At 67.1% G+C, this 56,787-nt stretch carries 55 protein-coding genes and 1 pseudogene (2 of these 56 running past the window's edge); 41 read left to right on the top strand and 15 right to left on the bottom strand.

Going from position 1 to position 56,787, the window contains the following annotated elements; translation table 11 throughout:
• Positions 1–171, top strand: partial view of a GNAT family N-acetyltransferase gene (locus U5771_RS10820; RefSeq protein ID WP_322023952.1) — the end only. Its footprint begins 348 nt before the window's first position; 171 of the gene's 519 nt are visible here — the last part of the coding sequence; the start codon falls outside the window, past its left edge; it ends in the stop codon at positions 169–171.
• 81 nt (positions 172–252) lie between these two features.
• Here U5771_RS10820 and U5771_RS10815 read toward each other — a convergent pair whose 3' ends face one another.
• A complete protein-coding gene (locus tag U5771_RS10815) occupies positions 253–717 on the bottom strand; it encodes a plasmid fertility inhibition factor family protein (protein ID WP_322023951.1) in 465 nt (154 codons plus the stop codon).
• A 317-nt stretch (positions 718–1,034) separates the two neighbouring features.
• Between U5771_RS10815 and U5771_RS10810 the strand changes: the two genes are divergently transcribed.
• Positions 1,035–1,451, top strand: a complete 417-nt coding sequence (locus tag U5771_RS10810; RefSeq protein ID WP_322023950.1) for a hypothetical protein — start codon at positions 1,035–1,037, stop codon at positions 1,449–1,451.
• 190 nt (positions 1,452–1,641) lie between these two features.
• A complete protein-coding gene (locus U5771_RS10805; protein ID WP_322023949.1) occupies positions 1,642–2,262 on the top strand; it encodes a hypothetical protein in 621 nt (206 codons plus the stop codon).
• Positions 2,263–2,671: 409 nt separating this feature from the next.
• Here U5771_RS10805 and U5771_RS10800 read toward each other — a convergent pair whose 3' ends face one another.
• Positions 2,672–3,415, bottom strand: coding sequence for a DUF695 domain-containing protein (locus U5771_RS10800; RefSeq protein WP_322023948.1), 744 nt, complete (start codon positions 3,413–3,415; stop codon positions 2,672–2,674).
• A gap of 203 nt (positions 3,416–3,618) precedes the next feature.
• Between U5771_RS10800 and U5771_RS10795 the strand changes: the two genes are divergently transcribed.
• The 3 genes from U5771_RS10795 (at position 3,619) to U5771_RS10780 (ending at position 5,421) form a co-directional block, all read left to right on the top strand.
• The gene (locus tag U5771_RS10795) at positions 3,619–3,927 is read left to right on the top strand and encodes a phosphatidylserine/phosphatidylglycerophosphate/cardiolipin synthase (protein ID WP_322023947.1); all 309 of its coding nucleotides are present in this window, start codon (positions 3,619–3,621) and stop codon (positions 3,925–3,927) included.
• Between the two features lie 315 nt (positions 3,928–4,242).
• The gene (locus tag U5771_RS10785) at positions 4,243–4,782 is read left to right on the top strand and encodes an aspartyl-tRNA synthetase (protein ID WP_322023945.1); all 540 of its coding nucleotides are present in this window, start codon (positions 4,243–4,245) and stop codon (positions 4,780–4,782) included.
• Positions 4,783–4,947: 165 nt separating this feature from the next.
• Positions 4,948–5,421 (top strand): VOC family protein, encoded by a 474-nt coding sequence (locus U5771_RS10780; protein ID WP_322023944.1) that lies wholly within the window; start codon positions 4,948–4,950, stop codon positions 5,419–5,421.
• A gap of 217 nt (positions 5,422–5,638) precedes the next feature.
• Here U5771_RS10780 and U5771_RS10775 read toward each other — a convergent pair.
• Positions 5,639–5,767, bottom strand: a pseudogene (locus U5771_RS10775) (GGDEF domain-containing protein); the annotation flags it as partial.
• A gap of 196 nt (positions 5,768–5,963) precedes the next feature.
• On the opposite strand from U5771_RS10775, the gene U5771_RS10770 reads away from it, so the two are divergent.
• Positions 5,964–6,182, top strand: a complete 219-nt coding sequence (locus tag U5771_RS10770; protein ID WP_322023943.1) for a hypothetical protein — start codon at positions 5,964–5,966, stop codon at positions 6,180–6,182.
• 178 nt (positions 6,183–6,360) lie between these two features.
• Here U5771_RS10770 and U5771_RS10765 read toward each other — a convergent pair whose 3' ends face one another.
• Positions 6,361–6,984 (bottom strand): phospholipase D family protein, encoded by a 624-nt coding sequence (locus U5771_RS10765; RefSeq protein ID WP_415859400.1) that lies wholly within the window; start codon positions 6,982–6,984, stop codon positions 6,361–6,363.
• A gap of 408 nt (positions 6,985–7,392) precedes the next feature.
• Positions 7,393–7,875, bottom strand: coding sequence for a helix-turn-helix domain-containing protein (locus U5771_RS10760; protein WP_322023941.1), 483 nt, complete (start codon positions 7,873–7,875; stop codon positions 7,393–7,395).
• Between the two features lie 169 nt (positions 7,876–8,044).
• Here U5771_RS10760 and U5771_RS10755 point away from each other — a divergent pair, with 169 nt between their 5' ends.
• Both U5771_RS10755 and U5771_RS10750 read left to right on the top strand, forming a co-directional pair.
• A complete protein-coding gene (locus U5771_RS10755; RefSeq protein WP_322023940.1) occupies positions 8,045–8,482 on the top strand; it encodes a PaaI family thioesterase in 438 nt (145 codons plus the stop codon).
• A gap of 203 nt (positions 8,483–8,685) precedes the next feature.
• Positions 8,686–9,738: an NADP(H)-dependent aldo-keto reductase gene (locus U5771_RS10750; RefSeq protein WP_322023939.1), complete on the top strand. Its 1,053-nt coding sequence runs from the start codon at positions 8,686–8,688 to the stop codon at positions 9,736–9,738.
• 86 nt (positions 9,739–9,824) lie between these two features.
• On the opposite strand, the gene U5771_RS10745 is transcribed toward U5771_RS10750, so the two are convergent.
• Positions 9,825–11,111, bottom strand: coding sequence for an MFS transporter (locus U5771_RS10745; RefSeq protein WP_322023938.1), 1,287 nt, complete (start codon positions 11,109–11,111; stop codon positions 9,825–9,827).
• Between the two features lie 35 nt (positions 11,112–11,146).
• A complete protein-coding gene (locus U5771_RS10740) occupies positions 11,147–12,568 on the bottom strand; it encodes a M20 family metallopeptidase (protein WP_322023937.1) in 1,422 nt (473 codons plus the stop codon).
• Between the two features lie 164 nt (positions 12,569–12,732).
• On the opposite strand from U5771_RS10740, the gene U5771_RS10735 reads away from it, so the two are divergent.
• From U5771_RS10735 to U5771_RS10720, 4 genes are all read left to right on the top strand, one after another.
• On the top strand, positions 12,733–13,686 hold the full coding sequence (locus U5771_RS10735) for a LysR family transcriptional regulator (protein WP_322023936.1): 954 nt from the start codon (positions 12,733–12,735) through the stop codon (positions 13,684–13,686).
• Positions 13,687–13,750: 64 nt separating this feature from the next.
• Positions 13,751–14,878: a tRNA 2-selenouridine(34) synthase MnmH gene (mnmH, locus tag U5771_RS10730; protein WP_322023935.1), complete on the top strand. Its 1,128-nt coding sequence runs from the start codon at positions 13,751–13,753 to the stop codon at positions 14,876–14,878.
• The gene (locus U5771_RS10725) at positions 14,875–15,933 is read left to right on the top strand and encodes a permease (RefSeq protein WP_322023934.1); all 1,059 of its coding nucleotides are present in this window, start codon (positions 14,875–14,877) and stop codon (positions 15,931–15,933) included. The genes mnmH and U5771_RS10725 overlap by 4 nt, the downstream gene beginning before the upstream one ends.
• A 216-nt stretch (positions 15,934–16,149) precedes the next feature.
• A complete protein-coding gene (locus U5771_RS10720; protein WP_185646374.1) occupies positions 16,150–16,572 on the top strand; it encodes a hypothetical protein in 423 nt (140 codons plus the stop codon).
• A gap of 48 nt (positions 16,573–16,620) precedes the next feature.
• Here U5771_RS10720 and U5771_RS10715 read toward each other — a convergent pair whose 3' ends face one another.
• Entirely contained in the window at positions 16,621–17,454 is an 834-nt protein-coding gene (locus U5771_RS10715) for an ABC transporter permease (protein ID WP_322023933.1), read from the bottom strand.
• A gap of 6 nt (positions 17,455–17,460) precedes the next feature.
• Positions 17,461–18,375, bottom strand: a complete 915-nt coding sequence (gene nodI / locus U5771_RS10710) for a nodulation factor ABC transporter ATP-binding protein NodI (protein WP_322023932.1) — start codon at positions 18,373–18,375, stop codon at positions 17,461–17,463.
• A 323-nt stretch (positions 18,376–18,698) separates the two neighbouring features.
• On the opposite strand from nodI, the gene U5771_RS10705 reads away from it, so the two are divergent.
• Positions 18,699–19,196 (top strand): universal stress protein, encoded by a 498-nt coding sequence (locus tag U5771_RS10705; protein WP_322023931.1) that lies wholly within the window; start codon positions 18,699–18,701, stop codon positions 19,194–19,196.
• A gap of 92 nt (positions 19,197–19,288) precedes the next feature.
• On the opposite strand, the gene U5771_RS10700 is transcribed toward U5771_RS10705, so the two are convergent.
• The 3 genes from U5771_RS10700 to lexA are packed head-to-tail and all read right to left on the bottom strand — an operon-like array spanning position 19,289 to position 21,032.
• Positions 19,289–19,990, bottom strand: a complete 702-nt coding sequence (locus U5771_RS10700) for a DUF2939 domain-containing protein (protein ID WP_322023973.1) — start codon at positions 19,988–19,990, stop codon at positions 19,289–19,291.
• Positions 19,991–20,019: 29 nt separating this feature from the next.
• Positions 20,020–20,358 (bottom strand): hypothetical protein, encoded by a 339-nt coding sequence (locus tag U5771_RS10695; RefSeq protein ID WP_040144136.1) that lies wholly within the window; start codon positions 20,356–20,358, stop codon positions 20,020–20,022.
• A 26-nt stretch (positions 20,359–20,384) separates the two neighbouring features.
• Positions 20,385–21,032, bottom strand: a complete 648-nt coding sequence (gene lexA, locus U5771_RS10690) for a transcriptional repressor LexA (RefSeq protein ID WP_006754655.1) — start codon at positions 21,030–21,032, stop codon at positions 20,385–20,387.
• Positions 21,033–21,296: 264 nt separating this feature from the next.
• Between lexA and U5771_RS10685 the strand changes: the two genes are divergently transcribed.
• From U5771_RS10685 to U5771_RS10610, 16 genes are all read left to right on the top strand, one after another.
• Complete coding sequence (locus U5771_RS10685) at positions 21,297–22,334, top strand: sulfate ABC transporter substrate-binding protein (RefSeq protein WP_322023930.1); 1,038 nt, start codon at positions 21,297–21,299, stop codon at positions 22,332–22,334.
• A gap of 143 nt (positions 22,335–22,477) precedes the next feature.
• Positions 22,478–23,374, top strand: a complete 897-nt coding sequence (gene cysT / locus U5771_RS10680) for a sulfate ABC transporter permease subunit CysT (RefSeq protein ID WP_322023929.1) — start codon at positions 22,478–22,480, stop codon at positions 23,372–23,374.
• Positions 23,371–24,318 (top strand): sulfate ABC transporter permease subunit CysW, encoded by a 948-nt coding sequence (cysW, locus tag U5771_RS10675; RefSeq protein WP_322023928.1) that lies wholly within the window; start codon positions 23,371–23,373, stop codon positions 24,316–24,318. Before cysT ends, cysW begins: the two co-directional genes overlap by 4 nt.
• Before the next feature lie 13 nt (positions 24,319–24,331).
• Entirely contained in the window at positions 24,332–25,390 is a 1,059-nt protein-coding gene (locus U5771_RS10670; RefSeq protein WP_322023927.1) for a sulfate ABC transporter ATP-binding protein, read from the top strand.
• An 80-nt stretch (positions 25,391–25,470) separates the two neighbouring features.
• Positions 25,471–26,397, top strand: coding sequence for a CysB family HTH-type transcriptional regulator (locus U5771_RS10665; protein WP_322023926.1), 927 nt, complete (start codon positions 25,471–25,473; stop codon positions 26,395–26,397).
• Positions 26,398–26,882: 485 nt separating this feature from the next.
• Positions 26,883–27,269, top strand: coding sequence for a DUF805 domain-containing protein (locus U5771_RS10660; RefSeq protein WP_322023925.1), 387 nt, complete (start codon positions 26,883–26,885; stop codon positions 27,267–27,269).
• Between the two features lie 302 nt (positions 27,270–27,571).
• A complete protein-coding gene (locus tag U5771_RS10655) occupies positions 27,572–28,522 on the top strand; it encodes a sugar ABC transporter substrate-binding protein (RefSeq protein WP_322023924.1) in 951 nt (316 codons plus the stop codon).
• Between the two features lie 139 nt (positions 28,523–28,661).
• Positions 28,662–30,275: a sugar ABC transporter ATP-binding protein gene (locus U5771_RS10650; protein WP_322023923.1), complete on the top strand. Its 1,614-nt coding sequence runs from the start codon at positions 28,662–28,664 to the stop codon at positions 30,273–30,275.
• Positions 30,272–31,291: an ABC transporter permease gene (locus U5771_RS10645; RefSeq protein ID WP_321808165.1), complete on the top strand. Its 1,020-nt coding sequence runs from the start codon at positions 30,272–30,274 to the stop codon at positions 31,289–31,291. The genes U5771_RS10650 and U5771_RS10645 overlap by 4 nt, the downstream gene beginning before the upstream one ends.
• A gap of 35 nt (positions 31,292–31,326) precedes the next feature.
• Positions 31,327–32,358: a LacI family DNA-binding transcriptional regulator gene (locus U5771_RS10640; RefSeq protein WP_322023922.1), complete on the top strand. Its 1,032-nt coding sequence runs from the start codon at positions 31,327–31,329 to the stop codon at positions 32,356–32,358.
• The gene (gene rbsK / locus U5771_RS10635) at positions 32,355–33,284 is read left to right on the top strand and encodes a ribokinase (RefSeq protein ID WP_322023921.1); all 930 of its coding nucleotides are present in this window, start codon (positions 32,355–32,357) and stop codon (positions 33,282–33,284) included. The genes U5771_RS10640 and rbsK overlap by 4 nt, the downstream gene beginning before the upstream one ends.
• A 278-nt stretch (positions 33,285–33,562) precedes the next feature.
• Positions 33,563–35,320: a methyl-accepting chemotaxis protein gene (locus tag U5771_RS10630; protein ID WP_322023920.1), complete on the top strand. Its 1,758-nt coding sequence runs from the start codon at positions 33,563–33,565 to the stop codon at positions 35,318–35,320.
• Between the two features lie 522 nt (positions 35,321–35,842).
• Positions 35,843–37,765, top strand: a complete 1,923-nt coding sequence (locus U5771_RS10625; protein WP_322023919.1) for a PrkA family serine protein kinase — start codon at positions 35,843–35,845, stop codon at positions 37,763–37,765.
• A 125-nt stretch (positions 37,766–37,890) separates the two neighbouring features.
• Positions 37,891–39,159, top strand: coding sequence for a YeaH/YhbH family protein (locus U5771_RS10620; protein ID WP_322023918.1), 1,269 nt, complete (start codon positions 37,891–37,893; stop codon positions 39,157–39,159).
• On the top strand, positions 39,156–40,835 hold the full coding sequence (locus U5771_RS10615) for a SpoVR family protein (protein ID WP_044843597.1): 1,680 nt from the start codon (positions 39,156–39,158) through the stop codon (positions 40,833–40,835). Before U5771_RS10620 ends, U5771_RS10615 begins: the two co-directional genes overlap by 4 nt.
• A 232-nt stretch (positions 40,836–41,067) precedes the next feature.
• Positions 41,068–42,372, top strand: a complete 1,305-nt coding sequence (locus U5771_RS10610; RefSeq protein WP_322023917.1) for an MFS family transporter — start codon at positions 41,068–41,070, stop codon at positions 42,370–42,372.
• Positions 42,373–42,460: 88 nt separating this feature from the next.
• Here U5771_RS10610 and U5771_RS10605 read toward each other — a convergent pair whose 3' ends face one another.
• On the bottom strand, positions 42,461–43,378 hold the full coding sequence (locus tag U5771_RS10605) for a LysR family transcriptional regulator (protein ID WP_322023916.1): 918 nt from the start codon (positions 43,376–43,378) through the stop codon (positions 42,461–42,463).
• A gap of 101 nt (positions 43,379–43,479) precedes the next feature.
• Between U5771_RS10605 and U5771_RS10600 the strand changes: the two genes are divergently transcribed.
• From U5771_RS10600 to U5771_RS10560, 9 genes are all read left to right on the top strand, one after another.
• Positions 43,480–44,517 (top strand): agmatine deiminase family protein, encoded by a 1,038-nt coding sequence (locus U5771_RS10600; RefSeq protein ID WP_322023915.1) that lies wholly within the window; start codon positions 43,480–43,482, stop codon positions 44,515–44,517.
• A 45-nt stretch (positions 44,518–44,562) separates the two neighbouring features.
• Positions 44,563–45,477 (top strand): N-carbamoylputrescine amidase, encoded by a 915-nt coding sequence (gene aguB, locus U5771_RS10595; protein ID WP_322023914.1) that lies wholly within the window; start codon positions 44,563–44,565, stop codon positions 45,475–45,477.
• 10 nt (positions 45,478–45,487) lie between these two features.
• Positions 45,488–46,417 (top strand): extracellular solute-binding protein, encoded by a 930-nt coding sequence (locus tag U5771_RS10590; RefSeq protein ID WP_322023913.1) that lies wholly within the window; start codon positions 45,488–45,490, stop codon positions 46,415–46,417.
• A 115-nt stretch (positions 46,418–46,532) separates the two neighbouring features.
• Positions 46,533–47,645, top strand: coding sequence for an agmatine deiminase family protein (locus U5771_RS10585; protein WP_322023912.1), 1,113 nt, complete (start codon positions 46,533–46,535; stop codon positions 47,643–47,645).
• Positions 47,646–47,795: 150 nt separating this feature from the next.
• The gene (locus tag U5771_RS10580; RefSeq protein WP_322023911.1) at positions 47,796–49,304 is read left to right on the top strand and encodes an agmatine deiminase family protein; all 1,509 of its coding nucleotides are present in this window, start codon (positions 47,796–47,798) and stop codon (positions 49,302–49,304) included.
• A gap of 240 nt (positions 49,305–49,544) precedes the next feature.
• The gene (locus U5771_RS10575) at positions 49,545–49,733 is read left to right on the top strand and encodes a hypothetical protein (RefSeq protein WP_415859399.1); all 189 of its coding nucleotides are present in this window, start codon (positions 49,545–49,547) and stop codon (positions 49,731–49,733) included.
• Positions 49,734–49,944: 211 nt separating this feature from the next.
• Complete coding sequence (locus tag U5771_RS10570; RefSeq protein WP_322023910.1) at positions 49,945–50,760, top strand: ABC transporter substrate-binding protein; 816 nt, start codon at positions 49,945–49,947, stop codon at positions 50,758–50,760.
• A 105-nt stretch (positions 50,761–50,865) separates the two neighbouring features.
• Positions 50,866–51,588, top strand: a complete 723-nt coding sequence (locus tag U5771_RS10565; protein ID WP_322023909.1) for an amino acid ABC transporter permease — start codon at positions 50,866–50,868, stop codon at positions 51,586–51,588.
• A gap of 2 nt (positions 51,589–51,590) precedes the next feature.
• Complete coding sequence (locus U5771_RS10560) at positions 51,591–52,316, top strand: amino acid ABC transporter permease (protein WP_322023908.1); 726 nt, start codon at positions 51,591–51,593, stop codon at positions 52,314–52,316.
• A gap of 133 nt (positions 52,317–52,449) precedes the next feature.
• Here the strand turns inward: U5771_RS10560 and U5771_RS10555 are convergent, their stop codons facing one another.
• The gene (locus tag U5771_RS10555) at positions 52,450–53,736 is read right to left on the bottom strand and encodes a M23 family metallopeptidase (RefSeq protein WP_322023907.1); all 1,287 of its coding nucleotides are present in this window, start codon (positions 53,734–53,736) and stop codon (positions 52,450–52,452) included.
• A gap of 329 nt (positions 53,737–54,065) precedes the next feature.
• Positions 54,066–54,713 carry a TetR family transcriptional regulator gene (locus tag U5771_RS10550; RefSeq protein ID WP_322023906.1) on the bottom strand — a complete coding sequence of 216 codons (648 nt, stop codon included), beginning with the start codon at positions 54,711–54,713 and terminating at the stop codon, positions 54,066–54,068.
• Between the two features lie 151 nt (positions 54,714–54,864).
• Between U5771_RS10550 and U5771_RS10545 the strand changes: the two genes are divergently transcribed.
• Together U5771_RS10545 and U5771_RS10540 are read left to right on the top strand one after the other, a co-directional pair.
• On the top strand, positions 54,865–56,052 hold the full coding sequence (locus tag U5771_RS10545) for a MexX/AxyX family multidrug efflux RND transporter periplasmic adaptor subunit (protein ID WP_322023905.1): 1,188 nt from the start codon (positions 54,865–54,867) through the stop codon (positions 56,050–56,052).
• A 19-nt stretch (positions 56,053–56,071) separates the two neighbouring features.
• Positions 56,072–56,787 carry the 5' portion of a multidrug efflux RND transporter permease subunit gene (locus U5771_RS10540; protein ID WP_322023904.1) on the top strand. Its footprint extends 2,422 nt past the window's final position, so only the first 716 of its 3,138 coding nucleotides appear in the window; its start codon is at positions 56,072–56,074; its stop codon lies off the right edge, out of view.

Below are 56,787 nucleotides of genomic sequence, written 5' to 3'. Positions count from 1 at the left end.
CGCGCATGGGCCCGCCATATCGGCGTGGACAAGGTTCATCTCTCGGTACTCGACGGCAACGTTCGCGCGATCGGTTTCTACGAGCATAACGGCTGGCGACTGGCAGGCGTCGAAACCAGCATCATCGGGCGGACGGAGGTTGCCGACCGTATCTACGTGATCGAAGCCTGACGCCCTGTCAGCACCGAAACCCGAGGCCGCACGCTGCACGACCCGTTCCGCAAAAGATGCAGCGTCGTGTCCGTCGGTCCGTTACTCGCCGCAATACCGCACGAGCAAATCCGCCTCCGTTTCATGCACCTCGACAGGCAGGCTCGTCGCCCCCGCATACGCCAGATAGCGCGCGCGATGCTGACCGTTCCGGAACGACGCGACGCCGACTTTCGACAGCCCCGGAAGGCCGAGCAGCGTCCGCGTTCTCACCTCGCGAAACGTGATGAAGGGCATGTCGGGAATCCGCGCTTCGGCCGGGTCGAGGAAATCGCGGATGCCGGCGGCCTTGCCGGGCGCCCAGTATTGAACCGACGGCAGCACATAGTCGGTGGTGTCGCGATCGGCGCACGCGAGCAGCTTCGTCAGGTTGACCGTCACGACGCGATGCCGCGAGTCGTCGGATGCGAATACCCGCTTGAGATGCGTATAGGCATAGGCGGCGTGTCCCGGAAGCTGGATGATCCAGACCTCGACGCCGTCATGTTGTGCCCGAGCGAGTGTCATTGTTTCCTTGGATGGGGCAAGCGATTTTTGTGGCCGGAGTGTAGCAGCGCGGCTGCGGCCGTGGAGCAGGCGGAAACCCGAAATCGACGGGGCGGAATCATGCGCGAACGAACGCGGCGCGAATCGCGCTCGGAGCGGGGGCTGGACGGGTGCCGCCGTGCATTTTCAGTCGCGGTCGACAGCCTGCGAGAATATCGCGATACGGCCTGTCGGCATGACGCGCGGTCCGGAATTCACACAAGATTCACGCAGCGCGTGAAGCCGGACTGGCGCTGCGCATCATAAGAACCGAGACGGTGGATTGGCCGGAGAAAATCATGTCGCCGGAACTTGAGATCGAATATCTCGATTACCGCTTCACCGCGACGCTCGAAACCCGGGAAACGGGGCGAGTCGCCGTGGTCGACTGGCAACTGGATTCCGTTTCTCGAAGCAAGACGCTCGCGTGGGCCGTGTTCGACCGTTTTCTGAAACGCAACGACTTCGCGGACGAGGACGACGCGCGTGCCCATATCGTCGACTGGCTGGAGCAGTTGGTCAGCCCGCAAGGCGCGCCGCTCGTCGAAATCACCGCGGCGACGGCGGCTGCGGCCGGTGCTGTTGGTAACGCCGGTGCGGTCGCCAGCGTTGATGCTTCCACCGCGGAAATCGTCAGTGAGGTCGTCGTCGAAATCGCCAGCGATCTCGACTGGATCGACATGATTGCCGGATGGTTGACGGACGGCCCGGCGTAGCGTCGGGTTCGCACCGTTTCGAATCGAATGATTTCGATCGTGAATCATCGTTTCACGAAAATCCGGAAAGAAAGGCGCTGATTCAAGGAAAAATGGAATCACGCCGCTTTGACAATGCATGCGCAATACCGGAGACTGGCGCGCGACTAAAAAATCGCCGATATAAATCAAAAAAATCCGGACTCGCAACATGAAAAGAAGAACGCTGCTGACTGCCGGCGCGATCGTCGCTGCCGCCAGTCTGACAGGCTGTACGGCGATGCTGTTCGAAAACGGCCGCTATGAAGAAACCGCCGGTCGATTCCTCGTCAGCGAGGATGGCAAGAAATTCGTCGTGCTCGGCAACCAATATCACTACGTCTTCGACATGCCCGCGCATCTCGGCGCCGTGCTGGCCGCGTCCTACCGGAAGTCGATCCAGGCGGCGCTCTATGGATTCGTCGCGCAGGGCAGCAAGATCTCGGGCGAATACCGGCTCGTGCTTTCCCGCACCGGCATGACGGACGACGACTGGGCGCGCGCGCAGGCGGACGGCTTTACGACGTCCCCTCAGGGCGAACTGAGCATGGAAGGCGCGCTGGACGGTTCGCGCTATCGGGCCGACGGGTTTGAGCAGGGCAAGACGTGGTCGTCGTTTTCCCATACCTACACGATTGAGGTCGACGACCGACTCACGAAGGGCGACAAGGCCGTTCGCGTGCTCGCGACGCCCGTTACGCTGGTGGCCGATGGCGTGATGATGATCGGGGCGGTGGTGTTGTTCCCGGTGATCGTCGTGGTCGCCGCGCCGCTCGCCGGCGTCGCGCGCTGAACATGACGTGATGCGCGCGGCACCCAGTCTTTCCGGTTGAAAGGGTGAGTTGCCGCACAGACGGTTGCAGGGGCCACGATCAGAATCTGGCCGGTTGACCGTTCTACCCCGGCCCGGTCAACCGTTTCCCCGCTCGCTCGCGCAGGAGCGGGGGCTTTTTGCCCGTACGACGCATGCAAGCCGCGTCGGCGGAACCGGACAGGCGTTCGGCAGGCGGCGTTTCGCGCACCGGTATCCGTTCGCCTGATCCACATGAATCGCTTTCCTCGTGCCTGGGCGATCGCTTGGGCCCATCGCCGGTTGCGGCCGGCGATGCCTTCGTCCCGGCGGCGCGCGGTCGCGCTGCCGGGACGCTTTTCGTACCGGACCCGTCAAGGTCCGAACGCGCGCGACGCGCGTGTCAGCGGAATCAGCCTGCCTGCTCGACGCTGGTTTCCCAGCCGTCGTATTCGCCGCCGAGCGCGCGCACCTCGCGATTGACTTCGAGCGTATGGTGCGTGACGTCGGCCAGCGCCATCGTGCCTTCGTGCGCGAACCGCACGGCCGATTTGCCGTCCTCGGTCGGCGCGACCGATTCGACCAGATAGCCTTTCGACTCGGCCCAGTCGGCGAACTGGTGCGCGTCGCTCGGTTCCGGGAAGTAGGCCCAGTGCATCACGCGCCGGCTCACGTCGCTCACGTCGCCTTTCTGCCGCAGCGCGTCGAGCACGCGCATGTCGCGCATCAACTGCCAGTCGTCGTCGGTCGGGTAGAGCGTGCGCCAGTACGTTTCCTTGTCAGGGTCGTCCTGGTACGCGTACTGAAGTGCGTAGGTCGTCTGTTCGGCCAGCGAGTCGACGATCTCGCCCGCGGATTCTTCGTCGAACGGCACGTAGAACAGGAAATCCTGGTTGCCGTCGACCGTGACGCGGCCGACCTGCACGCCGTTTTTCGCGGTCACCGCGGCGTCCAGCAGATCCTCGATCTTCGTGAGATCGGCGAACTCGTCACCACTGGGCAGGCCGTCGGGCGTCGGATGCGCAAGCGTGACGCGCACGCTGAGCAGCGACGTGCGCGGATCGCTTTCGGCGATTTCCGCAAAGCCGTGATTGAAGCTGATGAAGGCCTGATGGTCGCCCATTCTGGCAGGGAAGGTTCCCCAGGCGTCGGTCATGTGTTTCTCCCGTGCACGATTGTCTGTTGACGGTTGCAAAGCGTCCCAATGTATCATCGAAAATCGCGTTGGCCGAAGCCACGCGCGTGGGTGATCGCGCGTCCGGTGGGCCCGGTGGCGGTCGCATGCGCGTGCCGTCGTGTCATCGCCGGTTTACATCGTCTGGCGTTCGCCCGGCCGTAATCGTTTCGAAGGAGATTCCGATGTCGATGTTCGCGGTGAATGGTGTCCGAATCGATGTGCGCAGTGCGCGTGTGACGCACGTGCGCTGGGCGGCCGTCAATCCGGCGGACAGGTCATGGGCGGCGACGCCGAGCGAGGCGTCGGTGGCGGACGTGGCACGCGCGCTTGCGGCCGGCAACGACGTTCGCGCCGTGTTTGACGAAGCGGACGGAACGGCGGTGGGGCCGAGGCTGAAGCGCGTGCTGTATCGCGACGCGTCGGAAGGAATCGAGCTCGACATCGATGCGACGAACGAGTCGCGTACGTTGCGCGACCTTCCGCAGATCTGAGCGGCGATCGGCGCGCGTTCCGACGAGCCGAGCACAAGCGGATCATGCTGTCGCGCATGAAGCCATGTCCGGATGCGCCGTCGCCCCGTGGGCGGCCGCACGCTGTCTGATGCTCGCGGCCCGTCGGACCGAAGCCGCGCAGCCGTCCGTGCCGCCGTCGCCCGAGACGGCATCGATTCCGGCAGCGTCGCCGGCGGTGCCGATTCGCGGGATCGGCTTCGCGCCACACCTCGCCGGGCCGAGCCACTGGGCGGTCGGTCAGTGCACGTCCAACGGCGCGCTCAAGGTGTGCAATTGACGAGGGGCGCCCAGGCAATGAACGAAGCAAGCGAAACGGACGATTCCGTCTGGCGGGTCGATCCGGTTGCGGGAACGGTTATTGGTGCATTGCCGATGGTTCTGCCGGTCGACAGCCCCAGCTTCAGGCGCAAGGCGATCATCTGCGCGGTGCTGGCCGGGTTGGTCGCGTGCGGGTACGCGGCCGACCTGACGCTCTGGCCGGTGGCGGCGCTGGCCGTGTTGCTGGCGCTCATCAGCGGCGGCTTTTTCTTCGTGTCGCGTCGCGAGCTGGCGCTGCATCTCGACGAAACCGGCTTCGGGCTGATCGGTTCCGTGCGCGAAAAGCCAGTCACGCCATGGCGCGACGTAAGCGAATTCGGGATCGTCAGCATCGCGGGCAACCGTTACATCGGCTATCAGTTCTCGCCGCACTCGCCGCGCGCCAAGGTGCCCGGCGGCGTGATGCTGCCGATCAACCGGTTCGCCGGCCTGCCGCTCGACGCAGTGGCCGTGTTGCTCGAAACGTGCCGCCGACAGTTCGGCATGCCGGACGATCGCGTCGGCCGGACGGACTGATTCGGCGCGTCGCGCATGACCTGGCCGGCTTGTCCCGAACGAACAAAAAAAATATCGCCAGGCGTGTCGATTTCCGTCGAGCCCGTCCGTCGTAGCATCGGAGGCGTGCGCATCGTGCGTCCGTCCCGAATTCCGACACGACAACCGACTGAAGGAGCGACACCCATGGCCACGTCCGTCAACCCGATCCCGGAAGGGATGCGCACGCTGACACCGCATCTGATCTGCGCCGGCGCAGCCGCAGCGATCGACTTCTACAAGCGTGCGTTCAACGCGACCGAACGGTTCCGCCTGCCCACGCCGGACGGCCGGCTCGCGCATGCGTGTCTCGCAATCGGCGATTCGACGCTGATGCTCGTGGATGAAATGCCGGAGCACGGCGCAGTCGGGCCGAAGACGCTGAAAGGCACGCCGGTCTGCCTCCACCTGTTCGTGCGGGACACCGATGCGGCGATCGCGCAGGCCGTCTCGGCCGGTGCGACGGTCACGATGCCGGCCGCCGACATGTTCTGGGGCGATCGCTATGGGCAGGTGGAGGATCCGTTCGGCCATCGCTGGTCAATCGCGACCCACCAGCGCGATCTGACGCCCGAGCAGATCGCGGAAGCGATGGCGAGCGCGCCGCCGTGCGGCGGCTGACCGAACGGGGCGCATCGGACTGAGCAACGCTGGCGGCCGCCGCGGCGCGTATCGGCGCGCGGTTCGTCCGCGTTCGGGCGTCGGCGGCCTTGCCGCGCTGCTTGTCCTCGTTCCTCGTATCGGCGCCGAGCGGCCGATTCGAGCAGGTCGGCCACCGCGCGATGTGGCCGACACCGAACCGGATCGCATGGCCGCGTGCGTCGGCCGCGTTACGCAGCGCGCGTGCCTGCGTGACGCGCTCGATCGGCTCGCCGACATCGGCCGCGTCGGTGGCGCTCGGCAGCACGACGAATGCGTCGCCGCCGAGTCGGGCGATTACGTCGCTGTCGCGCGGCGCACCGGTCAGCGAGGCCGCGACGGCCTCGAGCGCGCATGCTCCGGTGCGCTGTCACGACGGGGCGAGCAGGGTTGCCATGTCGATGCGACGCGAACGCTTCACGCGGCGTGCGTTGCTGCCGGACAGGCAATTCGATGTCCGGTGCCTCAAGCTGTCCGACGTGATGCCGTAAACAGGGCGAGATCAATCGTTCTTTTATCGCACCATGGTTCGAATTCTGTACGCGGGGTATCTCGCGTTGACGCTGTATCTGCTCTATCCGATGGTCCAGAACACGCTGACCTTCAGTGCGGACTGCGTACTCGGCGCGCTGCCTGGCGGTACGCACGATCGACCGAAGCCTTCGGCAAGCGATGCGCGTGCGCATGCGAGCCGGTGTGTCGCGACCACGCAGATCGCGGAGCGCTCGCCCGACATCCACTGATTTCGACTGATTCCACCGATCGCGGCGCCGTCACGTCCGGTGTGCAGGCCATTCGGCCAGGTTGATCGGCACGTCATGCGCACCGATCATTGACGACATCACGGCGCGAATGTGCGCAACGACGCGCGCCGGCCGCGCCGCGCGCGAACGGCGCTTGCGAGCGCGTGCGTGCGAGGCGTCAGTACGACGAGCGGTACGGCGTGCCCTGATCGAAGCGGCTTTGCCAATGCGTGAGGTAGCGCGACGCGAGTTGCGGATTGTTCCAGACCACGACGACGTTTTCGGAATTGCGGCTGGCGGCCGACGCGCTGTAGTTGAACGAACCCGTCTCGACATGTTCCGCATCGATCACGAGGTACTTGTCGTGGTGGATGGCATAGGCGTCGATCGTGCGCGTCGGAATGCCCGCGTTGACGAGCAGGTTCAGCGCCTGCTTGCTGCTCTTCGCGCGATTGCCCTTGTCGTCCACGACGACCGCGACATTCACGCCGCGCCGCTTCGCGGCGAGCAGCGCGCGCGTGACGGGCGGCGACGTAAACGAGTAGGCGGCCACGCGAATCGAGGTGCGCGCGGCGCCGATTGCCTTCAGCACGAGCGCCTCGGCACCGCCATCGGGCGAGAACGCCGATTCGACCACCTGCGTGGCGGGCGCTTCATGGGTCGGGGTCGGCAGCAGTTGCGCGATGAAGTCGATCGCCTGCTGCAGCAGCGATTCGTTGTGCGTCTTGCCGAAGGCGGCGAAGGGTGTGGCGAGCAGGGAAGCGGCGAGGCAGGTGGCGGCGAGGCGTTTGCGCGACAACATCTTGGACAGCGAATGATTTTGAGACAGCGGGCCGTGAGTGTAACGCAGACACGGCGGCGCGGTCACGCCCGGATGTGAATGAGACGCATGGTGCGGCAGCCCGGAGCGGGCGATGCGGTGAAGTTCATCGTGCCGCGCGGTATCTGCATCGGCTCGGTGGTCGTGCCGCGTGACGGAAGGCGATGATGAGCGCGTGCGTATGCAGACGGCACGGTACGGTCCCCGCGTGACGAAACGCGGGGATGTGCCGGCGCAGGTTCAACGCACCGTGTGGTCGATGAGATTGGAACGGTAGACAAGGCGCGGCCGCACGAATGACGCTCGGAGGCGGAAACGCATGCAACCTACGCACACATGATGGCCGCAGCGCGCTACCGTGCGCGCGCAACAGGCGCTCGGCATGACGCGTCAGGCATCGAGCGGTCCGGCCGCCTCGCGGGCGACCCATCCGGGCCCGGGTTCCGGCTGCACGTCGTGCGCGTCGAGCGGCTCGCCGCACGCCGAGCACACCGCGACCGCATGCATCAGCTGACCACAGGCGCGATGGCGCAATTGCACCGGCGGCCCCTGGCCGTCGTCCTTCCAGCGGTCGCCCCAGGTCATCAGCGCGAGCAGGGCCGGGTAGAGGTCGAGGCCTTTTTCGGTCAACCGGTATTCGAAGCGCGGCGGGCGCTCCTGATACGCGCGCTTGACCAGCACGCCTTCGTCGACGAGGCGCGCGAGCCGCTCGGCCAGGACGTGACGCGTGAGGCCCAGTTGCGTCTGGAATGCATCGAAGCGGCGGCAGCCGAGAAAGGCGTTGCGCAGGATCAGCATGGTCCAGCGATCGCCGAGCACGGCAAGCGTGCGCGCGACCGAGCAGTTCAGCGTACCGATGTCATCCCATTTCATGATCGAGTCTCGTGCGACGGTTCAACGAAGGAGCGGGTTCGATTATAGAACTGACCTTCGGTTGCATCGGGCGTCGGCTGCGTTGACAAGCCCGGTTCGGTTGTCAATAATGAGTTCCAATTTGGAACTTACTAGCGCGGCGACGCGCGTTCAATCAGGAGACAACCCGATGAATCCGCTTTCCCTGTCCGGTCTCGAACTGCTGCGCGCGGCGGCGGCGGGCGATCTGCCGCTCGCGTCGATCTCGGAGACGATCCCGATGCGGCCGCTGGGCGTCGAGCTCGGTTACGTGCAGATGTCCGCGCGGGCGGACGAACGGCATCTGAATCCGCTCGGCGGCGTGCACGGCGGGTTCGCCGCGACGGTGCTCGATTCGGTCACGGGCTGCGCGGTGCACTCAATGCTCGACGCGGGCGTCGGCTACGGCACGGTCGACCTGCACGTGAAGATGCTGCGTCCCGTGCCGCGCGATGTCGACCTGATCGCGGAAGGGCGCGTGATTCACCTGTCGCGTTCGCTCGGCGTCGCCGAAGGCACGCTGAAGACGCCGGATGACAAGATCGTCGCGCACGCATCGGCAACCTGCTTCATTCAGCGGCCGCAATGACGGAAGACGTGGCGTCGTCACGTCGGCTCGGCCATCGGACGTCGTCCGAACAACGCGCACCCGCATGCGGAGTCGGCCGTAACCCGCATGCGCGAGTGCCTCACGCACATCGCAGGCCGCCTGTAAGCGAACGCATCGGCCGTCTGAAGCGTTCGCTTCAGTGTGATAGCGTTCCTGCTTTCCACTGACGCGACAGGAACAGCATGGAATACCGCACACTCGGCGATTCGGGCATCGAGGTCAGCCTGATCGGTCTCGGCACGATGACGTGGGGCGAGCAGAATTCGGAACGCGACGCCCACGAGCAGATCGATTACGCGCTCGGGCAGGGCGTCACGCTGATCGATGCCGCGGAGATGTACCCGGTGCCGCCGAAGCCCGATACCCAGGGGCGCACGGAACAGTACATCGGTACCTGGCTCGCGCAGCATCGTGCGCAGCGCGACCGGATCGTGCTCGCGACGAAGATCGCGGGCCCGGCGCGGCAGCCGCACAATCCGCGCCATATTCGCGGCGAAGGCAACCAGTTCGACCGCAAGAACCTGACCGAGGCGCTCGACGGCAGCCTCAAGCGCCTGCAGACCGACTATGTCGACCTGTACCAGCTGCACTGGCCGGATCGCAGCACGACGACGTTCGGCCGGCCCGCGTATCCGTGGGTCGACGATGCCTATACGGTGCCGATCGAGGAAACGCTGGGCGTGCTCGCGGAATTCGTGAAGGCCGGCAAGGTCCGCGCGATCGGCGTGTCGAACGAAACGCCGTGGGGCGTCGCGCAGTTCCTGCGCGCGGCCGAGAAGCTCGGGCTGCCGCGCATCGCGAGCATCCAGAATCCGTACAGCCTGGTGAACCGCACGTTCGAGAACGGCCTGTCCGAGTTCACGCATCGCGACGGCGTCGGCCTGCTCGCGTATTCGCCGCTCGCGTTCGGCTGGCTGTCCGGCAAGTACGAGAACGGCGCACGTCCGGCCGGCGCGCGCATCACGCTGTTCGAGCGCTTCCAGCGTTACAGCAAGCCGCAGGCGGTCGAAGCGACGTCGCGCTACGTCGCGCTCGCGACACGGCACGGGCTGTCGCCCGCGCAGCTCGCGCTCGCGTTCGTCAACAGCCGGCCGTTCGTGCGCAGCAACCTGGTCGGCGCGACGTCGCTCGCGCAACTGAAGGAGAACATCGGCAGCATCGATGTGACGCTGTCCGACGAGATCCTCGCCGAGATCGACGCGCTGCACGAACTGCAGCCGAATCCGGCGCCGTAAGCGGCGCGCGGCCCGCGCGGCATGGATGCCGTAACGGGCCGCGTCCGGCGCGTATTGGCGCGCCGTCGTTTCCTTCACGCGCGCGGTCAGCGCATCCCGAGCCGCGTGCGCGCGACCAACAGTGCGACGAGACTCAACACCGCGCAACCCATCAGGTACAGCGCCGGCGACAGCCGGTTGCCGGTCGCGCTGATCAGCCACGTGATCACGAACGGCGCGAAGCCGCCGAACAGCGTGACGCCCGTGTTGTAGCTGACCGCGAGGCCGGTGGCGCGGGTCTGCGACGGGAACAGCTCGGCCATCAGCGCCGGCAGCGCGCCGCAGTAGGTCGCCTTCAGCAGCCCGATCCAGATCAGCGCGGCGAGCATCGTCGCGAACGACGCGTGACGCGTGAGCCACGCGAACGTCGGCCAGACGGTGACGAGCATCAGCACGGCCGCCGCCGCCATCACGCGCGTTCGCCCGGTGCGATCGGACAGGTGGCCGACGAGCGGCGTGACGAGCGTCAGCACGAAGCCGGTCGCGAGCGTGGCCGCGAAGCCCGTCGATGCCGGCAGCCCGAGCTGCTTGATCGCATACGTCGGCATGTACAGCACCATGTAGTTGATCGCGGTCGAGATCACGAGCACGCCGATCGACAGCAGCACGCGCATCTTCTGGTCCGCGAACAATTCGCGCACGGGCGCTTCGGAGCGCGCCTGCGTCTTGAACTCGATGCCTTCGTCGACGTAGCGGCGGATGTAGAGCCCGACCGGGCCGATCGCGAGGCCGAACAGGAACGGCACGCGCCAGCCCCAGCTTTCGAGTTGCGCAGGGCTCAGCGTCGACGTCAGCAGCGCACCGAAGCCCGACGCGAGCAGCGTCGCGAGACCCTGGCTCGCGAACTGCCAGCTCGACATGAAACCGCGCCGCTGCGGCGCGTGTTCGACGAGGAACGCGGTCGAGCTCGCGAATTCGCCGCCGGCGGAAAACCCCTGCATCAGCCGCGACAGCATGATCCCGAGCGGCGCGAGGATGCCGATCGACGCATAGGTCGGCATCAGCGCGATCAGCAGCGTGCCGGCCATCATCATCCCGATCGACAGCAGCAGCGACGCCTTGCGGCCCGCGCGGTCCGCGTAGGCGCCAAGCACGAAGCCGCCGATCGGCCGGATCAGGTAGGACAGCCCGAACGTGCCGAGCGTGAGCAGCAGCGACGTCGCCTCGCTCGTCGCGGGGAAGAACAGCTTGGCGATCGTCACCGCGAAAAAGCCGTAGACGATCAGGTCGAACCATTCGAGCGCATTGCCGATCGACGCGGCGAAGATGATGCGCCGGATCTTCGCGGCGCTGGGGCGCGCGGCGTCCTGCGAGGTCAGGGTAGTCGTATTCATCGTGTGAGCAGGTCCCGAGAAAGGGGCGAAGCGCGTTACAGGGCGGCGCCGGCCGCGGCGGGTGCCGCGCGGCGAACGGGCGGCGCGGCGTCGCCGAGATCCCAGAAGAGGCCGGCCATCATCTGCAGTCCCTCGCGCACGACGCTCGCGAGCAGGTGCTCGTCGGGCGCGTGCTGCGAGCACGCCGGATACGAGTGCGGCACCCACAGCGTCGGCAGCCCGAGCGTATCGGCGAACACCTCGTTCGGCAGCGTGCCGCCGAGGTTCGGCAGGATCGCGGGTTGCTTGCCGGTCGTATGCGCGAGCGACGCGACGGCCCAGCGGACCCACGGATCGTCCGGCGGCAGGCGCGTCGCCGGTGCGCCGCGTTCGACGTCGATCTCGATGTCGGCGAAGCCGTGCGCATCGAGATGCGCACGCAGGTGTGCGTGCAGTGCTTCCCAGTCGGTGCCGACCACGAAACGCAACTGGCAGTGCGCATACGCGACGGGCGGAATCGCATTGACCGGATGGTCGGGATTGCCGGCCTTGAACGCGAGAATCTCGAACGTGTTCCAGCCGAACACGCGCTCGGCGGCGGAGAGGCCGGGCTCGCCCCAGTCGGCGTCGAGCGCCGGATCGCCGGGGCCGCCGCCGACGGACAGGTCGGCGAGTGCGGTGCGCACGGCGGCCGGGATCGGCGGCGGACGCAGCCCCGCGACGCGGATCGCGCCGCGCGCATCGACGAGGCTCGCGAGCGCGTTCGCGAGCACGGTTGCCGGGTTGCGCAGCAGGCCGCCCCAGTTGCCCGAGTGATGGCCGCCGTCGCGGGCGCGCAGGCTGAGCTTGAAGTTGACGGAGCCGCGCGAGCCGAGGAACACGGTCGGACGTTCGGCGGTGAGGCGCGGCCCGTCGGACGCGATCAGCACGTCGGCCGCGAGCGTGTCGCGTTCCTGGCGGCACAGTGCGTCGAGGCCCGGCGACCCCGTTTCCTCGCCCATCTCGATCAGCAGTTTCGCGTTGAAGCCGAGCCGGCCGCCGCGCGCGTCGAGCACGCTCGCCAGCGCGGCCAGGTTGATCGTGTGCTGGCCCTTGTTGTCGGCGCTGCCGCGGCCGTACCAGCGATCGCCGTCGACGGTCAGCGTCCACGGCGACAGCGGCGCGCGCCATTGCGCGTCGTAGCCGCGCACGACGTCGCCGTGGCCGTAGATGAGCACGGTCGGCAGCGCGTCGTCCTCGTGGCGCGACGCCAGCAGGAACGGGCCGCCGCCGTCGACCGGGTTCTCGACGATCCGCGACGTGAAGCCCAGGCGCGCGGCCTCCGGCGCGATCTCGTCGGTCAGGTAGGCGCGCAGCGCGGCGCCCGAGCCGCTGTCCTGGCTTTCGGTGCGCAGGCCGACGCGGCGGCTCAGGGTCGTGAAGAACGCGCCCGATTCGAACTGGTTCAGCGCGTGCTGGATGGCGGCGGTACGGCTCAAGACGGGTCTCCTGTATCGGTTTTCCGGCGGGCGCGGCGCGCACGACCGGGAGTGCGATCGATTCTAGAAAGCCGTTTTTTTTGTCACAATGATCGAATTTCGAACATTTCTTTGCCGAAAAGGCAAAGCGGATCGGCCTGGACGACGGGCCCGGGGACAGAACGATGGCGGCTTTCCTGCATGGTCTTGCGCTGCGGTATTTCGTCGAAGTGGCGCGCACCGGGTCGATCAGCGACGCATCCGCGCGGCTGCACGTGGCCGTCTCGGCGATCAGCCGGCAGATCGCGAAGCTCGAGAGCGAGCTCGGCGCACCGCTGTTCGAGCGCCGGCCGCGCGGGATGGCGCTGTCGGAGGCCGGCGAACGGCTGCTGGGCTTCGCGCAGCGCAGCCTGCTGGAGGCCGAGCACGTGATGAAGGAAATCGGCGGGCTGGAGGCGCTGCACGGCAGCCTGCTGAAGGTCGCCTGCTCGGAAGGGTTCGCGATCGATTTCCTGCCGGGCGCGCTCGCGGGCTTCAAGGCGCGCCACCCGGGCGTCGATTTCTCGGTGTGGGTCGTGTCGCCGGCGGAGGCGACGCGGCGCGTGCGCGACGGCGATGCCGACATCGGGCTGACGTTCAGCCTGGCGCCGGAGCAGGGCGTGCGCGTCGAACACACGGAGCGTGCGCCGGTTTTCGCACTCGTGCGGCGCGACCATCCGCTCGCGGCGCGCGACTCGGTGTCGCTTGCCGATGTCGCAGGGCACCCGCATGTGCTGCCCGAGGCCGGCACGACGGTGCGCCAGCTGATCGACATCGCGTGCGTGCTCGACGGGCTCATGCTCGAGCCGGAGCTGACCAGCAACAATACCGCGGTGATGTACCGCTACGCGCAGCGTACCGGTGCGGTGATGTTCACCGGGCTGCTGTCGGTGCGGGACCGCTTCGACGCGGACGGCTTCGTCGTCGTGCCCGTCACGAACCCCCAGCTGCGCGAGCGCAGCATCCAGGTGCAGACCATGGCGGGGCGCGATCTGCCCGCGTCGGTGCGCGCGTTTCGCGACCATCTGATCGACGTGATGCGCACCGCGTCGCCCCCGCCGGTTGCCAAGCGCGGCCCGAGACGCCCGGGCGTGAGATAATCGCGAATCCGCCTTCCGTGCCCGTGCGGCTCACCGAGCCGCATCGCCCCTGTTCGACGCCAAATTGAAGAATCTGATTGTCACCCTCGATCGCGCCGGCGAGTTCGACGAGATCATCGACGTGCGTACGCCGCTCGAATTCGCCGAGGACCATATCCCCGGCGCGCTGAACGCGCCCGTGCTCAGCAACGAGGAGCGCGTGATCGTCGGCACGATGTACCGCCAGGTTTCGCCGTACGAAGCGACGCGCGTCGGCGCGGCGATGGTCGCACGCAACATCGCGCGCCATCTCGACACCACGTTTGCCGACCGTCCGCGCAACTGGCGGCCGCTGATTTACTGCTGGCGCGGCGGCAAGCGCTCGGGCTCGATGACGACCTGGTTCAACCTGATCGGCTGGCAGGCGCGCCAGCTCGACGGCGGGTACAAGGCGTACCGCCAGTCGGTGTGCGCGACGCTCGGCACGCTGCCGACGCGGTTCCGCTATATCGCGCTCGTCGGTCATACGGGCTGCGGCAAGACGCGGCTGTTGAACGCGCTACGCGACGAAGGCGCGCAGACGCTCGATCTCGAGGCGCTCGCGAGTCATCGCGGCTCGCTGCTCGGCGCGCTGCCGGGCAAACCGCAACCGTCGCAGAAGGGCTTCGATTCGGGGCTGGTCGAGACTCTCGGGCGTTTCGACCCCGAATGGCCGGTGTTCGTCGAATCGGAAAGTCGCAGGATCGGGCTCGTGCACCTGCCGATCGCGTTGATCGACGCCTTTCACGCCGGGCCGTGGGTGCAGGTCGACGCGGCGCACGACGAGCGAATCGCGTTTCTCCTTGACGACTACGCCCACCTGTTCGACGAGCCGGCCGCGTTCAAGGCGCAGCTGCATCGGCTGATCGGCCTGCACAGCCGTGACCAGGTGGAGCACTGGAATGCGCTGATCGATGCCGGCGCGCGGGCCGACCTGTTCACCGAACTGATCGACAAGCATTACGATCCCGCCTATGCGCGCACCTACCGCGCAACGTACAACAAGCCGAACCGGGCGCTGACGTTCACGTTCCGGCCGAACGCGGCCGACGTGCGCCAGCAGGCGCGCGCGCTGCTCGATGCGCTCGCGCAGGCCGGGCTGCCGGCATCGCCCGCCGCCGGCGCGGCGGCGCGAGTCGACACCGACCACAACCCTACGACCACCACACGATGACGACCACACGCACCCAACCCAGTCCGGCGCTCGGCTGGATGACCTTCCTGCTGATCGCGGTCGCGGGACTGTTCTACGTGAAATGGTTCCCGTACTACAACAAGGCGTTCGTCGCCGCCGAGCATCATTCGATCGGCCAGTCGATCCTGATGGGTTCGTCGGCGAGCGCCCCCGAGCCGTCGCTGAAGGCGGCGCTCGACTACGCGTGGGCGTACGGCAAGGCGATCTGGCAGGCCATGGTGCTCGGCCTGCTGCTCGGTTCGGCCGTGCAGGCGCTGCTGCCGGCGCACTGGGTTGCGCGCGCGCTCGGCCGCACCGGCTTCGGCAGTGTGGCCGCGGGCGGCCTGCTGTCGCTGCCCGGCATGATGTGCACGTGCTGCGCGGCGCCGGTCGTCGCGGGCCTGCGTGCGCGGCACGCGTCGCCCGGCGGCGCGGTCGCGTTCTGGCTCGGCAACACGGTGCTGAATCCGGCCGCGCTGGTGTTCATGGGCTTCGTGCTCGGCTGGCACTGGAGCGCGCTGCGGCTCGTGCTCGGCATCGCGATGGTGTTCGGGATCGGCTATCTGCTGAACCGCGTCGCGCGTCCCGAGGATCGCAGCATCGACGACGCGCAACTGGCCGCGCTGGTGGCCGAACAGGCGGCCGCAGGCAATCCGTTCGTCCGCTGGATGAAGCTGCTCGCACGCATGGCCGCGCGGCTGGTGCCCGAATACATCGTGCTCGTGCTGCTGCTCGGCGCGGCGCGCGCGTGGCTGTTCCCGCATATCGGCCCGGACATCGGCAACCATCTCGGCTGGATCATCGCGTTCGCGGTCGCGGGCACGTTGTTCGTGATCCCGACGGCCGGCGAGGTGCCGATCATCCAGGCGATGCTGTCGCTCGGCATGGGCGTCGGCCCGGCCGCCGCGCTGCTGATGACGCTGCCGCCGATCAGCGTGCCGTCGCTCGCGATGCTCGCGCGTTCGTTCAAGCCTTACATGCTGGCGATCGTCACGGGCCTCGTCGTCGTGTTCGGGATCGTGAGCGGGCTGCTCGCGATCGCGTTCGGGTTCTGACGGACACGCGGGCGGGACGGCGAGCGGGCGCGCCGGCCGGACACGTCCGGCTCGCGTGCCCGACAGGGGAGCGCGGCGCGACCTGCCCGGCCACCGGACCCGCGTGACGGCCGCTGTGGCGCGCGCCGACCGATCCCGCCGCGCGACCGTCGTATTCATCCGGCGCCGCCGCTTCACGCGTGCGGTGCCCTTCACAAGAAGCAAACAGGAAAACGCATGACCCAACCGAAGATTCATCCTCGACTCGAGAAGGCGCTGACGCGCGGCGATCTCGCGATCCGCCAGGCCAATTCCGCGCGGGCGACTGCCGTGCTGAACGCGCTCGGCACGATGATCATCGAAGCCTCCGCCACGATCGGCGTCGAGGCCAGCATCGAGATTCCGCAGGGCGACCGCATTTACGATCCGGTAAACGGCCTGTGGCCGCAGAAGATGCTGGTGTCGTTCGACGGTCCGGTCGACGAAGCCGATGCGGAAGAACTGCGCGCGGTGTATCTGGTCGCCGACGATCCGGGTACGCAGTTCCGCGTCGAATGGCATCGCGCGGACGGCAAGCTCGGCCGCCAGGAAGGCGGCCCGCTGGCGACCGTCGCATTCCTGACCGACGTCGAGATTCCGTGGAGCGATGACGACGAGTAAGGTCGTCGCCACTTCCTCGCATCGAGCCGGCGCCGGGCGCGCCGGCCGTCAGCGCATCATCCGCCGCCGGAACAGCCAGGCGGAGACCACGAATCCGCCGATCGCATAGCCGGCGAGCACCGCGAGATGCAGGCCAACGTCCGTCGCCGGCCGGCCGAGCATCGCGGGCCGGATCAGTTCGACCGCGTTCGCGAGCGGCAGCACGTGCGCCGCATGCTGCGCGACCGGTGGCAACTGCGTGATCGGGAAGAACACGCCCGACAGCAGCAGCATCGGCGTCAGCACGAGCGTCTGGTAGAACATGAAGAAGTCGTAGGACGGCGCGAGCGCGGTGACGATCATCGCCGTGCTCGCGAACGCGAGGCCGGCAAGCGCGATCACGGGCAGCGCCGCGAGCATCGTCGGAAACCGTGCATAGCCGAGCAGGCCCGCGACCAGCATGATCGCGACGCCCGACAGCAGCGCCTTGCTCGCCCCCCAGACGATCTCCCCGAGCACGATGTCGCCCAGCGCGAGCGGCGTGTGCATGATCGCTTCCCAGGTGCGCTGCACGTGCATCCGCGAGAAGCCCGAATACATCGACTCGAAGCTCGCGGACATCATCACGCTCGAACCGACCGTGCCGGCGGCGAGGAACGCGATATACGACACGCCGTCGACGTGGCCGAGCATCAGGCCGAGCCCGAACCCCAGCCCGAACAGGTAGATCATCGGATCGGCGAGATTGCCGAACAGCGACGCGAGCGCGAGCTTGCGCCAGACGAGGTAGTTGCGCCGCCACACGGCGATCCAGTTGGTGGCATTCGCGGGCAGCGCGATCGCGAAGCGCGATTCGCGCGGTGGGGCGGACGGCGCGGCGGCGGAATAGTTGCGTACGTCCATGATCGATCAGTCCTGCATTTCGCGGCCCGTGAGCCGCAGGAACACGTCTTCCAGATTGGCCGGCCGATGCAGATAGCGCAATCCCGTGCGACCCTTGAGTCGCGCACTGAGCGGCTCGGGATCGGTCACGTAGCAGAACAGCGTCTCGCCGCTGATCTCGGTGCGCTTCGCGAACGGCGCCAGCTCGTCGCGCAGCGCGACCGGGTCGGGCCCGTAGATCTCGATCACGTCGCAGCCGATCTCCGATTCGATCAGCGCGTGCGGCGCGCCTTCGGCGATCTTGCGGCCTTCCTCGATCACGCACAGCCGGTCGCACAGGCGCTCGGCTTCCTCCATGAAATGCGTGGTGATCAGGATCGTCTTGCCGCGCGCGAGCAGCGAACGCAACCGCTCCCACATCAGGTGCCGTGCCTGCGGATCGAGGCCCGTCGTCGGCTCGTCGAGCACCAGCACGTCGGGATCGTTGACGAGCGCGCGTGCAAGCGTCAGACGGCGCTTCATGCCGCCCGACAGCTCGCCGACCTTCGCATCGGCCTTGTTTTCCAGCTTCGCGAATTCGAGCAGCGGTTGGACGAGTGCGCGTGAAGCCTGCGCCGACATCCCGAAATAGCGGCTGAACACGAGCAGGTTTTCGCGGACCGTGAAGTCGGGGTCGAGGTTGTCGAACTGCGGGACGACGCCGACGCGCTGGCGCGCATGCCGCGCGCGCGACGGAACCGGTTCGCCGCACAGTGAAATGGTGCCGGCATCGGGATACGCGAGGCCGAGCAGCATCTTCAGGGTCGTGGTCTTGCCGGCGCCGTTCGGCCCGAGCAGGCCATAGCATTCGCCGGCCTGCACGTGGAAGGACAGGTCGTTGACGACGAGCTTGTCGCCATAGCGCTTTTCGACGTTCCGGAAATCGATCGGTGCAACGGACATGGGCAGGTTGTCGTTGTAAGCGGGCGCGGACGCGTTTCGCGGCCGGCCGGACGGGCACGCATGCGAACGGATCGGGCGAATGCGTGTCACATGGGCATGACCGAGGCGAACGCACGTCGGCGGCACGAACGGGCCATTCTAGTGCATCGGCTGCGTCTCTTCAGGGCATGCCCGCGCGGCACGGTGCATGCGCGCACGGATCGTGCACCGCATCATCGCCGACGCGCCTCGCGTGGCGAATCAGCGTTTTCCATCCCTTGCGTCCGGAATTGCGGCGCACCATGATGAGTGCATAGGGTACGTAGTCGCGACAGGGAGGTTTCATGGCTAGCTACAACAAGATTCTGCTGTGCTACGACGGCACGCTCGAAGGACGCAAGGCACTGCGGTGCGGCGCCAATCTCGCGCTGGACCTGAAGGCGGAAACGCATTTGTTGTCGGTCGTCGACATGCGCTCGAGCATCGCGCAAAGCGCAGGGTTGCTGACCGACGTCGCGTGCGGCCGCTTCGAGGAAACCGCGCGCGAGATCCTGCAGGAAGGCGTGAACTGGCTGCGCGAGCGCGGCGTTCAGGCGGAAGGCCATTTCGCCTTCGGCTATCCGATCGACGAAATCGCGAATCTCGCGACGGAATTGAAGGCCGACCTCGTCGTCGTCGGCCATCGGTGCCGCAGCGGGTTGTCGAGATGGTGGATGGGGTCGGGCAACACGCAACTGCTCGATCGCGTGAACTGCAGCATTCTGGTCGCGTGTTCGTCGGCGGAAGAGCAAAAAGCCGAGATCGCGCGCGAACGAGAGGCGGCCACCTCGAGTGGAAAGTGAAGCAGTGATCGTGTGACCGGGCGGGTCGTCCAGCGATCCGCGCCGGTTGCTCGCCATGCCGTGTCAGCGGCATCGACCCCGATCGCGACCGCTCACGCGTGCAGGTTGATCGCGGACAGCTTCCACGAAAACAGGCCGAAGCGGTGGAAGATCGCCGCATAGCGTGTGCCGTCGGCACTGCGCTGGTAAGTCACGACAAATTCATCGATATTCCGGTAGCTGGCGCTCGTTTGCTGCGGATGGCCCGCGGCGGCGCCCGGGCTGGCCGGCGCGGGTGCCGGCGCAGAGGCAGCCGAGGCCGAGGCGGTGGCATTGCTGCCCGGTACGGGGGCGCTTGCCGGATTGGCCGGCGGCGCGGCCGGTGCATTGCCCGGCGCACCACCGGACGGCTGGCCCGACCAGTCGGGTGGCCGCTCGCCCGGATTGCCGCGCGGGGGAATGCCGCTCATCAGCGCCGCTACCCCTTCCGGTGTCGCATAGGCATCGACGAGCGGGCCGATCAAGGCAGATCCGATCAGCGCGCCAATCACCGCGAACGGATTGTCCTTCTTCACCGCGTCGATCCGGCGCATCAACTCTTCCGTGACCTGCTGCTTCAGACTGATGCGCAGCGACGGAAAATCGACATATTCACTGACTGATTGCGCATCGCGCGCATCGATCGCCGATTTCAGGCGACCGAGCGCGACATACGGCGATGCGTACGCGTAGCCGATCGCCACCAGGACGGCGACGGCCAGCCCGACGATCAGCAGGGGCTTGAGCCGCCACGCGCGGCCCGACGATCCAGTCACGATGCCTCCGGTGCGGACAGGTTCCGCAATCAGAGACCGCCGTGCGTGGCCGATCGTTCCTCGGCGATGCAGCGATCGATCATCCGGCACACGGCATCGATCGTCCCGACCATGATCAGGCGCGAGCGGCCGTGATAGACGCGCACGGGCGCACGGCGTGCCGGTTCAGCGTGATTCAGGCCGGCGTTCAGCGAGACCCGCGCGAATGCGGGAAGCGCTGACGGCAGCAGCGACGCCTGCCGTTCAACTGCGACTTCTTGGCTCACCACGGGCGCCGCGGCGGACAGCGGCGCGCAGGGCGTGCGGCCGCGCAGGTGACGCAGGCGACCGAATTGACGGAAAGGCAGCAGACGGGAAAGGCGTTCCATGATGTTCTCCTCAGCGAGACCGATTGTCAGAGTTCGCCCGAGCGGATCAGCCCGACGGCGATGCCTTCCAGCGCGAATTCCGCGCTGCCGGCCTTGACGAAGATGTTTTCGTAATCCGGGTTCTCCGCGATCAGCTCGAGGCCGCCGGGCCGGCGCATCAGGCGCTTGACCGTGACGTCGTCGCCGAGACGCGCGACGATGATCTGGCCGTCCTTCGCTTCCGTGCGCTTCTGCACGGCGAGAAGATCGCCGTCGAGAATGCCGGCGTCGCGCATCGACAGGCCGCGCACTTTCAGCAGGTAGTCGGGCTTGCTGGTGAACAGCGCGGGATCGCATGCGTAATGCTGCGAGATGTGCTCCTGCGCGAGGATCGGGCTACCGGCCGCCACGCGGCCGACGAGCGGCAGCGACAGCTGCATCAGGCCGGCGTGCGGCAGCGTGAACTGGTGTGGCGCGTCGTCGATGCCGAGCAGGCGGATGCCGCGCGACGCGCCGGCGGCCAGCTCGATCACACCCTTGCGCGCCAGCGCACGGAGGTGTTCCTCGGCCGCATTCGGCGAGCTGAAACCCAGCTCGGCCGCGATCTCGGCGCGTGTGGGCGGGAATCCGGAGCGCTCGATCGCGCGGCGGATCAAGTCGAACACTTGCTGCTGACGGGCGGTGAGTTTGGTCATGGCTGAACTGTATGGATAGACAGTGAGCTGTATTTTTATACAGTACTTCGCGAATTTCAAGTGTTACTTGAGGTTCGACGCGATCGCGCCGGTTCCGGCGCGATTTCGCGACGTCCGGACGCCGGTTCGTCTGCCGCAACCGTCCGTCCCGTCTGCGTTAGCACTTTTGAGTATTAAAAAATGAAGAACGATTATTTTTAATCATGTAACCCGTTCGTTAGACTGGCCCGACATCGCAATACCGACAACACTGGAGAACCAAGGATGGCGAAGCGCAATACGGGGCTGGTGGGCGGAGTGGGCCGCCTGATCGCAACACTCGCGCTGGGCGCGGCGGCGGCGCTGGGCGTCGCGACGCATGCCCAGGCCGATACGACGTTCCTGAACGTGTCCTACGACCCGACGCGCGAGCTGTACCAGGACTTCAACCAGGCGTTCGGCAAGGCGTGGAAGGCGAAGACGGGCGAGACGGTCAACTTCAAGCAGTCGCACGGCGGCTCGGGCGCGCAGGCGCGCTCGGTGCTCGACGGCCTGCAGGCCGACGTGGTGACGCTCGCGCTCGCCTACGACATCGACGCGCTGGCCAACAAGGGGCTCGTCGACAAGGACTGGCAGAAGCGTCTGCCGGACAACGCATCGCCGTACACGTCGACGATCGTGTTCCTGGTGCGCAAGGGCAACCCGAAAGGGATCAAGGACTGGGATGACCTGACCAGGCCGGGCATCTCGATCGTCACGCCGAACCCGAAGACGTCGGGCGGTGCGCGCTGGAACTATCTGGCCGCATGGGCGTACGCCGTCCACAAGCCGGGCGGCAACGAGCAGACCGCGAAGGAATTCGTGACGAAGCTCTACAAGAATGCGGGCGTGCTCGACTCGGGCGCGCGCGGGGCGACGACGAGCTTCGTGCAGCGCGGGATCGGCGACGTGCTGATCGCGTGGGAGAACGAGGCGTTCCTGTCGATCAAGGAATTCGGCACCGACAAGTTCGAGATCGTCGTGCCGTCGGTGAGCATCCTGGCCGAGCCGCCCGTTGCCGTGGTCGACAAGGTGGTCGACAAGAAGGGCACGCGCAAGCTGGCCGAGGCCTACCTGAATTTCCTGTACAGCCCGCAGGGCCAGGAGATCGCGGCGCGCAACTACTACCGTCCGCGTTCGAAGAACGTGCCGGCGGACCTGACGAAGCAGTTCCCGAAGCTGAAGCTGTACACGGTCGACGACACGTTCGGCGGCTGGACGAATGCGCAGAAGACGCATTTCGCCGATGGCGGCGTGTTCGACTCGATCTACAAGCCGCAGTAACCGCAGTAACGCCAGGCAGCAAACCATAACGACAGCGGCGCGCCACGACAGCGCGCCGCATCCCCGACGGCCCGCCGGCGCGACTCTCCGCGCCGGCGTTTGCGTCGGGCCCGTGAGCAGCAACGACCCAGCAAGAGCATCCGATGACGACGTACACCTTTCGCAAGCCGAGCGCGCTGCCCGGTTTCGGCGTGACGCTCGGCATCACGGTGGCCTATTTGAGCCTCGTGGTGCTGATCCCGCTCGCCGCCACGTTCCTGAAGACCGCGACGCTGTCGTGGGACCAGTTCGTCACCGCCGTCGCGTCGCCGCGCGTCCTCGCGTCGTACCGGCTGACGTTCTCCGCCGCGCTCGGCGGCGCAGTGATCAATGCGGTATTCGGCTTTCTCGTCGCGTGGGTGCTGGTGCGCTACACGTTCCCGTTCAAGCGCCTCGTCGACGCGATCGTCGACCTGCCGTTCGCGCTGCCGACGTCGGTCGCCGGCATCTCGCTTGCCGCCGTGTATGCGACCAACGGCTGGGTCGGCCAGTATCTCGCGCCGTTCGGCATCAAGATCGCGTTCACGCCGGTCGGCGTGCTGGTGGCGCTGACCTTCATCGGGCTGCCGTTCGTCGTGCGCACCGTGCAGCCGGTGCTCGAGGATTTCGAGCGCGAGCAGGAAGAGGCCGCCGCGTGCCTCGGCGCGACGCGCTGGCTGACGTTCCGCCGCGTCGTGCTGCCGGCCGTGCTGCCCGCGCTGCTCACCGGCTTTGCGCTCGCGTTCGCGCGCGCGCTCGGCGAGTACGGGTCGGTGATCTTCATCGCCGGCAACGTCCCGATGAAATCCGAGATCACGTCGCTGCTGATCATCACCAAGCTCGAGCAGTACGACTATGCGGGTGCGACCGCGCTGGCGGTGGTGATGCTGGTCGTGTCGTTCCTGATGCTGCTCCTGATCAACACGCTGCAGTGGTATCTGCAGCGCCGCACGAGCAAGGGCGCGAGCGGCCCCGCGCCCGCGACCGTCACCGTTGCCGCCGCCGCAGGAGGCCAGCAATGAGCCAGGAGTCCGGTGCCGTGCTGAACAATCCGTCCGCCGCGCGCGTGCGCGCCGCGAAGCAGCTCGATCCCGTCAGCGAGCCGCGCGCCGTGCGCTGGCTGCTGATCGGCGTCGCGCTGGCGTTCCTCGCGTTCTTCCTCGTCGTGCCGCTCGCCGCGGTGTTCTTCGAGGCGCTGCGCAAGGGCGTCGGCTTCTATCTCGAATCGCTCGCCGATCCCGATGCATGGTCGGCGATCAAGCTGACGCTGACCGTCGCCGTGATCGCGGTGCCGCTGAACCTCGTGTTCGGCGTGTGCGCGTCGTGGGCGATCGCGAAGTTCGAATTCCGCGGCAAGGCGTTGCTGACCACGCTGATCGACCTGCCGTTCTCCGTGTCGCCGGTGATCTCGGGCCTCGTCTACGTGCTGCTGTTCGGCGCGCAGGGCTGGCTCGGGCCGTGGCTGCAGGACCACGACGTGCAGATCATCTTCGCGGTGCCGGGCATCGTGCTCGCGACGATCTTCGTCACGTTCCCGTTCGTCGCGCGCGAGCTGATTCCGCTGATGCAGGCGCAGGGCACCGACGAGGAAGAGGCCGCGCGCGTGCTCGGTGCATCGGGCTGGCAGATCTTCCGGCGCGTGACGCTGCCGAACGTGAAGTGGGGCCTGCTGTACGGCGTGATCCTGTGCAACGCGCGCGCGATGGGCGAGTTCGGTGCGGTGTCGGTCGTGTCCGGCCACATCCGCGGCGTGACCGACACGATGCCGCTGCATGTCGAGATCCTGTACAACGAATACAACTTCGCGGCGGCGTTCGCGGTGGCATCGGTGCTGGCGCTGCTCGCGCTCGTCACGCTCGCGCTGAAGCTGCTCGCCGAGCGTCACCTCGCCGCCGAACTGGCCGGCGCACGCGATGACGTTCCCGCTCATGCCGGCCCCGTCGCCGCCATTTCGTCGAAATCGTAAAGAGGCAACCAGAATGGGTATCACCGTCCGTCACCTTCAGAAGCGCTTCGGCGATTTCACCGCCCTCGACAACGTGTCGCTCGACTTCCCGCCGGGCGAGCTCGTCGCGCTGCTCGGGCCGTCCGGTTGCGGCAAGACCACGCTGCTGCGCGTGATCGCGGGCCTCGAGCACGCGGACGCCGGCCAGGTCGTGCTGCAGGGGCTCGACGTCGCGTCGGTCGGCGCGCGCGATCGACAGGTCGGCTTCGTGTTCCAGCATTACGCGCTGTTCCGTCACATGACCGTGTTCGAGAACGTCGCGTTCGGGCTGCGCGTGAAGCCGCGCCGCGAGCGGCCGTCGGAAGCCGTGATCCGCGACAAGGTGCACGAGCTGCTGAAGCTCGTGCAGCTCGACTGGCTCGCGCAGCGCTATCCGTCCGAGCTGTCGGGCGGCCAGCGCCAGCGGATCGCGCTGGCCCGTGCGCTCGCGGTCGAGCCGAAGGTGCTGCTGCTCGACGAGCCGTTCGGCGCGCTCGACGCGAAGGTGCGCAAGGAGCTGCGCGGCTGGCTGCGGCGCCTGCACGACGACCTGCACATCTCGACGATCTTCGTCACGCACGACCAGGAGGAGGCGCTGGAAGTGGCCGACCGGATCGTCGTGCTGAACCGCGGTCACGTGGAGCAGGTCGGCAGTCCGCAGGACGTCTACGATCATCCGCAAAGCGCGTTCGTCTACGAGTTCCTCGGCGCGGCGAACCGGCTGCCGGGCACGGTTGCCGGGCGCGGCTTCGTCGCCGAGGGGGCGGCCGCGCCGATCGCGGTCGACGCCGATTTCGCGGGGCCCGCGAACGCGTACGTTCGGCCGCACGACCTGCAGCTGTGGCCGGCCGACGACGGCCATCGCGACGGCATCGCGGTCGACGTGCGCCGCGTGATCCCGCTCGGCGGCTCGGTGCGGGTCGAGCTCGAAGCGCGCACCGGCGGCGCGCTCGAAGCGGAACTCGATCGCGACGCGTGGCGTGCGCTCGCGCTGCAGGTCGGCGACGGCGCGACGGCCGTGCCGCGCGCGGTCCGCGTATTTCCCGCACACTGACGCCCGAACCCGGTAAAGAGAAGAGAGCGGATACCGCTCCGGATCGACATTCGAACAACGACAGCCTAAGAGGCATACCCATGAATTTTCAGCAATTGCGTTTCGTGCGCGAAGCCGTGCGCCAGAACATGAACCTGACGGAAGTCGCGAACGTGCTGTACACGTCGCAGTCGGGCGTGTCGAAGCAGATCAAGGACCTCGAGGACGAACTGGGCGTCGACATCTTCATCCGGCGCGGCAAGCGGCTCACGGGGCTCACGGAGCCCGGCAAGGCCGTGCACCAGCTGATCGAGCGGATGCTGCTCGACGCGGAAAACCTGCGCCGCGTCGCGCGCCAGTTCGCGGACCAGGACAGCGGCCATCTCGTCGTCGCGACGACGCACACGCAGGCGCGCTACGCGCTGCCGAAGGTGATTCGCCAGTTCACCGACGTGTTCCCGAAGGTGCATCTCGCGCTGCGCCAGGGCAGCCCGCAGCAGATCGCGCAGATGATCCTGAACGGCGAAGCCGATCTCGGCATCTCGACCGAGGCGCTCGATCGCTATCCGGACATCGTCACGTTCCCGTGCTATTCGTGGCACCACACGGTCGTCGTGCCGCAGGGGCATCCGCTCGTCGGCCGCGAGAACCTGACGCTCGACGAAATCGCCGAGTACCCGATCATCACGTACGATCAGGACTTCACGGGCCGCTCGCACATCGACCAGGCGTTCGCGCAGGCCGGCGCCGTGCCCGACGTCGTGCTGACCGCGATCGACGCGGACGTGATCAAGACCTACGTCGAGCTCGGCATGGGGATCGGCGTCGTCGCGGCGATGGCCTTCGATCCGCAGCGCGACACGGGGCTCGTCGCACTCGACACGCAGCACCTGTTCGAGGCGAGCACGACGCGCGTCGGGTTGCGCAAGGGCGCGTTCCTGCGCGCGTATGCGTACCGGCTGATCGAGATGTTCGCGCCGCACCTGAACGAAGCGGAAATCGCCGGGATGCTGCGCGAAGCGGTCTGACGGCGGGGCGATGTTCCGGCGGGTGCGGCATGCCCGTGCCGGACGGGCGGCATGGGGCCGCCATGACGCCGGTGTCGGATCCGTCGTGTCATGGCGCACCGCCGCGTCGAACCTTCGATCGAAGTCGGCGCCGAGTCGCCGACAATCCGGGTTGCCGCGAGCGGCGACCGTCGCGTGTTCGCCGATCAACGGAAAAACAAGACGGCGTCGGCGAACGGCTCGGTTCGACCATGTCGAACCCGCCATTTATATGATTTAATGCGCCGGAGCGGCGGTCGGCAAACCGCGTCGGCGCTGCCGCGTGGCCGGTGTCACGCGCCGCTCGGGCCTTGGGCGGCGAGCGCATCGCATCGCGCCGGATGCAATCCGGCAAGGCGGAAAACCCAAAACGAATTCGACGACCCAGCCGGATTCGACAAAAGCCGATCACGTCATCGTCACGCTCACGACGCGCCCCCGCGTCGCGCACGACCAAGAGGCGAACAATGAATCTGAAATGGTTTCTCTTTTCGTTCGAAGGCCGGATCGGCCGTCTGCCGTGGTGGATTTACGCGGTGGCCTGCGCCGTGCTCAGCGCGATCTTCGACGCGGGTTCGCGCGGTTCGTCGCAGGAGGATCTGCCGCTGCTGGTGATGCTCGTGCTGTTCGCGATTGCGGTCTTGTCGGTGTGGTCGTCGATCGCGGTCGGCGTGAAGCGCCTGCACGACATCGACAAGTCGGGATGGTGGATGCTGCTGATCGTCGTGCCGATCGTCGGCGCGATCGCGCTGTTCGTGATGAACGGCTTCATCGCCGGCACGCCGCACGCGAACCGCTTCGGCGAGCCGCCGTCGGACGGTCGTGACGAGGCGGCGCCGCAGGACCCGGTGTAACGCGCCGCAATCGGCACGTGCAACCGCGCGCTCCGAATAAACCCTTAAATATTGATCAGACGGGTTGCGCGTCGCACCGAAACGGTACAGCATAGCTTTCGCTTCGCCGGCGTCCCGCCGGCGGTGGCGCGTCGACGACAGCACGCGCCAGGCAGCCGGCCGTCTGCCTCGCTTCCATTCCGTGGTACCGACAAGCAGCATCGATGGCCGATGTCCAAGTAGCGTAGCGCAAACGTTTGCTCACATTAAAACAACAGCCAAACAACAATCCGGCCCGTCGGGCCAGTCGCCAGGAGATGTGTATGAATGTCCTCTTTCGCCGTCGTTTCCTGACCGCCGCGCTTGCCGCCGTCGCGGTTGCAGCCGCACCGGCCGTCCATGCGCAATCCACGGCCAAGCCGAAGGTCGCGCTCGTGATGAAGTCGCTCGCCAACGAGTTCTTCCTGACGATGGAAAACGGCGCGAAGGAATACCAGAAGCACAACGCCGGCCAGTTCGACCTGATCACGAACGGCATCAAGGACGAGACCGACACCGCGAACCAGATCCGCATCGTCGAGCAGATGATCGTGTCGAAGGTCGATGCGATCGTGCTCGCGCCGGCTGATTCGAAGGCGCTCGTGCCGGTCGTGAAGAAGGCGGTCGACGCGGGCATTACCGTCGTGAACATCGACAACCGGCTCGACCCGGACGTGCTGAAGTCGAAGAACCTGAACGTGCCGTTCGTCGGCCCCGACAACCGCAAGGGCGCGCGCAAGATCGGCGACTACCTCGCGAAGCGGCTGAAGGCGGGCGACCAGGTCGGCATCCTCGAAGGCGTGTCGACGACGACCAATGCGCAGCAGCGCACGGCCGGCTTCGAGGATGCGATGAAGGCGGGCGGGATGAAGGTCGTGTCGGTGCAGTCGGGCGAATGGGAGATCGACAAGGGCAATGCGGTCGCGTCCGCGATGCTGAACGAATACCCGAACCTGCGGGCGCTGCTGTGCGGCAACGACAACATGGCGATCGGCGCCGTGTCGGCCGTGCGGGCGGCGGGCAAGCAGGGCAAGGTGTTCGTGGTCGGCTACGACAACATCAACGCGATCAAGCCGATGCTGAAGGACGGCCGCGTGCTCGCGACCGCCGACCAGTACGCGGCGAAGCAGGCCGTGTTCGGCATCGACACGGCGCTCAAGGCGATCGCCGAGCATCGCAAGCAGGCCGACATGTCCGGCGTGGTCGAGACGCCGGTGGATCTCGTGACGAAGTAACGCCGCCCCGTCACGGCCGCGGCCCTCAAGAATCCGGGCCGGCGGCCGTTATACGGAGTGAGCGCGATCACGGCCACTGCATGCACTTGTGAGCGTCATACCCGCGCGCTGCGTGCGCGCGGCCGCAACCAGGATCGCGATGGAACCGACCTTCCAACCCTCCCGTTCAGCCGTTCCCGTGCTGTCCGTCTCCGGCGTGGGCAAGACCTACGCCGAACCCGTGCTCGCCGACGTCACGCTGGCGCTCGCGCCGGGTGAAGCGCTCGCGCTGACGGGCGAGAACGGCGCAGGAAAAAGCACGCTGTCGAAGATCATCGGCGGGCTCGTCGATCCGACGACCGGCTCGATGCAGCTCGGCGGCCGGGCCTATGCGCCGGCGAGCCGCACGCAGGCCGAGGCGCTCGGCGTGCGCATGGTGATGCAGGAGCTGAACCTGCTGCCGACGCTGACGGTCGCCGAAAACCTGTTCCTGAACCGTCTGCCGCGGCGTTTCGGCATCATCGATCGCGCGCGGCTGCGCGACGATGCGCGGGCCGCGATGGCGCAGGTCGGGCTCGACGCGGTCGATCCCGATACGCCGGTCGGCGCGCTCGGCATCGGCCACCAGCAGATGGTCGAGATCGCGCGCAACCTGATCGGCGACTGCCGCGTGCTGATCCTCGACGAGCCGACCGCGATGCTGACCGCGCGCGAGGTCGAATTGCTGTTCGAGCAGATCGACCGGCTGAAGGCGCGCGGCGTGGCGATCGTCTACATCTCGCACCGGCTCGAGGAACTCGCGCGCGTCGCCGAGCGCGTCGCGGTGCTGCGCGACGGCCGGCTCGTGCACGTCGGCGACATGGCCGCGACGACGTCCGACCGGCTCGTCACGCTGATGGTCGGGCGCGAGGTCGGCGAGCACATCGATCTCGGCGCGCGCCATCTCGGCGCGCCGCGACTCGTCGTGTCGGGCATGACGCGCGGCACGGCCGTGCAGGACGTGTCGCTCGAAGTGCGCTCGGGCGAAATCTTCGGCATCTCGGGGCTGATCGGTGCAGGGCGCACCGAACTGCTGCGATTGATCTACGGCGCGGATACGCCGGACGCCGGGATGATCGCGGTCGGCGATCCGCTGAAGCCGGCGCACATCGGCTCGCCCGTCGACGCGGTCAAGCACGGCATCGCGCTGATCACCGAGGACCGCAAGGGCGAAGGACTGCTGCTGTCGCAGTCGGTCACGTCGAACGTGTCGCTCGGCCAGCTCGACCGTCTCGCGCGCGGCGGCATCGTCGACACGACGCGCGAGACGGCGCTCGCCGAGCAGCAGATCGACGCGTTACGGATTCGCACGCACGGCGCCGCGCAGGCGGTCGGCGAGCTGTCGGGCGGCAACCAGCAGAAGGTCGTGATCGGCCGCTGGCTCGCACGCGACATGGGCGTGCTGCTGTTCGACGAGCCGACCCGCGGGATCGACGTGGGCGCCAAGTTCGAGATCTACACGCTGATGGGCGCGCTCGCGCGCGAAGGCCGTGCGCTGGTGGTCGTATCGAGCGACCTGCGCGAGTTGATGCTGATCTGCGACCGGATCGGCGTGATGTCGGCCGGCCGCATGACCGCCGTGTTCGAACGCGGCAACTGGACCCAGGATGCGCTGCTGGCCGCGGCGTTTGCCGGCTTCGGCCGCGAAGCGCTGCCGGAAGGCGCGCGGCATCCGGATGCGGAAAGCGCGCCGCGCGCGGCTTCCGGCACTTCGACGACAGGACGACAGCCATGACCCAGCCTCCCGTTTCCCCGAGCGACGCAGGCGCGCAGCAGGACGTGACCGGGCGCCGCGCGCGCACGCTGTCCGGCACGCGGCTCGGCGTCTCGAACTATCTCGGTCTCGCCGGCGCACTCGCCGCGATGATCGCGCTGTTCTCGACGCTGAGCTCGCATTTCCTGACTTACGATACGTTCAGTACGATCGCGAACCAGATCCCCGATCTCGTCGTGATGTCGGTCGGGATGACCTTCGTGCTGATCATCGCCGGCATCGACCTGTCGGTCGGCTCGGTGCTCGCGCTGGCCGCGTCGATGGTCAGCGTGGCCGCGCTGAAATGGCAGTGGGGGCCGCTGCCGGCCGCGCTGATCGGGATCGCGGTCGCGACCGTGACCGGCTCGCTGACGGGCGCGATCACGGTCGGCTGGCGGATTCCGTCGTTCATCGTGTCGCTCGGCGTGCTCGAGGCCGCGCGCGGCGTCGCGTACCAGCTGACGAATTCGCGCACGGCCTACATCGGCGACGCGTTCGATTTCCTGTCGAACCCGATCGCGCTCGGCATCTCGCCGGCGTTCCTGATCGCGGTCGCGGTGATGATCGCGGCGCAGTTCGTGCTCACGCGCACCGTGTTCGGGCGCTATCTTGTCGGCATCGGCACGAACGAAGAGGCCGTACGGCTTGCCGGGGTTAACCCGCGGCCGTATAAAATCCTCGTATTCGCATTGATGGGCGCGCTCGCCGGGCTCGCGTCGCTGTTCCAGATCTCGCGGCTCGAGGCCGCCGACCCGAACGCGGGCGTGGGCCTCGAACTGCAGGTGATCGCAGCCGTCGTGATCGGCGGCACGAGCCTGATGGGCGGGCGCGGCTCGGTGATCAGCACGTTTTTCGGCGTGTTGATCATCTCCGTGCTGGCCGCGGGGCTGGCGCAGATCGGCGCGAACGAGCCGACCAAACGGATCATCACCGGGGCGGTGATCGTGGTGGCGGTCGTGCTCGACACGTATCGCAGCCGGCGCGCGCGCGCCCGGTAGAACTACACAGAAAGCAGACCAGAGAGAAACGGGAAATGGCGACGATCAAGGATGTGGCGGCCATGGCGGGCGTGTCGTTTACGACCGTCTCGCACGTGGTGAACAATTCGCGGCCGGTGTCCGCGGATGTGCGTGCGAAGGTCGAGGGCGCGATCCGCGAGCTGAACTACGTGCCATCGGCCGTGGCGCGCTCGCTGAAGGCGCGCGCGACGGCGACCATCGGCCTCGTCGTGCCGAACAGCACGAATCCGTACTTCGCGGAGCTTGCGCGCGGCATCGAGGACCAGTGCGCGGCCAACGGCTATTGCGTGTTCTTCTGCAACTCGGACGACGATCCCGTGAAGCAGCGCAATTACCTGCGCGTGCTGCAGGAAAAGCGCATCGACGGGCTGATCGTCGCGTCGGCCGGCGAGGACGCGGTGCTCGCGCAGACGCTCGCGGACGCGCATGCGCCGCTCGTCGTCGTCGATCGCAACATCGAGGGGCTCGCGGCCGACCTCGTGCAGATCGACCACGAACGCGGCGCCTACCTGGCGACGCGTCACCTGCTCGAACTCGGGCACGCGAAGATCGGCTGCATCACCGGGCCGACCGACACGGCCGTCAGCGCGATGCGCGTGCACGGCTTCATCCGCGCGATGGCCGAGCGCGGGATCGACATCGTGCCGGGCGCGATCGCGGAAAGCGATTTCTCGTGCCTCGGCGGCTATCACGCGGCATCGCGGCTGTTCGAGTCGGTGCACCCCAGCGCGATTTTCGCGGGCAACGACCTGATGGGCGTCGGCGCGCTGCGCGCGGCGGCCGAGCGCGGCATGCGCGTGCCGGACGACTGCTCGATCATCGGCTTCGACGACATCGAATTCTCCCGCTATACGTACCCGGCGCTGTCCACGGTCGGCCAGTCGGTGCGCGCCCTCGGCGAAATGGCCGCGCAGACGCTGATCGAGCGGATCGGCGGCGGCTCGACGGCCGCGCCGAGCCGTCGCCGCGTGGTGTCGCCGCGCCTCGTGCTGCGCGAATCGACGGCGGTTTATCGCGAGCCGGCCGCACCCGGGGGGCGCCCATGACGGCGGATGCAGCGGGCGCCGGCCGCGTGACGGTGGTCGGCAGCCTCAACATGGATCTCGTCGTGCGGGCGCCGCGGCTGCCGCTGCCGGGCGAAACGCTCGCCGGCCATGCGTATGCGCAGGCCGCGGGCGGCAAGGGCGGCAACCAGGCCGTCGCGGCCGCGCGGCTCGGCGCGCGGGTCGCGATGATCGGCTGCGTCGGCGCGGATGCGCACGGCGCCGCGCTGCGGGCAGGCCTCGAGACCGAAGGCATCGACTGCTCGCGGCTCGCGACGAGTGCGACGGCATCGACCGGCGTCGCGCTGATCGTCGTCGACGACGCGAGCCAGAATACGATCGTGATCGTCGCGGGCGGCAACGGCGAAGTCACGACCGAAACGGTGGCGCGGCACGAGGCGGCGCTGGCCGCGGCCGACGTGCTGATCTGCCAGCTCGAGACGCCGCCGGACGCCGTGTTCGCGGCGCTGTCGGCCGGGCGGCGGCTCGGCCGCACCGTGGTGCTGAATCCGGCGCCGGCCGTCGCGCCGCTGCCGGACGGCTGGCTGCCGCTGGTCGATTACCTGATCCCGAACGAAGTCGAGGCGGCCGCGCTGACCGGGCTGCCGGTGCGCAATCCGGCCGAGGCGGAAGCCGCGGCGCGTGCGTTGCAGGCGGCGGGCGCGCGCAACGTGCTGATCACGCTCGGCGCACGCGGCGTGTTCGCGCTGACGGCCGACGGCCTGGCGCGCCACTATCCGGCACCTGTCGTCAAGGCGGTCGACACGACCGCCGCCGGCGATACCTTCATCGGCGGTTTCGCCGCGCGGCTCGCGGCCGGCGAGGGCGTCGACACGGCCATCCGCTTCGCGCAACGCGCGGCGGCGCTGTCGGTCACGCGCGCAGGCGCGCAGCCGTCGATTCCCACCCTCGCCGAACTGGCCGAATAGGGCCCGATCGCGCCTCAGGACCGGCGCCTGCGTCAGCAGGCGGCCGGCCATTTTTCCTGAATTGCCCGAACGCGACGCTTGCCGCACTTTTTTGCGATGCGGGGCGGCGATGTATCGCCCTTATCATTCAGCAATCTGTAATGAACTAATGAATTGCTGAAAAAATTGACGTCAATACCATCAAGTTGCGTGGCATCCGGTCGTAAATGCATCGGGGCGAAACACTGTTTCGAAAAACGGGCCCGGCCCGCTCATGACGACGCAACACAGGAAGAATGATGGTGATCGGAAACCTGACGATACGTGCGCGCATCGGTTTGACGATGGCGTTTCTCGCGGTACTGCTGGGGGTGATCGGCGTGCTCGGCGTGTACGGGATGACGCGCGCGAACGACGCGACGCGCGAGATTTTCACGAACCTGATGCCGAGCGCGGTCGACGTGGCCGTGGCCGAGATGTACGCGGCGCGCGAGCGCCTGGCGCTCGATCGGGCCGCACTGCTGGCCGGCACGCCCGACTCCGCTGCCGCGGTGGAGCGTAGCCGCGCGATGCGCACGCAATCCGACGCGTGGTGGCAAAAGTACCTTGCGCTGCCGCGCGGTCCGGAGGAAGACCGACTGGCCCAGGACGTCGCCGCGAAGCGGCAGGCGCTGCAGCGCAGTTGCGACGCATTCGGGAGCATGGTCGCGACGGGCGAGCACGACCGGATCGGCGAGGGCGCCAAGCAACTCCAGGCGCTTTACAACGACCTCGCGACCGCAGGCGAAGCGCTGCGCAATTTCCAGTTCACCGACGGGCAGGCGGGCTTCAACCGCGCCGAAGCGATGTACGACACGCTGCGCGTGCTGTCGATCGTCCTGCTGGCGGCCGGTCTGGTTGCCGCGGTGCTGTCGTGGCTGACGCTCAGCCGTGCGATCGGCCGTCCGCTCGCGGACGCGCTCGCGCATTTCGACGCGATCGCCGCGGGCGACCTGCGCCGCGCGATCGTCGTGCATCGGCGCGACGAAATGGGCCAGCTCCTCGACGGCCTCGCGAGGATGCAGAGCGGGCTGGTCGACACGGTGCGCACCGTGCGCGGCGGCAGCGAGTCGATCGCGACCGCGGCCCGGCAGATCGCCGCCGGCAACATCGATTTGTCGTCGCGCACGGAAGAGCAGGCATCCGCGCTGCAGGAGACCGCATCGAGCATGGAACAACTGACCGGCACCGTGAAGCAGAACGCGGACAATGCACGGCAGGCAAGCTCGCTGGCCGCGAACGCGTCGGAGATTGCAAACAAGGGCAATACGGTGGTCGGCCAGGTGGTCGGCACGATGGGCGAGATCAACGACAGCTCCGCGAAGATCGCGGACATCATCGCGATCATCGAGGGAATCGCGTTCCAGACCAACATCCTGGCGCTGAACGCGGCCGTGGAAGCGGCGCGTGCCGGTGAGGAAGGCCGCGGCTTCGCGGTCGTCGCGGGCGAGGTGCGCAGCCTTGCGCAGCGTTCGTCGAGCGCGGCCAAGGAGATCAAGATGCTGATCGACGCGTCGGTGGAGCGCATCCGGACGGGGTCGACGCTGGTCGACGAAGCCGGCCGCACGATGAGCGACGTGATCGGCGCAGTGCAGCGCGTCACCGACATCATGGGCGAGATCGCGGCGGCGTCCGAGGAGCAGAGCGGCGGTATCGACCAGGTGGCGCGCGCGGTCGCGCAGATGGACGAGGTCACGCAGCAGAACGCCGCGCTCGTCGAGGAAGCGGCGGCCGCCGCGCAATCGCTCGACGAACAGGCCGCGCGCCTGCGCGAAACGGCGTCGGTGTTCCGGATCGACGACGACGCGGCGCGGCCGGTCGCCGCCGCCGCTGCACGTCAGGCGCCGCGCGCGGTGCCCGCACCGGCTGTCGTGCCGGTCACGTCGCCGGCACCGGCCGTTGCGCGCGACGAGCGCGATCCGGCGCCGAAGCGCGCGGCACCGGCGCGCAAGCCGGCGGCCGCGTCCGCTGCGCCGGCACCGGTGGCTGCCGGCGCCGACGACTGGGAGACGTTCTGATTCGCGCGCGCCGCGCATCGATCGCCAGCATCTTTCCCCATTTGGCAGCACACGACGCCCGCGACACGCGGGCGTCGTCGTTTCGGCGCTCGGTGGAATGTGACGGCGCACGTGAACGTTCGTGCGTCGCCGCACGTTGCATGTGCGCATCCGCGCTACGGGTATCTCCGGACGATGCGAAAAAAATTTGTAACGGCGTGCGCAACGTGTCGACGGAAACGTCCGCTCGAACGTCTAGGGATGAAGGGGAGAGTGAAGGGCGCAGCGACGACGACGGAGGTGTCCAACGCACGAGACGTTCCGATGCTCGACGAGACGTGGCGGATGCAGTTTCTGCGACACGGGACAACGATTGTAGAGCGTCAAAATGTGTTGTCCAAGCGGTGTTGTCGAGAATGACGAACTTCATACGAAGAGTTCGTGAAAAAAAATAAGAAAGGGTTTAGGATGAATTCGAACGCGCTTGCTTCTGCGCAGTCATAGAAGGCAAGCACGTCTTCAGACTCAGGCGAGGGAGGTAGCATGGATATTTACAGCAGCTTCGCGAACCGCTTCGAAAAAACGCGAGAGGAAGAGTTCTCGCTGGAGGAGTACCTCGCGCTCTGCAAGAACGATCCGTCAGCGTATGCCACGGCTGGCGAACGCATGCTGGCTGCAATCGGGGAACCCGAACAAATCGATACCCGCATCGACCCGCGCCTGTCGCGGATCTTCGCGAACAAGGTTATCAAGGTCTATCCCGCGTTCCGTGAGTTCTACGGAATGGAGGAAGTGATCGAGCAGGTGGTCGCATACTTCCGCCATGCCGCGCAAGGGCTCGAGGAGAAGAAGCAGATCCTCTACCTGCTCGGCCCGGTGGGCGGCGGCAAGTCGTCGATCGCCGAGCGCCTGAAGCAACTGATGGAGCGCGTGCCGTTCTATGCGCTGAAGGGTTCGCCCGTCAACGAATCGCCGCTCGGGCTGTTCGACTACGACGAAGACGGCCCGATCCTCGAAGAGCAATACGGCATTCCGCGCCGCTACCTGAAGAGCATCCTGAGTCCGTGGGCCGTCAAGCGCCTGCACGAATACAACGGCGACATCCGCCAGTTTCGCGTGGTGCGCCGCTATCCGTCGATCCTGCGGCAGATCGGCATCGCGAAGACGGAGCCTGGCGACGAGAACAACCAGGACATCTCGTCGCTCGTCGGCAAGGTCGACATCCGCAAGCTCGAACAGTACGCGCAGGACGATGCCGATGCGTACAGCTACTCGGGCGGCCTGTGCCTGGCGAACCAGGGCCTGCTCGAATTCGTCGAAATGTTCAAGGCGCCGATCAAGGTGCTGCACCCGCTGCTGACCGCGACGCAGGAAGGCAACTTCAAGGGTACCGAAGGATTCGGCGCGATTCCGTTCGACGGGGTGATCCTCGCGCACTCGAACGAGTCGGAGTGGAAGGCGTTCCGCAACAACCGCAACAACGAGGCACTGCTCGACCGGATCTTCGTCGTGAAGGTGCCGTACTGCCTGCGCGTGTCGGAAGAGACGAAGATCTACGAGAAGCTGATCCGCAATTCGTCGCTGGCCGAAGCCGTGTGCGCGCCGGGCACGCTGAAGATGATGTCGCAGTTCTCGGTGCTGTCGCGCCTGCACGAGCCGGAGAATTCGAGCCTGTTCTCGAAGATGCAGGTGTACGACGGTGAAAACCTGAAGGACACCGATCCGAAGGCGAAGTCGTACCAGGAGTATCGCGATTACGCAGGCGTGGACGAAGGGATGACGGGCGTGTCGACACGCTTCGCGTTCAAGATCCTGTCGCGCGTGTTCAACTTCGATTCGAGCGAGGTCGCGGCGAACCCCGTGCACCTGATGTACGTGCTCGAGCAGCAGATCGAACGCGAGCAGTTCCCGCCGGAAACCGAGCAGAAGTACCTGTCGTTCGTGAAGGACGTGCTCGCGTCGCGCTATGCGGAGTTCATCGGCAAGGAGATCCAGACGGCCTACCTCGAGTCGTATTCGGAGTACGGGCAGAACATCTTCGATCGCTACGTCACGTATGCGGACTTCTGGATCCAGGATCAGGAATTCCGCGATCACGACACGGGCGAGAGCTTCGACCGCGCCGCGCTGAATGCGGAGCTGGAGAAGATCGAGAAGCCGGCCGGGATCAGCAATCCGAAGGATTACCGCAACGAGATCGTGAACTTCGTGTTGCGTGCGCGGGCGGCGAACGCCGGGAAGAATCCCGTGTGGACGAGCTACGAGAAGTTGCGTGTCGTGATCGAGAAGAAGATGTTCTCGAATACCGAGGAGTTGTTGCCGGTCATTTCGTTCAACGCGAAGGGGTCGGCGGAGGAGCAACGCAAGCATGAGGACTTTGTGAACCGGATGGTCGCGAAGGGCTATACGCCGAAGCAGGTGAGGCTGCTTTGCGACTGGTACCTGCGCGTGCGCAAGTCGTCATGACGCGCGCGGTACCGCGCCCGTACGGCGAGTTCGTACGGGCGCCTTCAGAGGCGCCGCCCGCATGACGGCAGACGGCATGCGCGGCGAGTGCCCCGGCAGATCGACTTTCGAGCGGGAGACCGGGAGTGCTTCATCAAATCATCGACCGCAGGCTGGCCGGCAAGAACAAGAGCATCGCCAACCGCGAACGCTTTCTGCGTCGCGTCAAGAACTACATTCGTCGTGCCGTGTCCGACGCGGTGCGCGACCGTAGCATCAAGGATATCCAGAGCACGCAAAGCATCACGATTCCCCGCAAGGACATCGCGGAGCCGAATTTCCGGCACGCGCCGGGCGGGCGTCGCGAATACGTGCACCCGGGCAATGAAGACTACGTACGCGGCGACAAGATTCCGCGTCCGCAGGGCGGCTCGGGCGGCGGCGGCAGTCAGGCGAGCAACGAAGGCGAAGGGCAGGACGACTTCGTGTTCGAGCTGTCGCGCGACGAATTCATGCAGTACTTCTTCGACGATCTCGAACTGCCGCGCCTCGTGAAGACGCACCTGCTGACGGTGCCGAGCTGGAAGAACGTGCGCGCGGGCTGGTCGGCGGAAGGCACGCCGAACAACATCGACGTCGTGCGCTCGCTGCGCAGCGCGCTCGGCCGGCGCATCGCGCTCGGCTCGCCGCTCGTCAACGAGCTGCGCGAGCTGGAGGCGCAGCTCGAGGCGCTGAAGAGCGACACGGAAGACCGCCGCGCGGAAATCGCGACGCTCGAGGCCGAGATCCATCACCTGAAAGGGCGCATCTGGCGGATCCCGTTCATCGATCCGTTCGACCTGCGCTACATCAACCGCGTGAAGCAGCCGCAACCGTCGAGCCAGGCCGTGATGTTCTGCCTGATGGACGTGTCGGGCTCGATGGACGAGCAGCGCAAGGATCTCGCGAAGCGCTTCTTCATCCTCCTGTACCTGTTCCTGAAGCGCAACTACGAGCGCATCGAGGTCGTGTTCATCCGCCACCATACGCGCGCCGAGGAGGTCGACGAGGACACCTTCTTCCATTCGACCGAAAGCGGCGGCACCGTCGTGTCGAGCGCGCTCGAGCTGATGCGCAAGGTGCAGAACGAGCGCTACTCGCCGACCGAGTGGAACATCTACGGCGCGCAGGCGTCGGACGGCGACAACTGGACCGACGATTCGCCGAAGTGTCGCAAAATCCTGGAAGAGGATATCCTCACCAAGACGCGTTACTTCGCGTATATCCAGGTCGCGCCCGAAGAGCAGAACCTGTGGCTGGAGTACGCCCAGCTGGCGCTGTCGCAACCGCATCTCGCGATGAAGAAAGTCGAATCGGCTGCCGACATTTACCCGGTGTTTCGCGAATTGTTCGAAAAGCAGGTGGAAATGTCATGACGACCCGCCATCTGCACAACGAGTCGCGCGGCTATGCGCCGCGCCCTTCCGGCGACGACACGGCCGGCCCTGCCGCATCGCAGCAAAGCGGCCGGACCGAACCGGCGGCGCCGGCCGCCGACTTGCCCGGTGCCGGGCAGAAGGAAGCGCGTATGAACGTTGCCGAACGCAAGCCGCTGCCGTGCCCGTCCGACTGGACGTTCGAACTGCTCGAGGAATACGACACGCACATCTCGCAGGTCGCCGAGCAATACGAGCTCGACATCTATCCGATCCAGCTCGAACTGATCAGCGCCGAGCAGATGATGGATGCGTACGCGTCGGTCGGGATGCCGGTCAACTATCGCCACTGGTCGTTCGGCAAGCACTTCCTCGCGACCGAGAAGAGCTATCGCCGCGGCCAGATGGGCCTCGCGTACGAAATCGTCATCAACTCGAATCCGTGCATCGCGTATCTGATGGAAGAGAACACGATGACGATGCAGGCCCTCGTCATCGCGCACGCGGCGTACGGGCACAACTCCTTCTTCAAGGGTAACTACCTGTTCCGGCTGTGGACCGACGCGCACGCGATCATCGACTATCTCGTGTACGCGAAGAACTACGTCGCCGAATGCGAGGAGCGCTACGGCCTCGACCGCGTCGAGGAACTGCTCGATTCGTGCCATGCGCTGATGAACTACGGCGTCGACCGCTACAAGCGGCCGCAGAAGCCGTCGCTGTCGAAGGAGGCCGCGCTGCGGCGCGAGCGCGAGGCGTATTTGCAGTCGCAGGTCAACGAGCTGTGGCGCACGCTGCCGGGCAAGAAGCCCGAGCAGATGGAGGAGCAGGAAGGACGCTATCCGCCGGAGCCGCAGGAGAACCTGCTGTACTTCGCGGAAAAGAACGCGCCGCTGCTCGAGCCGTGGGAGCGCGAAGTGATCCGCATCGTGCGCAAGATCGGCCAGTACTTCTATCCGCAGCGGCAGACGCAGGTGATGAACGAAGGCTGGGCGACGTTCTGGCACTACACGCTGCTGAACACGCTGTACAACCAGGGCAAGCTGGAAGACGGCTTCATGATGGAGTTCCTGCATTCGCACAGCAACGTGGTCTACCAGCCGCCTGTCACGAAGCCGTACTACAGCGGGATCAACCCGTATGCGCTCGGCTTCTCGATGATGAGCGACATCCGCCGGATCTGCGAAGCGCCGACGGAAGAGGACTACAAGTGGTTTCCGGAGATCGCGGGCACCCCGTGGCTGCCGGCGATGCACTACGCGATGCGCAACTTCAAGGACGAGAGCTTCATCGCGCAGTACCTGTCGCCGAACCTGATCCGCGAGATGCGGCTGTTCTCGGTGCTCGACGACGACATGCGCGATTCGCTCGAGGTGTCGGCGATCCACGACGAGTCCGGCTATCAGTACGTGCGGCAGGCGCTGTCGCGGCAGTACGACATCCATCACCGCGAGCCGAACATCCAGGTGTGGGCCGTGAACACGCGCGGCGACCGCAGCCTGACGCTGCGCCACTTCATGACCGACAACCGCCATCTGTCGAACGACAGCGAGGAAGTGCTCAAGCACATGGCGCGGCTCTGGCAGTTCGACGTGTTCCTGGAAAGCGTCGACGAGGCCGGTACCGTGCGCAAGCGCTACGAGTGCCGCTACGTGCCGCCGGAGGTGCGTGTCTGAGCATCGCCCGCGAACAGTTTGCATCGGACGCCAGCCTGACGGCTGGCGTTTTCATATGACGAACGCTCGGCGGGAGAAAATTCTTCTACATCCGGACGAACCCGGAAAGCCCGTTACTTTACATTTCGCTAAAATCCGGTAGCGCCGTGCGCCGGAACCGGTGCCACGTGCGACCGCACGCGGCGGCCCCAGCCGTCTCGCCCAGAAAGCACTAAAAGGAACAGACCAACCCATGGACGTCCAGACCGACCAAGCTGCGCTGTCCGCGCATGACACCCGGCGGCGCGTGTTCGCCATCGTCGGCGCCTCGTCGGGCAACCTCGTCGAGTGGTTCGACTTCTACATCTACTCGTTCTGCGCGCTGTACTTCGCACCGGCGTTCTTCCCGAGCGGCAACACGACGACGCAACTGCTGAACACGGCCGGCGTGTTCGCGGCCGGCTTCCTGATGCGTCCGATCGGCGGCTGGCTGTTCGGCCGCATCGCCGACCGTCACGGCCGTCGCGCGGCGATGATGATCTCGGTGCTGATGATGTGCGGCGGCTCGCTCGTGATCGCGGTGCTGCCGACCTACGCGCAGATCGGCGCGCTGGCACCGGCGCTGCTGCTGGTCGCGCGCTTGTTCCAGGGGCTGTCGGTGGGCGGCGAATACGGCACCAGCGCGACCTACATGAGCGAGGTCGCGCTGAAGGGGCGGCGCGGCTTCTTCGCGTCGTTCCAGTACGTGACGCTGATCGGCGGCCAGCTGTGCGCGCTGCTGGTGCTCGTGATCCTGCAGCAGACGCTGTCGAATGACGAGCTCAAGGCGTGGGGCTGGCGCATTCCGTTCGTCTGCGGGGCGGCGGCCGCGCTGATCTCGCTGTACCTGCGCAAATCGCTCGACGAGACGTCGACGAGCGCATCGCGCGACAAGAAGGACGCGGGCACGATCCGCGGCGTGTGGCAGCACAAGGGCGCCTTCTTCACGGTGGTCGGCTTCACGGCCGGCGGCTCGCTGATCTTCTATACGTTCACGACGTACATGCAGAAGTACCTCGTGAACACGGCCGGCATGCATGCGAAGACGGCCAGCAACGTGATGACCGTCGCGCTGCTCGTCTACATGCTGATCCAGCCGGTGTTCGGCGCACTGTCCGACAGGATCGGCCGCCGCACGTCGATGATCCTGTTCGGTGCGTTCGCGGTGATCGGCACGGTGCCGCTGATGCACGCGCTGAAGACCGTGACGAGCCCGGTGGCCGCGTTCGTGCTGATCACGATTGCGCTGGCGATCGTCAGCTTCTACACGTCGATCAGCGGCCTCATCAAGGCCGAGATGTTCCCGCCCGAAGTGCGCGCGATGGGTGTCGGCCTGTCGTATGCGGTCGCGAACGCGATCTTCGGCGGCTCGGCCGAGTATGTCGCGCTGTGGTTCAAGTCGATCGGCAGCGAGGAAACCTTCTACTGGTACGTGACGGTGCTGTGCGCGATCTCGCTGATCGTGTCGTGGCGGATGCGCGATCCGAGCAAGGAAGGGTATCTGCGTCACGAACCGTGATCGGCGGCGCATCGCGCGCGGCTTCGAATCATGACGAACGTCCCGCCGGCTGGCGGGACGTTTTTTTTGCGCCCGCGAATTACGCGGATCACGGCGTGTCGCCGGCTGCCGGGTCGGTCTCGCTCGACTGGCCGCCTTGTTCGACCAGCCATTCGAACATCCGCTCGACGATCGGCGAGCGCGACGGGCCTTCCATGCGCGACAGCCACCACGTGGTGCCGGGCAGGCGCGGGTAGTCGGGGAGTACCGTCAGCGTGCGCTGGTCGATGCCGGCCTGCGCGACGAGACGCGGCAGGCACGCGATGCCGCGGCCGCGCAGCACCGCATCCAGCACGAGCCGCTGATCGTCGTAGATCGCGTGCATCCGGAACGCCGACAACTGCTCGCGAAACACCGTGGCCATGCGCTCGTCGGTCAGGCTCGCCTCGAGGCAGATGAGCCCCGCATGCCGCGGATGCGCGTCGCGCGGCACACGTGCGAGCTGCTCCGCCAGCGGCGTCGCGCACACCGTGATCCACGTGTCGCGCATGAACGGGATATCCAGCAGGCCGGGCTGCAGCAGCGGCCGTGTGCCGATCGTCATGTCGACGTCGATCTCGTCGACATAGCGCGCCGTTTCGTCGGTCGACAGCAGCGGGCACAGGTCCGGCAGCATCTGCTGCAGCTGTTCCAGGCGCGGCTGCAGCCAGCCGTGCAGCAACGGCGCCGGACACACCAGCACGACGAGCCCCGGATTCAGATAAGTCGCGATGCGGTCGAGCCCGCCGCGCAACGTCTCCATCGCGCGCTGCACGCTGCGCTGGAGGACTTCACCGGCGATGGTCAGCTCGACGCCGCGGCCGCGCCGGCGAAACAGCGGCTGGCCGAGCTGCGCCTCGAGCTGCTGGATCTGATGACTGATCGCCGACTGCGACAGGTGCAGCTCGTCGGCCGCGCGCGAGAAATTGCCCAGCCGGGCAGCGGCCTCGAAGCCGGTCAGCAGTTTCAGGGACGGAACGCGTTGCATCGAGATATGAGGTGAATTGATTAATTCGACCAAGAAATATCAATATTCATCAAGTTTAACCTGACGCACAATCGGCCATCAATCACAACGGAGGCTGATCGATGGGTCGCTTTGATGCTCGCCAGCGCGGTTACCGGATGCCCGCGGAATGGGAATCCATGCATGCCACGTGGCTGGGATGGCCGGTGTACGACGGTCGCGAGGACCTGTGGGGAACGCATTACGCGCAGGTTTGCCGCGAGTTCGCGCTGGTCGCGCGGACGATCGCGCGCTACCAGCGCTGCGTGGTGGCCGCGCATCACGGCCAGGCCGACGCCGCGCGCGAACTGCTCGGCGCGAGCGTCGACGTGCTGCCGGTTGCCGCCGAGGACAACTGGCTGCGCGATTGCGGGCCGATCTTCCTCGTCAGCGAGCGGCACGGGCTGGGCGCGGCGGTGTTCCGCTTCAACTGCTGGGGCGAGAAGTATCAGCCGTACGACGGCTGCCAGCAGGTCGGCCAGGACATCGCGCGCGCGGCCGGTGCCGAGATCTTCAATTCGCACATGGTGCTGGAAGGCGGCTCGTTCCATGTCGACGGACAGGGCACGCTGGTCACCACCGAGAGCTGCCTGCTGCATCCCAATCGCAATCCGCACCTGAGCCGCGCGGAGATCGAGGCGGAGCTCCGGCGCATGCTGGGCGTCGAGAAGATCGTGTGGCTGCCGGGCAATCCCGATGAAGTGGAGACGAACGGGCATGTCGACGGGATCGCGTCCTTCATCGCGCCCGGCCGGATGCTGTGCCAGACCGCGCTGCCGGAGCAGGGCGACTACTTCCGCGTGATGCGCGAGAACCGCCGCGCGCTGGAACTCGCCACCGATGCGGCAGGGCGCCGCTTCGAGCTGCTCGACCTGCCGTCGCCGATCGTCAGCGAACGCTTCGGCTCCGAGCGCTACTGCGATTGCTACGCGAACTACATCCTGGTGAACGGGGCCGTGATCGTGACCGCGTTCGGCGTCGAGCAGGACGCCGCCGCGCGCGACGCATTCGGTCGCGCGTTCCCGGGACGTCGCGTGGAGATGCTGCCGATTCCGACGCTGTCGATCGGCGGCGGCAGCATTCACTGCTCGACGCAGCAGCAGCCTGCCGTCGCCAACTGACCGACGTGCCGCCCGCGGTTTCCGGTCCCATCGAGGAGCAATGCAATGCCGTCCCAACACATCACCGTCGCCGCCGTACAGATGGCGTCGGGCAGCTGGAATCTCGAAGACAACATGGCCACCGCGGAGCGCCTGATCCGCGCGGCCGCCGCACGGGGCGCGAATCTCGTGCTGTGCCCGGAACTGTTCTCGATGCCGTACTTCTGCCTCGACCAGAACGTGCGTCATCTTGAACTCGCGCAGCCGTTCGAAGGCAACGCGCAGATCGCCCGCTTCGCAGCGCTGGCCGGCGAACTCGGCATCGTGCTGCCGATCGGTTTCTTCGAGCGCGCGGGCAATGCCGCGTACAACTCGGTCGCCGTGGCGGATGCCGACGGGCGCGTGCTCGGCGTCTACCGCAAGACGCATATCCCGGACGGGCCGGGCTATACGGAGAAGTTCTATTTCACGCCGGGCGACACCGGCTTCAAGGTGTGGGACACGCGTTTCGGCCGGATCGGCGTCGGCATCTGCTGGGACCAGTGGTATCCGGAGACGGCGCGCTGTCTCGCGCTGATGGGCGCCGAGATCCTGTGCTTTCCGACCATCATCGGTTCGGAGCCGTTCAGCAGCGCGTTCGATTCCGCCGGCCACTGGCAGCGCACGATGCAGGGCCACGCGGCGGCCAACATGGTGCCGGTGGTGGCCGCCAACCGGATTGGCCGCGAAACGGGCTTCGGCAACGGCAATCCGCGGCAGCAGGGGCTCACCGGCGAGTTCTACGGATCGAGCTTCATCGCCGATCACACCGGCGAGAAGCAGGCCGAGGCGAACCGCACCGACGAAGCCGTGCTCGTGCATGCGTTCGATCTCGACGCGATCCGCGCCGACCGGCAATCGTGGGGCTTTTTCCGCGATCGCCGCCCGGAGATGTATCGCACGTTGCTCACCAGCGACGGCGTGTCGTCCTGTTATCGATAAGGGAGCCGCGATGAAACGGAAAGGATGGCTGCGCGTCGCGGTGCCCGGCCTTGCGCTGTGCGTGCTGGCCGGCGCGGCGCGCGCCGACGAGGAGAAGGTGCTGAACCTGTACAACTGGAGCAATTACTTCGCACCGGATACCGTGTCCGCGTTCGAGAAGGAAACCGGCATCAAGGTGCGCTACGACGCGTACGACAGCGACGAGACGCTGCAGTCGAAGCTGTTGACCGGCAACAGCGGCTACGACCTCGTCTGGCCGACCAACGACTTCATGGCGAGGCAGATCCAGGCCGGCGTGTATCGCAAGCTCGACAAGCGCCGGCTGCCGAACCTGACGCATCTCGATCCGTCGCTGCTGAAGCAGATGGCGCAGTCCGATCCCGGCAACCAGTACGGCGTGCCGTACATGTGGGGCACCGTGGGCGTCGGCTACGACCGCGCCAGGATCCGCGCGATACTCGGCAAGGACATGCCGGCCGACAGTCTCGACCTGCTGTTCAACCCGGCGATCGCGGCGCGCGTCGCCGCGACCTGCGGGCTGGGCCTGCAGGACTCCGCGAGCACGGTGCTGCCGCTGGCGCTGCGCTACATCGGCCGCGATCCGAAGCGCGACATCGTGTACGACATCCCGCGCATCGGCAGCCTGATGTGGTTCGACGCGATGGTCATTCCGGCCGCCGCGAAGCACCCGGACAACGCGCATGCGTTCATCAACTACATCCTCCGGCCGGACGTGATCGCGAAGATCTCGAATTCGACGCGCTACGCGAATGCCAACCAGGGTGCGCTGAAGTTGATGGATCCGGCGCTGGTGCGCGACCCGGGCATCTATCCGGGCGAGGCGACGCGGCGCACGCTGTTCACGCCGATCGCCGAATCGCCGGCCGCGATGCGTGTCGAGGGGCGGACCTGGCTCGGCTTCAAGACCGCGCGACCGTGAAACGGCACACCATGAAGCAATCGAAGCAATCGAAGCAATCGAAGCAATCGAAGCAATCGAAGCAATCGAAGCAATCGAAGCAATCGAAGCAATCGGCAAGAGAAAAAGGAATGCCATGACCACACGACGTCAACTGTTGAAACGCGGCCTGTCCGTCTCGGGCGCGGCGCTGGCCGCCGGCGCGCTGGGCGGGCTGCTCGGCCGCACCGCACACGCGCAGCAGGGCGCGACCTGGCACATGCCGGACGAGGGGGCGCCGCACACGGCGACCTGGATGGCATTCGGCCCGAGCGAGGACATCTGGGGCGCGCGGCTGTTGCCCGTGGTGCGCGAGAACCTCGCCGCGGTCGCGAAGGCGATCGCCGCGCACGAGCCGCTCAGGATGCTGGTGCGCGCGCAGGACTACGCGATCGCGTCGCGCCTGTGCGGTTCGGCGGTCGAGCTGGTCCAGCATCCGGTCGACGATCTGTGGATGCGCGATACGGGGCCTGTGTTCGTGAAGAACGCGTCGGGCGCGCTCGGCGGCGTGAGCTTCAACTTCAACGGATGGGGCAACAAGCAGGAACACGAGCAGGACGCGGAAGTCGCGCCGTTCGTCGCCGAGCGTGCCGGCGCGCGGCCGATCGACACGCGGCTGGTGCTGGAAGGCGGCGGGATCGAGGTCGACGGCGAGGGCACGGCGATCGTCACGCGCAGCTGCGTGCTCAATCCGAACCGCAATCCGGGCGTCAGCCAGGCACAGTGCGAGGCGGAGCTGAGCCGTCTGCTCGGGCTGAAGAAGATCATCTGGTTGCCCGGCATCGCGGGCAAGGACATCACCGACGGGCATACCGACTTCTACGCGCGCTTCACGAGCCCGGGCGTCGTGGTGGCCGGGCTCGACCCGGATCCGTCGTCGTACGATCATGCCGTGACGCGGCAGCACCTGGAGATCCTGCGAAAATCCACCGACGCGAAGGGCCGTCCGTTGAAGGTCGTCGTGCTGCCGGGGCCGAAGCGTGTTCGTCACCAGTACGAGAACGCGGAGTTCGCGGCGGGCTACATCAACTTCTACGTGTGCAACCGCGCGGTGATCGCGCCGGAATTCGGCGACAGCCGCGCCGACCGCAATACGCGCGACACGCTCGTCGACCTGTTTCCCGGCCGTGACGTCATCCAGCTGAACATCGACGGCATCGCCGCGGGCGGCGGCGGCATCCACTGCACCACGCAACAGCAACCGGCCTGAACGAGGCCGCGGGCCGGTTTTCGTGACCGGCCCGTCCGCCGCCTGCATTTTTTGTCTTTCCGGACTCCTGACAAAAAATGCGGAATCGGTCGCGCGGGACGGAAGCCGGCATGGCTGCCTGCGCGCCGACCGCGCAATGGAATCGAATACATGACCAAAACGAGCCGCGGCGCACGCGCAGACGAGCGCGCACCGCACCTGCCGGACACCGGCCGACGCGCATTCATCCGGAATTCGGCCGCCTGGCTCGGCATGCCGCTGCTGGGTAGCCTGGCCGCGTGCGGCGGCGCGGACGGCGCATCCGACGCGGCTGCCGCCCCGCGCACGACACCGTCGGCCCGGCAGGCCGTGTACCGGCTGCCGGCCGAAGATGCGCCGCACGCGTCGACCTATATGGCCTTCGCGTCCGGCGCGGACGGCATCTGGACGCCCGTCGCGCCGCAGGGCACGGATGCCGGGATCGACCGCGTTCGGGCCGACCTGATGGACGTCGCGAAGGCGATCGGCGCGACCGAGCCGGTCGACATGCTGGTGTTGCCGGTCGACCTGGACGCGGCCCGCGCGCTGCTCGCGAGCGCGAGCGCAGCGAACCCGGACCTGCATGCGCGCTATGCGGCCCGCGCCGCAGGCACGGGCGGGATCAACCTCGTGTCGCTCGCCGACGGCTTCGACGATTTCTGGGTGCGCGACACGGGTTGCCTGTTCGTCAGGGACACGGCGAACGGCAATGCGCTGAATGCGGTCGGCTTCAATTTCAACGGCTGGGGCAACGCGAACACCGATGGCGTCGGCCTGAGCGCCGGGGCGACGATCCCGCCGCAGGTCACGGCCACGAGCAACCGGTCGAAGGCGGGACGGTTCTTCCAGCCGTTCGGCCGCGACAGCGCGGTGGCGGGCTGGATGGCGCGGACCCGCGGCGCGAACCTGATCCGCAGCACGTTGACACTCGAAGGCGGTGCGATCGAATTCGACGGCGACGCGACGGCGATCCTCACCGAGTCGGCCGTGCTGCACGTGAACCGCAATCCGCAGCTGTTCGACATCCCGAATGGCGTCGTCGCCCGCGCGACGCTGCTGCCGACGGCCCGCGATACCGTGCTCGCCGAACTGCGGCGCACGCTCGGTGTGCGCAAGATCATCTGGCTGCCGGGTACGGCGACCTATCCGGGCGGCAGCGGCGTGGGCGGTGCCGGCGGCGTGGCGACACCGGCCGGCGAGAGCGACATCACGAACGGCCACGTCGATTTCCATGCGCGCTTTCTCGCGCCCGGGGTGGTCGCGTGCTGTCACGACGTGTCGAATTCGACCGGCGAACGCGCGTTGACGGATGCCAACCGGCAACGCCTGGCCGGGCAGACCGACGCGAACGGCCGGCCGCTGCAGATCGTCGAGCTCGTGCCGCCGGTCGATTTCGGCACGTCGGCCGGCACGCGCCTGAACGAACGCCAGATGTCGCATTTCGCGGCCGGCTACCTCAACTTCTACACGTGCAACGGCGCGATCGTGATGCCGAAGTTCAACGACTCCGCCGCCGACGCGGCCGCCATCGCCGCCATCCGGCCATATGCGGGGAGCCGGGCGATCGTGCAGGTCGACATCCTCGGCATCGCGTCGGGCGGCGGCGGCATCCACTGCGCGACCCGCGAGGTGCCGGCGTGAGCGGGTCCCGTCATATCGATATTGCAATCGATTCGTTGTCCGTGGCGAGCGATTTCCTTAATCTGAACCCGTAGTTCGTGTGACACCTCCTTGACTGGGATTCGCGCCCGCTGCGTGCAGCGGGCGTCTTTTTTTGTGCGCCGCGCCGCCCGTCGGCCACGACGGGGTGGGGTCGCGTGACGGGCCGTCCATGCCGAGGTAGGCAGGTTCGCGTCGACGATCGGCGAGCCCGCGTGGCGCGTGAAACCGTCGTGGTACCCGATCTCGAGCGCGGACCGGATGATCGCGCCGGAGAACCGGCAACGGAGGTCGGCACGGACGAGCGCACGCAAGGTCGTTACGCGCGACGCCAGCCATGCGTCGCCGGCGCTGAAGCAGGTGGAGGTCGTCGCGCCGCTCGACGAGGCCGCGACGGCGCTCGCCGGATGATGGGCGGGGCGGGGCCGCGCATCGCGGCGCCCGCGGCCGGCACGCCTCATCACGAAAGCCGCAGAGCAAAGCACCATTTGTTGGTTCGGAATCGCCGCCCGCGCTGATACGTTAGCGGCTTCGCGACGACACACAGCGTCGCGATGTTCCTCGAACCGGCCGCCGCGCGATCCGTGGCGGCCTTCATAACAAATCGAATCAGGTCGTGCTCATGAAATTCCACACTCTCGCTACGTGGCTCGTCGGGGCCGCACTCGTCACGGCCGGCACGGTCGCGCACGCGGACCGCCTCGACGACATCAGGAAGGCCGGCGTGCTGCGCGTCGCGACCTTCGACAGCAATCCGCCGTTCGGCTATGTCGACGGCAAGAGCAATCACATCGTCGGCCTCGACGTCGACTATGCGAAGGCGCTGGCCGACAAGCTCGGCGTGAAGCTGCAGCTGCAGCCGACCAACCCCGCGAACCGCATTCCGTTCCTGACCTCCGGCAAGGTCGACCTGGTCCTCGCGAACTTCACGATCACCGACGAGCGCGCGAAGCAGGTCGACTTCAGCATCCCGTACTTCTCGTCGGGCCAGCAGTTTCTCGCGAAGAAGGGCGTGCTGAAATCGGCCGACCAGTTGAGCAACCTGCGCGTCGGCGCGGACAAGGGCACGACGAACGAGATCACGCTGCGCGAGAAATTCCCGAAGGCGACGATCGTCGCGTACGACGACACGCCGTTCGCGTTCGCCGCGCTGCGCGCCGGCAACGTGCAGGCGATCACGCAGGACGGGCCGAAACTGATCGGCCTGCTCGCGAACGTGCCCGACAAGCAGAACTACGAGATCCCGGCATTCACGATCTCGAACGACTACATGGGCGTCGGCGTGCCGAAGGGCGAGACGCGCCTGCTCGGCTTCGTGAACGACACGCTGAAGGGGCTCGAGGCGACCGGCCGCGCGGGGCAGATCTACGACGCGTGGTTCGGTCCGACGACGAAGACGCCGCTCACGCGCATCTTCCGCATCGGCGACAAGACCTGAGTCGCATGCAGGATGCGCCGCGTTCCTGCCGCCGGCCGTGCCGGTGCGCAGGGATCGCGGCGCTGTCCGTTTTCCTGATCGCTTGATTCGCGCCCGTACCACTGCATGCTCGGCTTGGCTCCCAAATATCTGTGCTGGCTCTGGCAGGGTTTCCTGCTGACGCTCGGCCTCGCGGCCGCGGCGGCGCTCGCCGCGACCGTCGGCGGGCTGCTGCTCGCCGTCATGCGGCATGCGCGCGGCACGGCGCCGCGCACGCTGGCGGCCGGCTATGTCGTCGCATTCCGCAACACGCCGCTGCTCGTGCAGTTGCTGTTCTGGTATTTCGGCGTCGCGTCGTTGCTGCCCGAGACATGGGTCGCATGGCTGAACGCGCGCCATCAACTGAGCGCGGGCCCGCTCACGCTCGCATGGCCGTCGTTCGAGTTCGTCGCCGGCTGGGTCGGGTTGAGCGCGTACACGGCCGCGTTCGTCGCCGAGGAGTGCGAAGCCGGGCTGCGCGGCGTGCGCCGTGCGCAGCATGATGCAGCCGCGGCGCTCGGCCTCACGCCGATGCAGTCGCTGCGCTACGTCGTGCTGCCGCAGGCCGTGCGCATCGCGCTGCCGCCGTTGTTCGGCCAATACATGAATCTCGTGAAAAACTCGTCGCTCGCGATGGCGATCGGTGTCGCCGAGCTGTCGTATGCGTCGCGGCAGGTCGAGACGGAGACATTCAAGACCTTTGCCGCGTTCGGTGTCGCGACCGTGCTGTACGTCGTCGCGGTGGCCGCGATCGAGGCCGGCGCCTACGCGGCCACGCAATGGCGCGACCGGCTCGGCGCGGGGCGGTGACGATGGATCTCTCGCTGCTGCTCGACAACCTGCCGTACCTGCTCGTCGGCGCGTTTCCGGACGGCCCGCTCGGCGGTGCCGCACTGTCGCTCGTGCTCGCGATCGCGTCGGCCATCGCATCGGCGGTGCTGGGCGTGGCGCTCGGCGTCGCGATGGCGCTCGCGCGCGGCCCGCTGCGCGTGCTGCTGCTCGCGTGCATCGGCTTCTTCCGCGCGATTCCGGTGCTGATGCTGATCTTCTGGACTTATTTCCTGATGCCGATGCTGCTGCACATGGACGTGCCGGGGCTCGCGACGGTCGTGTGCGCGCTGGCGCTGATCGGCGGCGCGTATCTCGCGCATGCGGTGCATGCGGGCATCGTCGCGGCCGGCGACGGGCAGTGGCAGGCGGGGCTGTCGCTCGGGCTCACGCGCTGGCAGACGGTGCGCTACGTGCTGCTGCCGCAGGCGATCCGGATCATGACGCCGTCGTTCGTCAACCAGTGGGTCGCGCTCGTGAAGGACACGTCGCTCGCGTATATCGTCGGCGTGCCGGAACTGTCGTTCGTCGCGACGCAGGTGAACAACCGGCTGATGGTGTATCCGGCACCGATCTTCCTGTTCGTCGCAGCGCTCTATCTGGTGCTGTGCACGTCGCTCGACGGCGCGGCGCGCTGGTTGCTGTCGCGCCGCCCGCGTGCGGCGCGCATCGCGCAGGCGACGGCCGAGCGCACGGGAGCCGCGCGGTGACGGCGTGCCGCGTGCGATGCATGCGGCAAATTGCCGGTGATGAGGATCGATGGCCTGCGTGCCGCGTCGCCGCTGCTCGAGCGGCGACGGGCGTGATGGTGCTTCGGTGCGGCTGCGCTTCGGCGCGCCAGCGTCAGGACGCGCTGTAGTGCGTCTCGAAGACCGCGCGCAGCGTCGACGGACCGGTCGCGAAGTCGCCCCACAGCGGGCCGTCGCTCTGCGCGAATGCGAACGGTGTCGTACTGATCGACGCGAGGCGGAAGCGCCATTGCGCCGCTTCCTGGCGGAACGCGGTGAGCTGCATGTCGGACAGCCCCGTCTGCGCGCTCGCGAGCGTGACGAGCGGATCGACCGGATCGTTCGCGACGCGCACTTCGAAGTGCAGGTGCGGGCCGGTGGCCGCGCCGGTCATCCCGACCGAGCCGATGCGCTGGCCCTGCTTCACGGTTTCGCCGTTCTTCAGCCCGCGCGCGAACGCGGACAAATGCGCGTAGTAGGTCGAATAACCGTCCGCGTGATCGACGACCACGTAGTGGCCGTAGCCGCCCGGATCGGTGCCGACGAACGACACGACGCCGTCGGCCGCCGCATTGACGGGCGTGCCGGACGGCGCGGCGAGATCGACGCCGGTATGGAACGCCATCGCCTGCGACAGCGGGTGGACGCGTTCGCCGAAGAACGAGCTGATGCGCGTCCACTTGACGGGCATCGTGAATGCGGCCGCCTCGAGCGGCGCGCCGTCGAGCGTGTAGTACGCGCCGTGGTCGGCCCCCGGTGCGCGGAACCAGATCGCGCCGAACGTGCGGCCCGCGACGCGCAGCTCGAGTGCGGTGAGGTGCGGCGTGCCGTTGTTGGTGTCGTACGCGACGCGGTAGTAGTCGCCGCGCTGCGCGCCGGCACGCATCGCGACCTTGCCGGTGACGAGGTCGCCGAGCTGGATGCGCACCTCGGGCGGCACGTCGAGACGGTTCAGTGTATCGGACAGCGTGAGTTCGATGTCGCCCGCGCGCATCCCGTGCTGCTGTTCGGGCGGTGCGAGCTGGAACAGGCTCGTATAGCCGAGCATGTCGTTGCGGTGCGCGCTGAGCGGTGCGAACAGGCCCGGCTGCAGGTTGCGGTCGGTGCGTTCATTGAGTTCGTTGAGTTCGTTGCGCTCGCCGAGCGTGCGCGCGAGTTCGCTCGTCACGAAATGCTGTGCGGTGGGAAACGGCGTGTCGGACAGCACGCGCTGCGGTAGCGCGGCCGTGCCCGAATCGACGGCGCCCGGCAGTTGCGAGACGGCCGGCAGCGCGGCGGCGAGACCGAAGGCGGCGAGGGCGCCGAGCACGGCGGCCGGTACGAGCGCGCGCACGAGGCGCTGCGCGCGCCCGGGCGCGAAAGCATCAGGAGTTGCGGCAGGCTTGACCAAAGGTGTCCACATCCAGGAAAGCGGTTCAAAGAGGTGTGGGCGGGAACCATCGGCGGCATGTCCGTCGGGTGGCGACGGGGCGGGCGACGGGCGTGCAACAAAACAGGCCCCGCCAGGGGCCTGTGTCGTTTCCGTTCGACCCAACTCGCGGGGAGGCCCGCTTCGAACGGCGGCGTGAACTTTCCGGGTCGAACCCGGTTTATCACGAAGACGCTAAAGAAAGATGACAGCGTCAGTCTACCGATGTTCCGCGAAACGTTAAAAATTTTAAAGAGGGTCAGCTCATTCGTTTCGCACTGCGGTAAATCGGGTTAAATCAGCATTTATTGCGCGGCTTTTCGTCAGACAGGCAATTTTTGCGCGCGCACGCGCAGTGCGGTGGAGGTCCTGACGGCGTCGAAACCGGCGTCGAGCATCGCTTCCGCGTCGTTCCACAGGTTGCCGCGCAACCGGTTGGTCCAGATCATCGACGCGAACACGCCTTCGAGCAGCGACACGAGATAGACGGCCGCGAGATGCACGTCGAGATCGGCGGCGATCTCGCCGGCCGCGATCGCGCGGCGCAGCAGCGCCTTGGTGATGCGCAGCATCTGCAGCTCGAGCAACATCCGGCGGCGCAGCAGCGCGCCGTTCTCCTCGCTCTGCTCGCACTTCGTATAGAGGATCACGAGCACGCGCTGCATCGCGCCCGGCTCGCCGCATTGCTGCAGGTAATGCGACGCCGCGCGGCGCAGCGTGGCGAACGCGGGCAGGCCGTCGACCGCGTCGAACCCTTCCGACGTGCGTGCGAACGCGCGGTCGCACATCGCGAGACACACTTCCATCTTGTTGCGGTAGTGGCCGTACACGGCGCCCCGCGACATCCCGGCGGCCTCGGCGAGGTCCGCCATCGCAGTTTGCGCGACGCCTTTCTCGAGCAGCACGAGCTCGGCGGCGTCGAGGATCCGGTGCTTGATGGCGAGCGATTCTTCCCGGGTCTTGCGGGCCATGTCGTGAATTTCCTTACAGTTCGCTGTCGTTTTATTGAGACAGTGTGGCGGCCGGATTGCAACCGCCTGCATTTAATCAGTCGTGACTGATTATAATCGGCCACCCTGAGCCGCCGCATTGTATCGGCGGCGAACGATCCGAGGTCAGAACATGAATAACAAACGCTCCCTGGGGCGCCGCCTTCGGCTGGCGTCGTTCGCGCTCGCGGCCACGCTGGCCGCGAGCGGATGCGGAAAGGGCGAACAGGACAACGCGCCGGAGGCCATTCAGAACGCGACGGTCGTGACGGTGCGTCCGACGGCCGTGCCGATGACCGTCGAATTGCCGGGCCGGCTCGACGCGTATCGGCAGGCGGAAGTGCGCGCGCGGGTCGCGGGCATCGTGACCGCGCGGACTTACGAGGAAGGCCAGGAAGTGAAGCAGGGCGCGGTGCTGTTCCGCATCGACCCGGCGCCGCTGAAGGCCGCGCGCGACGCCGCACGGGGTGCGCTCGCGAAGGCGCAGGCCGCCGCGCTCGCGGCGAGCGACAAGCGCCGCCGTTACGACGACCTGGTGCGCGACCGCGCGGTCAGCGAGCGCGATCACACCGAGGCCGTCGCCGACGACACGCAGGCGAAGGCCGACGTCGCGTCCGCGAAGGCCGAGCTCGCCCGCGCGCAACTGCAGCTCGACTATGCGACCGTCACCGCGCCGATTTCAGGCCGCGCCCGGCGCGCGCTCGTGACCGAAGGCGCGCTCGTCGGCCAGGACCAGGCGACGCCGCTCACGACCGTCGAGCAGCTCGATCCGATCTACGTGAATTTCTCGCAGCCGGCGGCCGACGTCGACGCATTGCGCCGCGCGGTGAAAAGCGGGCGCGCGACGGGCATCGCGCAGCACGACGTCACGGTGACGCTGCTGCGCGCCGACGGCACCGCGTATCCGCTGAAGGGCAAGCTGCTGTTCAGCGATCTCGCGGTCGATCCGACCACCGATACCGTCGCGATGCGCGCGCTGTTCCCGAATCCCGAACGCGAGCTGTTGCCGGGCGCATATGTGCGGATCGCGCTCGACGCGGCCGTCGACCAGCGCGCGATCCTCGTGCCGCGCGATGCGCTGCTGCGTACGGCCGATCGCACGTCGGTGCGCGTGGTCGGCACGAACGGCAAGGTGAAGGACGTCGAGGTCGTCGCCGACCAGATGAGCGGCCGCGACTGGCGCATCACGCGCGGTCTCGCGGGCGGCGAGCGCGTGATCGTCGACAACGCCGCGCAGTTCACGCCCGATAGCGCCGTCAAGCCCGTCGAGCAGGCATCGCCGACGAAGGCCGCGTCACAGGCGGCCGCCCGTCAAACCTGACCGGTACACATAGACCACCATGGCACGTTTCTTCATCGATCGTCCCGTCTTCGCGTGGGTGATCGCACTCTTCATCATGCTCGGCGGCGCGTTCGCGATTCGCGCGCTGCCGGTTGCGCAGTACCCGGACATCGCGCCGCCCGTCGTCAGCATCTATGCGACGTATCCGGGCGCGTCCGCGCAGGTCGTCGAGGAATCGGTGACCGCGCTGATCGAGCGCGAAATGAACGGCGCGCCGGGGCTGCTGTACACGTCCGCGACGAGCAGTGCCGGGATGGCGTCGCTGTACCTGACGTTCAAGCAGGGCGTCAACGCCGATCTCGCGGCCGTCGAAGTGCAGAACCGGCTGAAGACGGTCGAGGCGCGGCTGCCCGAACCGGTGCGGCGCGACGGCATCCAGGTCGAGAAGGCCGCGGACAACATCCAGCTCGTCGTGTCGCTGACGTCGGACGACGGCCGGATGAGCGCCGTGCAGCTCGGCGAATACGCGTCGGCGAACGTCGTGCAGGCGCTGCGCCGTGTCGACGGCGTCGGCAAGGTGCAGTTCTGGGGCGCCGAATATGCGATGCGGATCTGGCCCGACCCGGTGAAGATGGCCGGGCACGGCCTCACCGCGTCGGACATCGCGTCGGCCGTGCGCGCGCACAACGCGCGCGTGACGGTCGGCGACATCGGCCGCAGCGCGGTGCCGGACAGCGCACCGATCGCGGCGACGGTGTTTGCCGATGCGCCGCT

This window comes from Burkholderia sp. BCC1977 (genome assembly GCF_905339595.1).
In the GTDB taxonomy this organism is placed as follows: Bacteria; Pseudomonadota; Gammaproteobacteria; order Burkholderiales; family Burkholderiaceae; genus Burkholderia.
The sequence above is the reverse complement of the archived record's forward strand: the minus strand, read 5'-3'. Positions and strand labels throughout refer to the sequence as shown.

Coding starts and splice junctions, on each gene's coding strand:
- U5771_RS10815 (WP_322023951.1), bottom strand. CDS start 717: ATGACACTCGCTCGGGCACAACATGACGGCGTCGAGGTCTGGATCATC.
- U5771_RS10810 (WP_322023950.1), top strand. CDS start 1,035: ATGTCGCCGGAACTTGAGATCGAATATCTCGATTACCGCTTCACCGCG.
- U5771_RS10805 (WP_322023949.1), top strand. CDS start 1,642: ATGAAAAGAAGAACGCTGCTGACTGCCGGCGCGATCGTCGCTGCCGCC.
- U5771_RS10800 (WP_322023948.1), bottom strand. CDS start 3,415: ATGACCGACGCCTGGGGAACCTTCCCTGCCAGAATGGGCGACCATCAG.
- U5771_RS10795 (WP_322023947.1), top strand. CDS start 3,619: ATGTCGATGTTCGCGGTGAATGGTGTCCGAATCGATGTGCGCAGTGCG.
- U5771_RS10785 (WP_322023945.1), top strand. CDS start 4,243: ATGAACGAAGCAAGCGAAACGGACGATTCCGTCTGGCGGGTCGATCCG.
- U5771_RS10780 (WP_322023944.1), top strand. CDS start 4,948: ATGGCCACGTCCGTCAACCCGATCCCGGAAGGGATGCGCACGCTGACA.
- U5771_RS10770 (WP_322023943.1), top strand. CDS start 5,964: ATGGTTCGAATTCTGTACGCGGGGTATCTCGCGTTGACGCTGTATCTG.
- U5771_RS10765 (WP_415859400.1), bottom strand. CDS start 6,984: ATGTTGTCGCGCAAACGCCTCGCCGCCACCTGCCTCGCCGCTTCCCTG.
- U5771_RS10760 (WP_322023941.1), bottom strand. CDS start 7,875: ATGAAATGGGATGACATCGGTACGCTGAACTGCTCGGTCGCGCGCACG.
- U5771_RS10755 (WP_322023940.1), top strand. CDS start 8,045: ATGAATCCGCTTTCCCTGTCCGGTCTCGAACTGCTGCGCGCGGCGGCG.
- U5771_RS10750 (WP_322023939.1), top strand. CDS start 8,686: ATGGAATACCGCACACTCGGCGATTCGGGCATCGAGGTCAGCCTGATC.
- U5771_RS10745 (WP_322023938.1), bottom strand. CDS start 11,111: ATGAATACGACTACCCTGACCTCGCAGGACGCCGCGCGCCCCAGCGCC.
- U5771_RS10735 (WP_322023936.1), top strand. CDS start 12,733: ATGGCGGCTTTCCTGCATGGTCTTGCGCTGCGGTATTTCGTCGAAGTG.
- U5771_RS10725 (WP_322023934.1), top strand. CDS start 14,875: ATGACGACCACACGCACCCAACCCAGTCCGGCGCTCGGCTGGATGACC.
- U5771_RS10720 (WP_185646374.1), top strand. CDS start 16,150: ATGACCCAACCGAAGATTCATCCTCGACTCGAGAAGGCGCTGACGCGC.
- U5771_RS10715 (WP_322023933.1), bottom strand. CDS start 17,454: ATGGACGTACGCAACTATTCCGCCGCCGCGCCGTCCGCCCCACCGCGC.
- nodI (WP_322023932.1), bottom strand. CDS start 18,375: ATGTCCGTTGCACCGATCGATTTCCGGAACGTCGAAAAGCGCTATGGC.
- U5771_RS10705 (WP_322023931.1), top strand. CDS start 18,699: ATGGCTAGCTACAACAAGATTCTGCTGTGCTACGACGGCACGCTCGAA.
- U5771_RS10695 (WP_040144136.1), bottom strand. CDS start 20,358: ATGGAACGCCTTTCCCGTCTGCTGCCTTTCCGTCAATTCGGTCGCCTG.
- lexA (WP_006754655.1), bottom strand. CDS start 21,032: ATGACCAAACTCACCGCCCGTCAGCAGCAAGTGTTCGACTTGATCCGC.
- U5771_RS10685 (WP_322023930.1), top strand. CDS start 21,297: ATGGCGAAGCGCAATACGGGGCTGGTGGGCGGAGTGGGCCGCCTGATC.
- cysT (WP_322023929.1), top strand. CDS start 22,478: ATGACGACGTACACCTTTCGCAAGCCGAGCGCGCTGCCCGGTTTCGGC.
- cysW (WP_322023928.1), top strand. CDS start 23,371: ATGAGCCAGGAGTCCGGTGCCGTGCTGAACAATCCGTCCGCCGCGCGC.
- U5771_RS10670 (WP_322023927.1), top strand. CDS start 24,332: ATGGGTATCACCGTCCGTCACCTTCAGAAGCGCTTCGGCGATTTCACC.
- U5771_RS10665 (WP_322023926.1), top strand. CDS start 25,471: ATGAATTTTCAGCAATTGCGTTTCGTGCGCGAAGCCGTGCGCCAGAAC.
- U5771_RS10660 (WP_322023925.1), top strand. CDS start 26,883: ATGAATCTGAAATGGTTTCTCTTTTCGTTCGAAGGCCGGATCGGCCGT.
- U5771_RS10655 (WP_322023924.1), top strand. CDS start 27,572: ATGAATGTCCTCTTTCGCCGTCGTTTCCTGACCGCCGCGCTTGCCGCC.
- U5771_RS10650 (WP_322023923.1), top strand. CDS start 28,662: ATGGAACCGACCTTCCAACCCTCCCGTTCAGCCGTTCCCGTGCTGTCC.
- U5771_RS10645 (WP_321808165.1), top strand. CDS start 30,272: ATGACCCAGCCTCCCGTTTCCCCGAGCGACGCAGGCGCGCAGCAGGAC.
- U5771_RS10640 (WP_322023922.1), top strand. CDS start 31,327: ATGGCGACGATCAAGGATGTGGCGGCCATGGCGGGCGTGTCGTTTACG.
- rbsK (WP_322023921.1), top strand. CDS start 32,355: ATGACGGCGGATGCAGCGGGCGCCGGCCGCGTGACGGTGGTCGGCAGC.
- U5771_RS10630 (WP_322023920.1), top strand. CDS start 33,563: ATGGTGATCGGAAACCTGACGATACGTGCGCGCATCGGTTTGACGATG.
- U5771_RS10625 (WP_322023919.1), top strand. CDS start 35,843: ATGGATATTTACAGCAGCTTCGCGAACCGCTTCGAAAAAACGCGAGAG.
- U5771_RS10615 (WP_044843597.1), top strand. CDS start 39,156: ATGACGACCCGCCATCTGCACAACGAGTCGCGCGGCTATGCGCCGCGC.
- U5771_RS10610 (WP_322023917.1), top strand. CDS start 41,068: ATGGACGTCCAGACCGACCAAGCTGCGCTGTCCGCGCATGACACCCGG.
- U5771_RS10605 (WP_322023916.1), bottom strand. CDS start 43,378: ATGCAACGCGTTCCGTCCCTGAAACTGCTGACCGGCTTCGAGGCCGCT.
- U5771_RS10600 (WP_322023915.1), top strand. CDS start 43,480: ATGGGTCGCTTTGATGCTCGCCAGCGCGGTTACCGGATGCCCGCGGAA.
- aguB (WP_322023914.1), top strand. CDS start 44,563: ATGCCGTCCCAACACATCACCGTCGCCGCCGTACAGATGGCGTCGGGC.
- U5771_RS10590 (WP_322023913.1), top strand. CDS start 45,488: ATGAAACGGAAAGGATGGCTGCGCGTCGCGGTGCCCGGCCTTGCGCTG.
- U5771_RS10585 (WP_322023912.1), top strand. CDS start 46,533: ATGACCACACGACGTCAACTGTTGAAACGCGGCCTGTCCGTCTCGGGC.
- U5771_RS10580 (WP_322023911.1), top strand. CDS start 47,796: ATGACCAAAACGAGCCGCGGCGCACGCGCAGACGAGCGCGCACCGCAC.
- U5771_RS10570 (WP_322023910.1), top strand. CDS start 49,945: ATGAAATTCCACACTCTCGCTACGTGGCTCGTCGGGGCCGCACTCGTC.
- U5771_RS10565 (WP_322023909.1), top strand. CDS start 50,866: ATGCTCGGCTTGGCTCCCAAATATCTGTGCTGGCTCTGGCAGGGTTTC.
- U5771_RS10560 (WP_322023908.1), top strand. CDS start 51,591: ATGGATCTCTCGCTGCTGCTCGACAACCTGCCGTACCTGCTCGTCGGC.
- U5771_RS10555 (WP_322023907.1), bottom strand. CDS start 53,736: ATGTGGACACCTTTGGTCAAGCCTGCCGCAACTCCTGATGCTTTCGCG.
- U5771_RS10550 (WP_322023906.1), bottom strand. CDS start 54,713: ATGGCCCGCAAGACCCGGGAAGAATCGCTCGCCATCAAGCACCGGATC.
- U5771_RS10545 (WP_322023905.1), top strand. CDS start 54,865: ATGAATAACAAACGCTCCCTGGGGCGCCGCCTTCGGCTGGCGTCGTTC.